Below are 57,671 nucleotides of genomic sequence, written 5' to 3'. Positions count from 1 at the left end.
GACAGGGGCGTGCGGCCGGTGAGGGCTCCGGCCCAGACGGCGGCAGCGGCGCCGAACCGATAGCTCAGTGAGCGCCCCTGGTGGACCGGAGCCCCGTCGGCTCCGAAGGTGGCGGCGTAGCTGTCTAGAAAGGCGGCGAGCCGTTCGCCGTACGCCGCTGTCAGGACCGCGTCACCAGCCAGGTGCGCATGCAGGACCGGCAACAGGTGTAGGGCCCAGCCGTTGTAGTGGTCGAAGGCGCGGGGGCGGCCGTCGGTGTACCAGCCGTCGCCCAGGTACCACTGGTCGATCTTTTCCAGCCCCCGGTCTACGGCCGCGCGGGCGGCCTCGGTTTCGATGCCGACCTCGGCGAGGAAACCGCCGACGGTCAGGGGGAACAGCCACCAGTTGTTGTCGTTGGGTTCACGGCGGAGGGCTTCTGCGAGCCAGCGCCCGGCCCGTTCGCACACGCCGTCGTCGAGCAGGTCCCACAGCCAGGGGCGGGTGAGGCGTAGGCACAGGGCGACCGTCGACGCCTCGACCATGGCTTGGCCGTGGTCGGTGATAGCGCCCCAAGACATGAGGTCGCCGTCAGCGAGGTCTCGCTCTGTGGTGGGGTTGCGGGTGCCCGCCCCCAGGCCCTCGGCATACCGCTCCATGAGACCGTGCGGGTCTTTGCCCGCGGCGCCGGCAACACGCAGGGCGGCGAGCTGGAATGTGCGCGCATATCCCTCTAGACCATCGGAGCGCCGACCGGACCAGCTAGGCCGAGGGCCGGGGAGGTCGATCAGGGCGTGATGTGGGCCAGCGTAGGGCTGCACGGCGGCGAGCATGCTATCGGCGGCCGCCTCCCAGTGTGCCCGGGTCCAGCCGGTGTACGGACTGAGGGTGCGGTCCTCGGGCGGGAGCTGCATGGCAAGGATCCTTCCAGGCAGGGAACACTACACCTGATCAAATAATCAGCTTGATCAAACCGTACCAGTCGCAGGCAGGCCTACGGAGGGTAGAAAACATACATCGATCCCGCTCAGGGACCACTTGCCCGGGCATTCCCAGCGAAGGGCCCTGATCGAACCCGGTCAGTTGATCGAAAGGTATTGACTTCGATCTACCCCCCTCGGAAGATGTGGTCAATCCAGCGTGACCTAGCGGCGCCGAGGGGACTCCGGTGCCGTGACTTCTCTAAGGAGCCGCGCCATGTCTTCCTCCTCGTTCCCCCGCCGCAAAACATACGGTTCCGGCCTCGTTGCCGCCACGACCGCCCTGTGCCTCGCCACGCTGTCCGCGTGCGGCTCCGGCGGCGACGCGGACACGCCCTCCAAGGAAGACCCCGTCGCCATCACGTTCTGGGGCTGGGCCAAGGGGACGCAGGACGTCGTCAATGCCTTCAACGCCACCCATCAGGACATCCGCGTGACGTTCCAAGAGATCCCGTCAGGCAACGCGGGCGGCTACGCCAAGATCTCCAACGCCGTCAACGCGGGCAATGCGCCTGACATCTTCAACGTGGAATACCCGCAGCTGCCCGACTTCGTCAGCCGCGGCGCCGTGCAGGACATCAGCAAGTACGTGCCTGACACCCTCAAGTCCAAGTATCTGCCGCAGGCCCTCAAGATGACGACGCTCGGCAAGTCAACATGGGCCCTTCCGCTCGACGCCGCACCCCAGGCCTTCTACTACCGCAAGGACGTCTTCAAGAAGGCGAAGATCACGACCCCCCCGAAAACCTGGGACGAGTTCCGGGCGGCAGCGAAGAAGATCAAGGAGGCTGACTCCAAAGCCCGTATCGCCACATTCTTCCCCGACGACCCGAGCACCTTCGAGGTAATGGCCTGGCAGGCCGGCGCGCAGTGGTTCAAGCCTGGGAACGACTCTTGGAAGGTCAGCTTCCAGGACCAGGCCACCCGACAGACGGCCCAGTACTGGCAGAAGATGATCAACGACGATCTGGTCCACGTCGCCCCGTCCTTCTCTCAGCAGTGGACCGCCTCTCTGCAAAAGGCTCAGACAGTCGGTTATCTCGGCGCCAGCTGGGGCGCAGGGGTGCTGGGCGGCACGCTTCCCGACCAAGCGGGCAAGTGGGCGGCAGCCCCGATGCCGACCTTCGACGGGCAGCCGGCGAGTGGCATGCTCGGCGGTACCACGTTCGCCGTATCTAAGGACAGCAAGAAGGCCGAGGCAGCGGTGAAGTTCGCTGAGTGGGCGACAACGAGCGAGGACGCCATCAAGGCACGCATCAACTCGGGCACGTCCTCCTCCTACCCGGCTGCCACGAATCTGGTCCCGGTTGCCCAGAACGCCTTCCAAAGCACTCTCTTTGGCGACCAGGACCTCTACGGCCTGTACTCGAAGGCCGCAAAGTCGATCAGGACCCGGTGGACGTGGGGCCCGGTCATGGGCACCACCAACAACTCCCTCAAGGACTCCTTCGCCAAGGTCCACAGCGGTGGCGGCGACATCATCACCGCCGTCCAAGGCGCCGAGACGGCGACCAAGAAGGAACTGGAGAACCGCGGGATCAAGGTGACCGGCTGATGGTGGCCCCTGCGCCGCGGCGAGTCCCGTCCCTGGCCGCCCCCGCCCCTCGGCGGGGGCGGCCAGGGGCCCCGGCCCTGCTCCTCCTCCCGTTCTTCGGCCTCTTCACCACCTGCACGCTGATTCCCATCGGCAACGCGATCTACCTCAGCCTCTACAGCGAAAAGGGGTCGGGCCTCGGCTTCGGCGGTGTGAAGCGGGTCTTCAGCGGTATCGGCAACTACACAGAGGCCCTGGGGGACGCCGCATTCCGCGACGGGTTCGTCAACCTCGCCCTGTACTGCCTGCTCTACATCCCGCTGATGATCGGCCTGTCGCTGCTGCTGTCGCTGCTGCTCGACTCGGCCCTCGCTCGGGCGAAACGCATCTACCAGCTCGCCCTGTTCTTGCCGCACGCTGTCCCCGGCATCATCGCCGCACTGATCTGGATGTACCTCTATACTCCGGGCGTGAGCCCCGTGGTCAGCGCCTTGGACTCGGCGGGTCTCCAGCTCGACATGCTGGGCAATCCGGTACCCGCCGTCGTCAACATCGCCCTGTGGGAGTGGACCGGCTACAACGTGATCATCTTCTTCGCGGCCCTCCAGGCGATCCCCCGCGAGGTCCTGGAGGCGTCTGTCGTCGACGGCGCCGGCCCGCTGCGTACAGCCCTGAGCATCAAGCTGCCCCTGATCCGACCATCGTTGGCCATGGTAGGCCTCTTCACTGTGATCGGCTCGCTCCAGCTGTTCACCGAACCGATGATCCTCCACGGTGCGGCCCCTGGCGTCGTCACCACCTGGACGCCCAACATGTACGCCTACACGGCCGCCTTCGAACGCAACGACTACGGCCTGGCCGCCGCCTCCTCCGTCCTACTCGCCCTCGCGGCCGCCGCCCTCTCGTTTATTGCCACCCGGTTCTCCGGCGGGCGCTCCACCAAGGCGAAGGGAGACGGAGCATGAGCACGACCAGGCCCATAGAGTTCCAACAACGGCGTCATACTCCGCGGCGGGCCCCCGACCTGGACATTAGGCGCCCGCGCCATTGGTCCCTGTCGAAGGCCGCTGTGAACGGCGTCCTGCTAGCGTCAACGCTGTACATGATCCTGCCGTTGCTGTGGCTTCTGACCGCAGCGGCCAAGAACACCGGGGACCTGCTCGGCGGCCGCACGCTCTCGCTCGACCGTTGGCACCTTGGCGAGAACCTCGCCCATCTGGCGGCCACCGGCGACGGCGTTTACTTCCGGTGGTACCTCAACTCGCTGCTGTACGCGGGGGTCGGCGCCGCGCTGTGCGCCTTCATCTGCGTAGCAGCTGGCTACGCGTTTCATGTCTACCAATTCCGGGGCAAGGAGAAGCTCTTCGGTCTCGTCCTGTTGGGCGTGCTCGTGCCGACCACGGCGCTTGCGCTGCCGATGTATCTGCTCGCCTCCAAGGTGGGGATCGTCAACAGCTTCTGGGCCGTGTTCCTGCCGTCGCTGGTCAATCCCTTCGGCGTCTACCTTGCCCGGGTGTTCTGCAGCGGGTACGTCCCTGGGGAGGTCCTCGAAGCCGCCCGGATGGACGGGGCGGGGGAGTTGCGGACGTTCTGGTCGATCGGCGTTCGCATGGTCATGCCTGGCTTCGTGACGATCTTCCTGTTCCAGTTCACCGCCATCTGGAACAACTTCTTCCTCCCGCTGGTCATGCTCTCCGACACAAAGCTCTTCCCGGTGAGCCTCGGGCTCTACTCCTGGAACACCCAGACTCGCGCCTTCCCGGAGTACTACCCGCTAGTGGTCACCGGTTCTCTGCTCGCCGTCATCCCCTTGGTCGTGGCCTTCATCGGATTGCAGCGCTTCTGGAAGGCAGGCATGACGGCTGGAGCCGTCAAGTGACGCCGACCGCCTGTGACCGTCAGACCCTAGCGCCAGACTCTGCCCAGGAGACGCCGTGCACAACTCTCTTCCCGTCGATGACGCCGGCTACGCCCCAGTTCCACGCCGCCGACCGCGTGCCCTGCTTGCGATGCACGCCGACCTGGCGGCCAGGCTGATTGACGAGCAGACGATGCGGAGGATGACCTCGATCGCCGATCTAGACCCGCACCTGGTGGTCGACAACTTCAACACACTGGAGGCCTCGGCGGCCCTCAGCGAGGCGGAAGTCATCGTCAGCTGTTGGGGCTGCCCGCCTCTGACCGAGGACGTGCTGGACCGGGCACCCCGGCTCCGCGCGGTCATCCACGCGGCTGGGTCCGTTAAGCATCACATCACCGAGGCCTGCTGGCACCGTGGCATCGATGTCACATCCGCCGCCTGGGCCAACGCCCTGCCCGTCGCCGAGTACACCGTTGCCTTCGTGCTTCTGGCGGGCAAGGAAGTGCTGCGGATCCGTGATGACTATCGGCAGCGCCGCGCCGACCAGGACTGGCAGGCCGCCTACGCCGATGCTGGCAACTACCGCCGGACCGTAGGCGTCATCGGAGCATCCCGGATCGGCCGCCGCGTTCTGAAACTGCTGCGACCACACGACCTGGAGCTGCTCGTCCACGACCCGTTTCTCCAGCCCCGGGAGGCGAAGCGGCTGGGCGCAACGGCCGTCGACCTCAACGAACTGTGCCGCAGGAGCGACGTGGTAAGCCTGCACGCCCCCGAGCTGCCCGCCACCCACCATCTGATCAACCGCGAACGGCTGGCAGCGCTACGCACCGGGGCGACGCTGATCAACACCTCCCGCGGTTCGCTCGTCGACCAACAGGCGCTTACCGAGGAATTGGTGTCCGGCCGACTTGACGCCGTGCTCGACGTGACCGCTCCTGAGGTGCTGCCCGCCGAATCCCCACTCTACGGCCTGCCCAACGTGGTGCTGACCCCACACATCGCCGGCTCGCTGGGCAACGAACTCCACCGCATGGCGGCAGCGGCCGCCGACGAATTGGAGCGGTATGCCAACAGTCGGCCGTTCGCGCACCCGGTCTCAGCCGAGGAGTGGGAGCGCTCCGCTTGAGACGGACCGCCAGGTGCTCGCCCTGTGGCCTGTTTCGATAGAGCACCTTATTGCGGATACAGACCAGGGTGGTGGCCATGCCCGACTTTCGGTCGCGCCAGGGCATAGCCACCACCCTTCGGTAATGCCGCCCTCAGACCGTCTCCTACATGGTCAGTTGACGGTTGTGTAGGGCATGGGAGGGTGGACGGTGGGGATGGCTCGTTCCGGATGGCTTGTGGGAGTTGGCAAGCCGTTGCTGCCGCCGGCGCAGGTGCGTCCACAGGGCGGCGGGGTTGCGAACATCGATGATGAGGCGTGTTTGCCGCGATCATTTACGTGCTGGTCAGCGGCTGCGCGTGGCGGGCGTTGCCACCGTGCTTCGGTGTTCACCCGACCGGACAGCGTCGATCGTCGACTCCCAGTCGGTGCGGACTCCGGCGAGGATCGTGTGCTCGATATCCGGCGGACGGCGGGAAGAAGGTCGGCGGCCGCAGGCGGCACCCGGTCGTCGCCTCCTTCGGTCTGGTCCTGGTCGTCGCGGTAACCGTCCTACGTGCACGGCCGACGCCACCGTCACTCCGCCACCTGCGGTCTGGCGGGCCGTACGGCAGGGCGAGGTGAGCATTACTAAAAGAAACCATGGAACGAATTGGTGTAGACCTCTTGACGAGGCTTCCCTGCTGCCAGTTCACTCCGGTGTCAAGTCTCTGCAGAGGGTTCTGTCGTCTGCGATTCGCGATTGTCACGAAGGGAATCCCTATGGCACCCGACCGGACATCACATGTCTCCCCGCCACCACCGCTCGACCGCTCCGCGTGGCGGACCAGGATCCGCCGCGCCCTCGCCGGTGCCACCGCCGCGGTAGCGCTCGCCGCCGTTGCCATCCTCCCGACGGCCGCGACCGGACATGCCGCCACTCCTGTCCCGCCGACCGTCCCTGCCCTCCAGCAGTGGACCGGCACCTCAGGGGGCTTCGTCCTCACCCCGGCCGTCCGCGTCCTGGCCGACAGCACCTACGCCGGGACCCTGACCGACGACGCGCAGCAGTTCGCCGCGGACCTGTCTGTGCACACGGGGACCACCGTGCCGGTCGTAAAGACCACCCCGGACCAGGCGCGCACCGGCGACATCGTGCTCACCCTCGGATCGGCCGACACTCAGCTCGGCACCGAGGGCTATGCGCTCAAGGTCGCCGGGGCACTCACCGTGACCGCCCGCACCGACGCCGGCGCGTTCTACGGCACCAGGACCGTCCTGCAACTCCTCGGTCGCAGCAACATCGTTCCAGGCGGCACGGCCCGCGACTGGCCCGCCAAGCCCGAGCGCGGCCTCATGGTGGACGTCGGCCGCAAGTACTTCACTATCGGCTGGCTGCAGCAGCAGATCCGCGAAATGGCCCACCTCAAGCTCAACTACCTTCACCTGCACCTGTCGGACGACAAGGGCTTCCGCATCGAGAGCACCAGCCACCCCGAGGTCGTCTCCACCCAGCACTACAGCAAGCAGGAGATGACCGACCTCATCGCCTACGCGGCGCGCTACCACGTGATGGTCGTCCCCGAGATCGACGCCCCCGGCCACATGGCGCCGATCCTGGCGGCGCATCCCGACCTCCAGCTCAAAGACTCCTCTGGTACCGCGGCGACCGGCAAGATTGACCTCTCCCTGCCCGGCGCCTACACCATCGTCGACGACCTCGTGAAGGAGTACCTGGCGCTCTTCCCCGCCCCCTACTTCCACATGGGAGCCGACGAGTACCTCACCAGCTACACCAGCTACCCTCAGCTGCTGACCTACGCGCAGGCCCACTACGGCAGCGGCGCCAAGGCCGCCGACACCTACTACGGCTTCATCAACCACGTCGACTCCGTCATCCGCGCCGCGGGCAAGACCGCACGCATGTGGACCGACGGCATACACGGCGACGGCACCGTCACACCGAACGCCGACATCATCGGCGAAAAGTGGAACTCCGCCGGGCTCAGCGCGCAGGCGCTGGTGGATGCCGGCCACATCGTCACCAACGAGCCCCGTTCCCAGCTCTACTACGTGCTCGGCGGCTACAAGCCCCCGACGGCGTCCCTGTACACGACGTGGACGGCCGACACCTTCGACAACGGCGGCACCCTGACCGACCCGACGAAGAACCGCGGCTCCAAGCTGCACATCTGGTGCGACACGCCCGGGGCAGAGACTGAGGAACAGGTCGCTGACGGCATCGCCAAGCCCTTGCGCGTCCTGGCTCAGCAGACCTGGGGCTCGCCCAAGCCGACCGCCGCCTACCTGGACTTCGTGCCCGTTATGGGCGCGGCCGGACACTCGACCGGCCACCCCTCGGCCGCGCTGCCGGGCAATCTCGCCCAGTACCGTCCGGTCACCACCTCCAGCGTCGAGCCGGTCCTGAGGGCCAATATGAACGGCGCTGGCAACTCCACCAATAACACTGACTACTTCGCCGGGGCCAACGTCACCGACGACGCCGCCACCACACGCTGGTCGAGTCTGCGCGCCGACCCGCAGTGGCTTCAGGTCGACCTCGGCGCCTCGCAGTCCATCGGCCGCGTCAAGCTGGCGTGGGAGGCGGCCTACGGGAAGGCGTACCAGGTGCAGATGTCGCAGGACGGCACCACGTGGACGACGATCTACAGCACGAGCACGGGCAACGGCGATACCGACGACCTCACCGGGCTGAGCGGCCAGGGCCGCTACCTACGGCTGACCCTCACCCAGCGCGGCACAACCTACGGATACTCGCTGTACGGCGTCGAGGTCTACTCCCCGGATCTCGCCCAGGCCCGGCCCACCACTGCCTCGTCCGTCGAGACGGCCGATTTCCCGTCGGAGTACGCCACCGACGGCGACCCGGCCACACGCTGGTCGAGTCTGCGCGCCGACCCGCAGTGGCTTCAGGTCGATCTCGGCGCCTCGCAGTCCATCGGCCGCGTCAAGCTGGCGTGGGAGGCGGCCTACGGGAAGGCGTACCAGGTGCAGATGTCGCAGGACGGCACCACGTGGACGACGATCTACAGCACGAGCACGGGCAACGGCGATACCGACGACCTCACCGGGCTGAGCGGCCAGGGCCGCTACCTACGGCTGACCCTCACCCAGCGCGGCACAACCTACGGATACTCGCTCTACTCAGTGCAGGTGTACAGCTGAGGGTGGCACTACCCGGACCCAGCGCAATGCGGGGACCGGGTAGCGCCACGACTGTCAACGTCCCGCGCTCATAACGAGCTGGTGCGTGATAGCAGGTGAGGTGTGTCTCTCCTGTTCGGGGCTGTGTCAGCCGGTGATGGCGCGGTCGGAGACGAGACCGGCGATGGCTTGGTAGGTGGCAGGCAGGACGTCTCGCCGGTGGGTCCAGCGGGTCAGCTGCTTCCAGCGTTTGTGGTCGGCGAGGGCGTGTTCGACGGTGATGCGCTGTGAGGAGTGGCGGTGGCGGGCTCGGCGTCGGGCTTCATGGACTTCGGGCGGGCTGATCTTGTTGCCCTTCCGTGGCGGCGTCACCGCCTGCCCGGGGTGGTCACGGCGGAGCCCGAGGTAGCCGTCGTCGAGGCAGTTCCGCTACCTCAACGAGCAGGCGCGCGATCACAGGGACGCGTGCGACCCGATGATCAGTGGGGATACCAAGAAGAAGGAGTTGATCGGCGACTACAAGAACGCGGGGCACGAGTGGCGGCCCGCCAAGCAACCCGTGAGGGTTAACACCCACGCCTTCCCCGGCCAGGCCGAAAAGGCCATTGCATACGGCGTCTACGACATGGCGGCGAACACCGGCTGGGTCAGCATCGGCACTGATCACGACACGGCGGCGTTCGCCGTTGCCTCGATCCGCCGCTGGTGGCAGGCCCGCTGCCGGCACGACTACCCCCGGGCACACCGGCTGCTGATCACTGCCGACGGTGGGGGCTCGAACGGCTACCGCACCCGCGGCGGGAAGTCTCATCTGGCCGACCTCACTGCCGAAACCGGCCTGGAGATCACCGCGTGTCACCTGCCGCCGGCACATCGAAGTGGAACAAGACCGATCGCTGCGCCGTGCTCCCGGTCGTACGAGGCCGGGCCAGGTGGGCGCTGACGCCCGTCGCGCGCCGTTGCTGCTTCCGAACTTATGGAGGCTCTTCGGCTTCCGGTCCCGCGGTCTAAGACCGTGTCTTACATGGTCAATTGACGGTTGTGTAGGGCATGGGGGGGGGTGGACGGTGGGGATGGATCGTTCCGGATAGCGTGTGGGAGTTGGCAAGGTCGTTGCTGCCGCCGGCGCGGGTGCGTCCATGGGGCGGCGGGGTTGCGAACATCGATGATGAGGCGGTGTTTGCCGCGATCATTTACGTGCTGGTCAGCGGCTGCGCATGGCGGGCGTTGCCACCGTGCTTCGGAGCGTCGAAGTCGACCGTGCATCGCCGCTTCGCCATCTGGTCTCGCGCCCGAGTATGGGGGCGGCTGCATCATAAGGTTCTCCAGCTCCTGGACGAGCAGGACCTGGTCGACCTGTCTCGTGCGGTGCTCGATTCAGCCCACGTGAGGGCTAAAAGGGGGCGAACTTGCAGGTCCGAGCCCCGTGGACCGGGATAAGCCCGGTTCCAAGATGCATGTCCTGTCCGACGCGAACGGACTGCCCCTACGGGTCGGGCTCTCCGCGGCCAACCCACACAACACCCTCGCCCTGAAGCCGATGCTGTCCCATTTCCACATGGGACACGAATCCCACGCGGCCGACTCAAGCCCGTGCGCCTCCATGCAGACAAGGCGTACGACATCCCTCACCTGCGGCGATGGCTATGGGGTAAACGCATCGGCGTCCGCATCGCCCGCAAGGGCATCGACTTCAACGAGCGACTCGGCCGACGCAGGTGGGTCATTGAACGCACCATGTCCTGGATGACCGGCTACCGCCGTCTCTACCACCGTTACGAGCGGAAACCAGGCAACTACCTGGCCTTTCTCGGGCTGGCATCCGCCCTCTGCTGCTACAAGCGCTTCCTCAAACTGACCATGTAGGACACGGTCTTAGGGTGGAATGCTGCTTCGGTATCGGCCACCTTGTCGATACAGCAGCGTGTGACCAGCGGTTTCACTCGGGCAGGGAGGACTCGGTCGGCCAGGCACCGCCCGTTGGGCTGCGGCCGCCCGCCCCGAGCGGTAGGTCTAGCTCTGCGGTGACCCAGTTCCCGGTCCGTGTGCGGGCGACCGTCAGCCGAGTGGTAACGGCTTCGATCAGGGTGAAGCCTCGCCCGAAGCAGTCGGCGTCCTCGCGGACTCCCAAGCCCGCAGATGTGCTCCACTGGCCGTTGTCCCTGACGATCACGGTCAACACCCCTGGGCTGAGCTTGAGCAGCAGAGTGACGTCTGGGCTGGCGCTGTGAAGCACCACGTTGGTGACGAGTTCGCTCACGACGAGCGTGAGCGACTCCTGGACTTCCTCGCAGAGATCCCAGCGCCGGATCTCATCTAGGGCATGACGCCTCAGTACTGGTACCGAGGAGGGAAGGGCCGCTGCCGAGGCAGCGCTGACAGCACGACTCTGCAGGGGACAGAGTCCCGGATGTACCGAGACTTCGCATTTCGCAAGGTCGGTTGCAATCATGTTGATCCCTCGGGAAGCGAGGTGAGAGGTGAACCGCAGAGCTGCGGCGGGGCCCTAGTCCCGACGGGACCGATCTGGGCGGAACACTCCTTACGGAGTTGATTACATCTCGACCATATGGCGATCGATTAATCTAGTCAAACCCTGAGGTCATTTGATCACTTCTCAGCAGGAGTGATTTTCCCGCAGGCCGCAAGCTCAAGATCTCCTGGCTTGACTCTGTAGGGAATCTTGGAATCTCCGCGGTCCACGGACACGGCGAGGTGCCATGGTTCCAGTGCCATGCCGAAGCGCCACATTCGCAGCGAACCGTCGTCCAGCGCCGCGTCGAGCAGACTGTACGGGGGCGGCCGTAGTCGACCTCGGTGCCGGTGTCGCCGGTCGACTCCGAAGCTCCGAGCAGTTCCTCGTTGTACTCGCGCATGACGGCCTGGTCGGCGGGCTGCGGGATCACTGCCGGACCCTGCGTCGGCGGAGATGAGAAGTGACGATGCCGCAGGGTTTGCCCAGTTCATGACTCTGCTGGAGGAGCACGATGATGACGAGGGCACCCCGATTCCTAATGGCGATCGAGACGGCACGCGGACTGCTCGTTGCGTGTCTGCGGTGCACCGGCCGACCGGTCTTCACGATCAATCCGCTGGCGGTCGCCCGCTACCGGGACCGTCACTCCGTCGCCCGCAAGAAGTCAGACGCTGGGGACGCCGCGGCCCTGGCCCACATTCTGCGAACCGACATGGTCGCCCACCGGCCGCTGCCGGCGGACTCCGAACTCGTTCAGACCATCGCCATGCTCGCCCGGGCCCAGCGGGACGCCGTCTGGGCTCGCGGCCAGGCCCACAACGGGCATCGATCCCAGCTCAGAGAGTTCTACTCGTCGATCCTCGACGCCTTCGCGAGTCGAAAGCACGGCGTGTGCTCGAGGGAGGCCCGCAGCATCCTGGCCGCAGCACCGACCCAACATCGGCTGCGAAGCTGACACGGCGGCGCCTGCAGTCGCTGCTCGGGCAGGCCGGCCGCATCCGCGGCATCCAGGCTGAAGCCGAACGTCTCCACGAGGTCTTCAAACGCGACTACCTCCACCAGCTCCCGCGGGTCAAGGCGGCTCTCGGGCATCAGACATCCGCTTTGCTCAGGCAGCTGAACACCGCCTGCGACAACGCTGACCAGCTCGAGGAAGCCGTCACGCAGGCCTTCGAGGAGCATCCGGATGCACCGGTCATCCGGAGCCTTCTAGGTTTCGCCGCACTGACTGGCGCCCGGGTCCTGCTAGTGGGCCATGATCCCGGCGAACGCGTGTGCGTCACCTGCCTGGCCTGCGTGATGACGAAGGCCAACGGGCGGCATTGGCTGTCTGCAGCGAGTGGACCCTGGTGGTCAGTCCGCCGCGGTAGCGTCCGAGGGCATGGCCGGCCGGGCAAGTCGAGGTCGTCTTCGGCGTCGGCCTGGGCAAGCAGAGCGGTGAAGACCTTCTCCCAGGTTCCGTCGGCGGCCCACTTCCGCAGGCGGTTGTGGGCGCCTTTCCATGACCCGGAGTGCTGGGGCTTCACCTACGTAGTCATTCGCTCAGACTACTGATTACTTTGCGGTCATTTGATGCCAGTCTATTGACTCGATCATCGATGCGGGCCTAGCTTCGGCGCACCCTAACCTCGCGCTTTCATGAAGCGGGCTGTCCGGCAGGCGGTCAGGAAAGCAGAAAGTGGCCCTGACGGTCAGACGAACGTGATTGGCTAAGCGACGTAAGGTCAGTCCCGTTCAACGCAGCTCGTCAACCGAGTACCGCCCCGCAGGAGCGGTGGAGCGGGCTGGCAGGTAGCAGCCGATCGCCGACTAGCTAGGGTCCGCCTTCAAACGGATCTTGCCCCGACGAACAGCGCCGAGCACGTTCACCACCGTGCCGGACGAGGGGCAGTTGGCCGGCTACTTTCTGCTGGATCGCGACGCGCGGCGGCGGGCGATGGCCTGCGGGCGCGAGGTCGCAGCTCGGCTATGCCGTCCAACTCGGCACCGTACGGTTCCTGGGCACCTTCCTGGACAACTCCGAGGAGGCGCCCTCCGAGGTCGTGGAGTACGTTGCCGACCAGCTCGGCCATTCCCCGTTGGTGTTCGCCGGATACGGCGCCGAGCGCACCCTGTGGGACCACCAGAAGGCAATCAAGGACGCCTACGGCTACCGGGATCTGAAGGGCGACGCCTGGTGGAAGCTGGCCCGCTGGGCGTGGGACGCTGCGGGTCGGGCAACGGGCGCCCCATCGCTCTGTTCGACCTCGCCACTCTGCAGCTGGTCGAGAGCAAGGTGCTGCTGCCCGGCGCCACCGTCCTGGAGCGCATGGTCACCTCCATCCGCGAGCACACCAACCGCAAGACCTGGCGTACCCCGCGGCCGCCAAACCGGATGCCGCCCAGGGCGGCGCCCTGACCGGGCTGCTGCCGGTCGAGGACAGGCGCCGCACCTCCAAGCTGGACCGGCTGCGCCGACGGCCACCCTGGTGGCGTTCGTCGCCGCGATGCGCACCCGCGCCGCGGACGAGGCGATCGAGGTCTTCGACATACTGATGTCCGACCTCGCCCTCCGCGAACCTGGCCGCCAAGCAGCGCATGCGCACCCTGGGCGACCTGGACTCCGCCGCCTTACTGCTGCGCGAGGCGTGGATCACCCTCAGCCACGCCGCCGCCGGCCCAGAGCAGGACGCCCGCAGCGCAGGTTCCGATCAGCCCTGTGAACGCGTCCGGTGCAAGCGACGAAGACAGTGTCGAGCAGGGTGCCAGCGGGGAAGAAGCCGCTGCCCAGCCACAGCCCCGTGCCGCGGCGAGGCCAGCGGAGAGCCCAGGCCGTCCGGGGCCGGGTGCGGGGGCGGCTTACAGGCGCCTCAGCCGACGCGGTGTTGCTCCGCACACCCACGCTCCTGCAACGGCCTGCACGGCTGCAGCGGGGCCACTAGGTTGGGCGGGTGACGACTGCCTCTGCTGTTGATCTGCCCCGGCTGCCGGCCAACCCGTCGCTGATCAGCCTCTCTTACCACCATGAACACCCCGCCCGAGCGTACGAGTTCGACAACACGCTGGAAGCCTGGACGGTCGCCGCACGGATCGACGCGGCCATTCTGGCCGAGGACATGGCCGCCCACCACGATGTCGACCAGGTGACCTTGGACCCCATCGAGGACGTGGCAGTGGGCCGCATGTCGTTCGTGCGGGTGCGCATGTTCGGCCCCGACGACCCCTTCCAGGCCATGGACGCCTATACCGGGGACCTCTCCCGCATTGGGGAAACGGTGCTGGACATCGGCCGAAGCAAGTTCGCGCACGCGTTCGCGAAGACGCTCGCACACCCCGTCGGCGACCTTCTGATCATGGACCGGGTCATTCTCGAGCCCGCGTGGCGCGGCTTCGGCCTGGGCCCCGTCCTGGCCAGCGTGGCCATCCGCCGCCTGTCCCAGGACTGCGTCGCCGTTGCGTGCGAGCCAGGACCAGCCGATGGCCGCGAGATGACCGAGGAACAACACCACCAGGCGGCCGCCAAACTCGCCCGCCTCTGGTCCACCATCGGCTTCGAACCGTTTCAGGACGGCGTACACATCCTCGACTGCCACTTGCAACGCCCCCAGGACCTCCTAACCGAGCGCCAGAAGGAATTCATCGCGCTGTGCCGCTCCTGGCGCGAGCACCGCAACTCCTGACGTTCCGGGATCTGTTCAACCGCATGCCGACGGCCGGGACGCAGCCCCGGCCGTCGGGATTCAGGCCTTGCCCGCCCGTCGACCAGGCCGCGCACGGGTGTAGTCGCCGGCCCGGTGGTGAGCAGACTTAGTCAAGGAGGGTGCCGATGCCGGATCCGGGTGCAACGTTGTAGTCCTTGGGGCCGAAGACGCTGACGTTGCTGGTGCTCCCTTTGGTGCTGGTGCTTCGTAGCAGCCAGAGGGCGCCGTGCGGTGGTCGTCGTAGGGGGCGGAGACAGCGAGGTCCGCCTAGCTGTCGCGGTTGAAGTCGGCGCGGCGGAGCTGGGAGCCGAGCGGCTACGGCCGCTGCCACGGCGAGACGCACTGAGTGACGCACGAAAACGCCTGCACAACCACAGACGCCCGGACGGCGTCCGCGAACCAGAACGACGGCCCCCTCCCGGGCGCCCGGCATCGGCAAGACCCCTAGCCATCGGGCTCGGGGGAAGGCCGCCCACGCCGGCTACTCGGTCCTGTTCGACACCGCCAGTAACTCGCCCGCCTGGGCGCCGCCCACCACGTCAGCCGCCTGGAGGCCGAGCAGATGCGCCGTCCCAGCGCCCACCAGCCGCGAGCCGGGAAGCGCGTGGGTTATCGAGGGCGGCGCACGCCGGGCTCGATCTAAGTCGAGGAGATCGACAGCGTTGAGGAGTGGTTCGTCGGGCGGTTTGGTAGGGATTGTTCAGCCCAAATGGTTTTGCCGCGGCGGCCATAGCGGCAGCCCCAGCGGGTGCTTAGTTGGGCGATCAGGAACAGTCCTCGTCCACCTTCGTCGATGGTGAGGGCGCGCCGGAGGCGGGGCTGGGTGTTGCTCGGGTCGGTGACCTCGCAGACCAGGACGTTGTCCCGGATCAGCCGGAGGCTGATCGGCCGATTGGTATGGTCCTGCGACCCGCCGGAGGCGCCGCCGTAGCGGATGGCGTTGGTGACCAGTTCGCTAATGATGAGCTCGGTGGTGAAGGCGAGTTCCTCCAGTTCCCAAGCAGCGAGTTGGGCCGTACAGGCCTCGCGGGCGCTCGCGACCTCGGCCGGATCCGCCGTGAAGTCCCAGCTCACGGTCGACTCGGCCGGCAGCGCGCGCGTACGGGCCAGTAGCAGGGCGATGTCGTCGCGTGGCGAGTGGTCGCCGAGTTCGGCCTGGATCGCGGGGCCGACCTCGTTGAGGTCCCTATCAGGTCCGCACTGTGCGGACAGGGTGCTGATCAGCTGTCGCAGTCCGTTGCCGATGTCCTGGTCGTCGCGTTCGATCAGACCGTCGGTGTACAAGGCAAGCACGCTGCCGGGTTCCAGGGTGATGGTGGTGGTCTCGTACGGCATGCCACCCACGGCGAGTGGTGGACCCGGTGAGAGGTCGACGAGGTGGGTGGCGCCGTCTGGGCGGATGACGACGGGCGGCGGGTGGCCGGCGCTGACCAGGGTGCACTGGCAGGTGACCGGGTCGTAGGCGGCGTACAGGCAGGTTGCCCCGACCGTGTCCTGGAGCTCGGGAGGTGTTTCCTCGGCCAGGCGCTGGATCAGGTCCGCGATATGGGTGAAGAGGTCTTCTGGATCGAGTTCCAGCTCGGCGAGAGTCCGCACGGCAGTGCGTAGCCGGCCCATGGTGGCGCTGGCGTGCAGGCCGTGACCGATGACGTCCCCGACGACCACGGCCACGCGCAGGGAAGGCAGCGGGATCACGTCGAACCAGTCGCCGCCGATCTCGGCTCCGCCGCCAGCCGGCCAGTAGAAGGCGGCAGTCTCGGCCGCCGCGCTGTCACTGGTCCCCTTCGGAAGCAGCCGCCGTTGCAGGGTGACGGCTGCCCGATGCTCGCGGGTGTAGCGGCGCGCATTGTCGATGGCGAGCGCACCTCGGGACGCGATCTGGCGCACGAGGTCTACTTCTCGCCGGGTGAACGGTTCGGGCTGGTCCACCCTCCACACCGACAGGATGCCGAGTGCCAGGCCCCGGGCGTAGAGCGGTGCCACAATGGTCGAATGGCCGCCTGGCACGACCAGCAGGTCGACCAGCCGCTCATCGCCGCCGAGGACGGCGATGAATTCCTCTCGGCTGAAAAGCACCGCCTGGGCGTGGAGAAGGCTGTCCTGGAGTGGCTTGTCGAACTCGGGCATCACTGGAAGCAGCTCACCGACGTGGACATGGCTGGCCGGCCACGCGCCGTAGAGCGACGCCACTGCGACCTTCATCATGCGCGTGTTGCCGCCGCCCATCCATAGGGACGGCTCGTCGCCCACGAGCACCTTCTCGGACAGGTCCATCGATGCCATATCTCCGAGCGCGGGGACGACCGCGTCCGCCACTTGCTGCGCGGTGCGCCTCAAGTCGAGGGAGCCGCCGATCCGGAGGGCGGCCTCGTGCAGCATATGAAGGTGCTGACGGTCTCGCTCCTGTTCGGTAATGTTAGTGAAGATCGTGGCCACACCTGTCGGATGCCCCCGCGCGTCCTCCAGTCGGAACGCGGACAGTGACAGCACCCACTCCCGCTCGGGCATCTGAATGAATCGCATCGACTGATGTCGCTCGACCACCGGGACACCGGTTGCCATCACCCTTCGCAGCATCACCTCGACGTTCGAGGCGTCTTCTGCCGACAACATTTCCCGTATCAGGCGCGCAGGAGGCGCGGACGGGCCGCCGAACATCTCAGGAGTCACATTGGTCCGTACAATGGACAGGTCGGTGTTAAAAAGGCCGACACCGATTTGATCCTGGGCGAGCAGCCCGCGCAGACACGACACGCTGTGTTCCCACTCGGTTACCTGCCACGTCGGCCCAGCCAGCACCAGCAGCTCCGAGGAATCTGCCAGCGGCACAACCCGGAACGTCACCTCCACTGTGCTACCGGACCGGGTGCGCAGCATCACCCGCCCCGCGTCCTGCATGCCGGGTAGCGCCTCGGGAGCACCAGCGAACAGGGCCTGCACCGGCTGGCCGCAAACCTCCGCTGCCTCGCGCCCCACCAGCTCCGCCGCCGCTCGAGACCACCGCACCACCGTCCCCCCAGCATCGAGGATGGCCACGGACGCAGCGCCGAAGTCCAACGACCGATCGACGAAACCGGACATACTGCACCCTCTCCATGTCAGCAAGGACCGACCCCGGAGACCTCCATTATCACCGCGACCACGGTGCTCCGCCGAGCACAAGCAATGCCCCCAGCCTGTTCGGCAGCTCCCTTTTGCGAGGAGGTGGAGTCCATCAGGGTGCGGTGTGGCTGGTGCCGAGACCTGCCCGAGCATCCGACTGAGTGAGCGGCGATCTGCTCGGTCGCCAGCGAGCTCACCGTTGGCAGTGGAGAGACGCTGCGCAGTGGGTCAGCGGAGAGCGCACCGGTGCCACATATGAGGAGTCGGCGGAGCTGCGGCGGCTGCGCACGGCGGTGCGGGAACACCCATCTCGATGGCTACCGCCCCCCGCCCGGTCCGATCCATCCCCCAGCCTGGGCGTATAAAAGTGCGTAGTGCATGCCCTTCTTTTAACCGTGGCGGGAGATGCACACGCGTTCACCCCACGTTGGACCGGACCCACAGGACCGACAGCGCGGGGAAGGAGCTTCGCGATGCGCGAACTCCCCTGGCCTCAAGGGGGCCTAGTACTGCAACGGTGCTTGTTCTGATTGCTGGGCAGTTTTCAGGGACTGTGGCCCCGTCGTTTGTAGTGACTGAGGCGGGCCTGGTGTTGGCGCCTGCGGCGCCATGTCGACCAATGCAGGATGTGTTCGACCGGGGTGGGTCGGCGGTCGGTGAGCCGGGTGATCAGTCGTCGGATCTCGGCAAGGTTAAGGCGGATGAGCTGGGAGGATCCGTTTCTGCTTTGTCCGTGTCCAGTTCTCGGGCCCGCAGCACTGGCAGGCGTGGGCGGCCATGGCGAGGGTCATGTGGCGGTGCCAGCCGGGGTAGCGGCGGACTTGGTAGTCGTCCAGGCCGCACTCCTGCTTCGCGGTCTGGAAGCACTCCTCGACCGCCCATCGGCTGCCCGCGATGCGGATCAACTCGTGCAGAGTGGTGTCCGCGGGACAGTAGGCGATGTAGTAAGAGATCTCCTCGGGCCTGCTCACGCTGCGACGGGCGATCATCCAGTGCCGGCGGTCCTCGCGGTGCCAGGGCCTCACCTCAACGCGGGCCCAGTCATAGATCCGCCGGCCGTGGGCTCCCTCACCGCAGGAACGGCGTTCCGACTTCTGCCGGGGCAGAGCGGGGAACAGATCATGGACGGGGTGGTCGATCGACCAGCAGGTGACGACGGTGTCATGCCGAGTGGTGGCCATGGCGTGGAAGACGTCCGCCTGCTCGAGCTCGAACCGCCAGCCCTTGGAGAAGCCGTAAGCGGCGTCCGCCGTCACCCAGCCGAACGGGATCCGGTCGGCGATGGCCTTGCGGACCATGGCCTTGGCCATCGCCACCTTCGTCTCGAAGGCGACACTGTCGTCGATGACCGCTCGCCGACATCGCTCACGGTCATCCGTCCACGACGTCGGCAGATACAACCGCCGGTCGATCAATGTGCGTCCGCGGACCGTCGCGTAGGCGAGGAAGACCCCGATCTGGGAGTTCTCGGTGCGTCCCGGGGCTTGTATTTCAATTAGTGCTTATTCAGGCGGAGTTGGTGGGACGGTGGACCATGACCGTGCGTGCACCCGTCACTGCCTTACGGGCCAAGTTCGATCGGCTCCTGCCGCATCTCGACGAGCGCCCCCGTCGGCTTTACCTGGCGAGCGAGGCCGCGGCCATCGGCCACGGCGGGATCGCTCTGGTTGCTGCCGCCTCTGGGACCAGTTCCGCCACCATCGCGCGTGGCGTCACCGAGCTGGCCGGGGACCCGGTGCCGACGCGGAGGGTCCGGGCTGCGGGAGCTGGCCGCAAGCCGTTGACCGTCACCGATCCCGGTTTGCTGGCGGCTCTGGAGGCGTTGATTGAGCCGCACACCCGGGGTGATCCCGTCTCCCCGTTGCGGTGGACCACCTTGTCGCTGCGGGCCCTGGCCTCGACTCTGACGTCACAGGGCCATCCGGTCAGTGCCGCAACCGTCGGGCGCTTGCTGCGCGGCCTCGGCTATAGCCTGCAGGGCACCGTCAAGACCACTGAGGGCGCCAGCCATCCGGACCGCGACGCCCAGTTCGCCCACCTGAACGCCGCGGCCACCGCCTTCCTCGACGACGGACAGCCGGTGATCAGCGTCGACACCAAGGCCAAGGAATGGCTCGGCAACCGAGACCGGCCTGGTCGCACCTGGCGGCCAGGCGAGGACCCGATCAAAGTCGACTGCCACACCTTCACCACCAGCGACCAGCCTGTCGCCATCCCGTATGGGATCTACGACATCGCCCCCAACACCGGTTGGGTCAACGTCGGGACCGACCACGACACCGCCGAGTTCGCGGTGGAGTCCATACGCCGCTGGTGGCAGCGCCGCGGACAGGTGCACCACCCGGACGCAACCCGGTTACTGATCACCGCCGACGCCGGCGGCTCGAACGATCCCCGCCGCTGGACCTGGAAGAAACACCTGGCCGCCTTCGCCCTGGAGAGCGGCTTGGAGATCACGGTCTGCCACTTTCCGCCGGGCACGTCGAAAGGGAACAAGATCGAACACCGAATGTTCTGCCACATCACCGCGAACTGGCGCGGCCGACCACTGACCAGCTACCAGGTCGTCATCGAAACCATCGCCGCGACGACCACACGCACCGGGCTGACCATCGATGCCGAGCTGGACACCGGCAGCTACCGCCTGGGCACTACGGTGACCGCCGCCGAGTTCCAGGCCCTGCCGATCACGCCCGACGCGTTCCACGGCGACTGGAACTACACCATGGCGCCAGTCCCGCCCCGAACGCCACAGACGCCGGCGACCGCCCGGCGGATCGACCCCGACCTGACCACGATGCTCAGCAATCCGGCCCTGACCGGCATGCCGCGGTCCGACTTCGAACGCCTGGTGGCAGTCTCCGAGCCGTACTGGGACGCGCTGGCCGAAGCGGCCTTCCAGCGACGCTTCCACCGTCCTCGCAGTTACCTCCACCCGCAGACCAGCAGCCTGGACCACTACCACCGCCTCCTGGCAGCGCTCTTACGTAGACGCAGGGCGATCACCAGCACCCTCCTGGCCCAGCTGCTGGGCGTTACCCGCACCAACCTCTCCAACCAGTTCCAAGACGGGCACCGGCTCCTGGACCTGCATCGGATCGCCGTTACACCGCTGCCTGGGTCGCCCGCCCGGACCCTCGGACAGGTTCGAATTCACCTGCTTGTCGAGGATCAACCGAAAGATCAACCCTGATAGTTATTCAGAAACAGGCCCCCGCGGTGCCGGAGTACTGCCGCTGGACCCGGCCGAACGGACACCCTTCTTCAGGAAACCGGTGTCATCGACGATGAGCACTGCATCCCGGTCACCGAGGTGTTCCACGACGTAGTCACGCACGTCGTCCAGGACCTCCTCGGCGTCCCACTCGATCCGGTTCAGCAGCCGGTGGATGCGATCGGGACCGCCATGACCAGCCTCCTCCGCCAGCGTCCAGCCGTTCTTCCGCTCCAACGGCGCGACCAGCCCCGCCTATAAGCAAGAGCCGACTGACGCGGCTCCTCCCGGCTGAACCGGTGCATGAACCACTCATGCACCGCCTCGAGCTCACCCGCCCACAACCTGACATCAGCAAGGTCCCCACCCATAACCAGACCAACGACTCAACTGGCCACCAGTCACGGCAAGCACCGTTGCAGTACTAGCGGTCAGCCCTTCGCTTTGGGCCTTTTACGGCTTCGCGGTCCTCGGCAACCTCGGTTACGGCGCCTACAGCGCCGTGGACCAGGCGCTGATGGCCGAAGTGCTGCCCAGCGCGGGCCACCCCGCCAAGGACCTGAGGATCCTCAACAGCGCTAACACCGCGCCACAGATCGCAGCGCCCCTGATCGCACTGGCCGTTGTGCCGACCCTCGGCTTCGCAGGGCTCTTCACCCTAGCGGCCTTCAGCGCCCTGACTGGTGCCTCCTGCATCAAGCCGATCTGCCGGGTTCGCTGAAGTGTTTCCACCACAATGCTGCTTCGCCTTCTCCACAGGGACACCAGGTCACAGGACGCCGTCGCGGGTACCGGCGGCCGGTGCATGCATAACGCGCTCGTACACGGAGCACCCATCGTCGATGATCAGCGAGGTGCGGGCGAAGACCGCCTGCGGATGCATGAGAAGGATCCCGGTCTCCGCTGCCGCCTGGTGATCGAGCCGTCGCGGTCGTGGCCGGTCTCTTGGCCGACCGCCTGGTCTAGCAACCGTAGACGCCGGGCCGGGGTTCCGGTCGAGAATGAGCGGCTGGGGACCACTCGGCGACGGGGCCGTCTTGCCGGCGACGTACAGGAATTTGGTGTAGACCGACGGTCCGAACCCGGGGATGCGGCCCCGCAGCCCCGCGGAGGCTGCTTCGGCGCCGTGTTTGCGCAACCTGGTGACCGCTTCGGCCAGCATCGTGGGCGGATCCTCGACGTCCAGGATCTTGTGCAGGGCGGCGGGGCGGCCGAGCGCGTCGCGGTCCGCGTAGTGGTGGTAGGGGGTCGTCGGTGACACGCCCGCCAGCCTCGCCACCGCCTGGAGCGACAGCGCGGCGCTGCTGTCCTCCTCGCGCAGCCCGCGCGGCGCGCAGACAGGCGGCGCGCAGATCGCCGTGGTGGTGGGCGCCGCCCCAGTGGACGTGCCCCTCCCCATCTGTTGACATGCTCGCGTTCTAAGGTGGGATGATGCTGCGTGAACATGCTCACTATGGCGCAATTTCCAGCATGAAAACCCATCGGGTGGCTGATTTGCGCGGGGATGGCTCCTATGCGAGGAGTACAGAGAAGATTTCGACACCGCTCGCGGTGGGCGGAAGCCGCCACAGCAGGTCTCGTCACCGTGCTCGGTGCGGCCCTCCTCACCGCCCCCCGCCTTGAGGCGAGCGCGGCGACACCGTCGAGCGGGGTACTCGACGACGCCCACAAGAGTGTGACCTGGCAGAGCCCGGTCTATCCCGCGGAAACGGGGTCAGCGCGTCGCGAAGCTCGACGTCGCCTGGGTCGGCAACGGCTACGGCATGGCGCTCGACGCCTGCGACAGGGCGAAGAGCGGCCTCGAGGAGAACAGCGACGCGCGTGGCTTCGGTAGCCGCGATGGAGTGACATGAGAGATGAAGACGACGGGCGCCCGGCGTGCCGCCCGCAACTATGGGGCGGCTACGGGCGCGGTTCCAAATTCGACTGCTCATGGTGCCAGCAGCTCTTTCTGCCAGGCAATGAGCGCTCCCAACGGGGCGAGGAGATGGCATCACCGGGAAAGAACGGTCCTCCTCGCCGGCGTTACCGGACAGCTCGCCGCGCTGAGCTCATGCGGACGGTGATGGTGTTGCTCGCAGCAATCACCACCATGGTGGCTGCGGTGGTAGAGGTGTTGCGAACCTGACTGGGTGCCGCCGCCGAGCCGGAGGCCGGCGTCGAGGGTGGCGACGATGCGGGCACAGCCGCCGGCCACGCCGTGCTAGCCAGGCGACGAACTCGTGGGTGCCGCCGTCGGAGTAGGTCCGGATCAGCGTCTGCCAGCCGCGCCGGTAGCGTTTCGGCAACTGGGCCCGAAACCGGCGGGGACACTACGGCGAACCGCCACCGCTTAACAACCCAAGCTCGGCGAAGGAGTCGAGGCTGGGGGATCTTTGATTGACCACAACCCCACATCGCCCCTAACAGCAACTAGCATTCCCTCACGAGAGGTGCAGTCCTTGAAGACGTGCGAGGTCTCTGTCATCGTCACCTGCTACAACTACGGAAGGTTCTTGCGACGCGCACTCGATAGTGTGCTAAGACAGAGCTTTTCTGACTGGGAAGTCATCATTGTCGATGACGGCAGTTCCGATGAAACTCGTGAGGTCCTGCATAAGTTCATGGAAAGCCATGACCAGGTGAGGATCTCGACGCTTCACGTACGGAACGGAGGGCTGGCGAAGGCGCGGAACCTGGGTATTGCGCTCGCGCGGGGCACCTACGTGACGTGCCTCGATGCGGATGACTCGTTCGCGGCACACGCCCTCGATGACATGGTGGCCGCACTCAGAGAAAACGAGAGCATGGCCGTCGTACGTCCGGGGATGAGCATCTTCGAGGAAGTTGAGCACGAGCGCCGCCTGCTACAGGTGGACATCATGCCCGAGTACTCGCTTTCAGACCTGGCCGTGGAGAATCTTGCGCCCTACTGCTCCATGTTCCGCTGGGAAGCGTGGCAGGAGGTAGGTGGCTACGACGAGACCATGCCAGCCTATGAGGACTGGGACTTCTGGCTCTCGCTGGGCGAGCGGGGTCACACCATGGGCAGGACCTTCCGGTCCTCACTGTGCTACCGACTCAACCGCGACGGTCTGTTGCGCTCCTCGCGAGGACGCGATCTTGAGCTGCGTGCACGCATCGTTAGGAATCACCCGCAGGTCTACGACGAGGCTGCACAGGACCTGGCAGCCATGGTTCTCGACGGTGCACGTGTCGATGAGCTACTGACGCAGGATCCGCATGGGATCTTCAAGGGTTCCCGGCGGGCGCGCGAGTTGACATCGCCTGCGCCGCGCCGGCGCTCAACGCCATCTCGAAACGATCACCGCTGAGATAACGTCATTGGCTACGTACGTCAATCGCCAAAGCCGTCCTCACCCTGGAGCGGCGATGCTGAAGAGGCTCAGTCGAGCGTTTTGATGTACTCATTGGTAGGCCCGAGGTCGGGCCTACCACACAGATGCAGGCGTTCACCGATGTGCTCGAGCTCCAGAACGGTGATCAGGTTGTCTCCGACTCGCAGCAGCGGTGCGGGAACGTAGAGAGTGTTCTGGGGCCCGATGTGCCAGTAGCGGCCCAGAAGCGTCCCGTTGACCCAGACAAAGCCCTTACCGAACCCGGGCAGAGCGAGGAAGGTGTCGGCGGGTGTGGAGACGGTCAGCCGGGCGGTGGCGAATCCCGCAGTACCAGCGGGAGGCGTCGCCGATACGGCCCTGTGGAGATCCGACCGTGTCCACTCGTCCAGCGGCACCTGATGCATCGTCCAGCCGTGGACAAGTCGGTGCTCCACCTGTACGCCGCCGAGAATGCCCTTGCCCTGTCCGAGCAGCGGCCCGTAGTTGATCCGGCCCTGGTTCTCCACCAGCAGTTGCAGCCGCACTGTCCTGCCCGTGCCGCTGACGGTGAACGATGACGTCGCCTGGTCCAGTACGGCTGTCGGTGCGCCGTCGACGAAGACTTGAGCCCGGTCATGCAGTCCGCTAACGGTCACCTGTTGAGCGCCCTGTGGCAGCACCGGATGGGCTGTGTACAGGACCAACCCGGAGGCTTGGCCGAGTTCCTCGAAACTAAGCGGCACCGGCGCGCGTAGTGGCTCGGACACCGCAGTGACAGCTTCCAGGAGTCCTGCAGACCGGGTCACGTCGAGGGTCTGGGCCTTCAGCAGGGACGGGTCGGCCGGAACAGGCGGCAGAGGGCGGCCGCTCACCGCGGCCAGTTCCTCACGCATGTCGAGGAACTTTTGGGTCACTGCGCCGTGTTCGGCGATGGGCGCATCTGAGTCGTAGCTGGTCACGGTGGGCTGGATGGTCGAGCCATCGTGATTGGCGCCGGCCCAAAGACCGAAGTTGGTTCCTCCGTGAGCCATGTACAGGCTCACCGAGCCGCCAGCGTCGAGGATGCTCTTCAAGGTTGCGGTGGCGTTCGGCGACGGGCGTGTGTGGTGCTTCTCACCCCAGTGATCGAACCAGCCGTTCCAGTACTCGGCGCACAAGAATGGCTCCTCGGGCCGCCTGGAATGCAGTAGCTCCAAGGCGCTTGCGGGCTTCGAGCCGAATGTGGCCGACATCAGTTCGCCGGGGACGGTGCCGCCGTCCAGCATGAGCGGTGTCGGGCCGTCGGCCGTGTAGAGCAGCTCGGTGATTCCCCGATCCACCAGGGCGTCGCGTACCCACTGCATGTAGGTGTGATCGTCGCCGTAGCTGCCGTATTCGTTTTCGATCTGCACGGCGACGACGGGGCCGCCCTGGTTGGCCTGCAGTGCGGCGATTCGGGGGATGAGTTCATCGAACCAGTCGGCGACCGCGTCGAGGAAGGGCCGGTAGCTGGTACGCAGGCGCATGCCTGGAGTTCCTGTCAGCCAGGCCGGCAGTCCGCCGTTGTCCCATTCGGAACAGATGTATGGTCCCGGACGGACAATGACGTCGAGGCCGGCTTCCTGGGCGAGGCAGATGAACCGCTCGAGGTTTCGCCAGCCGTCGAACTGGACGGCGCCGGGTGTGCGCTCGTGGAAGTTCCAGGCGACGTAGGTATCGACCGTGTTGAGCCCGAGGGCGGCCACCCGCTCCAGGCGGTCGGCCCACTGCTCGGGGTGCACACGGAAGTAGTGCAGGGAGCCAGCCAGGATGCGGTGCGGGCGTCCCTTGCGCAGGAAGACGTTGTTGGAGTGGGTCAGTGTGGCCGTCGTGCTGTCGGTCGGTGTGGCGGTCGCGATGTGAGTAGGGCTCACTTGATGGCTCCGGCGGTCATGCCTGCGCGCCAGAACCGCTGGAGCGCGAGGAAGGCGATCAGAAGAGGGGCGATGGATACCAGTGACCCGATGACGACACGCGGTGGCGGGACGGCCACATGGCTGGCGTTCCAGCCGACCAGGCCCACGGCTACGGACTGGAGCCGATCGTCACCGAGGATTATCGGGAGGAGGAGGTGATTGTTCCAGATTTCGACGAACTGGAACAGGAAGATGGTCACCCGTACGGGCAGCATCATCCGCATTCTCACCTCCAGAAGAGGCGGAGTTCACCGGCACCGTCGAGCCCGCCGGCCTCCAGCACCTCGTCGGGCACGGTTTGCGCGGCAAAGACGCGCGCGAGGTATGCCCCGAACGGACTTACCACGCTGAGCACTAGCACGGCCATTGGGTTCAGGTCGATCGCGTCAACGGCGGTCCGCTGTTCCCACTCTCCGCGGAGCAGATGACGGGCCGCCCCGCGCAGGCCTGGCCGCTTTCTCGCCGTGCGGAATCTTTTGGTAGGGCACGGGCCACAATGATGTCGTCTGTCATGGGTCAGGTCACGGCGCCGAAGTCCGTGCTGATGTCTTCGCCCCTCAAAGTGCGCGCATGGTAGGAAAGGTTGAAGATGGCGTGTGGCGTGCCCGTGGCCAGTTCAGCGTCGACCTCTTCCCCGGCGAGTATGCGCTCAGCCAGGTTCTGGGAGGCGGCGTCGTAGACCTTGGGGTGCTCGGCCACGATGGTGGCGCGCAGGACGAGATCACGGCCGCGATGCCGGGCGAACATGCCGTCAGTGCTGGTGCGGTAGTGGAGTAGCGGTTCGGCGACTCGGGTCATGTGGCTGCCGTACTCGCCGAGGGTGATCCAGAAGTTCCAGTCCTCGTAGGCCGGCATTCCCTCGTGGTAGCCGCCCACTCGCTGCCAGGCCGTGCGGCGGAACATGGCGCAGTACGGCGCCTGGTTCACGGACGTCGAGGCGTCGAAGTCATACTCCGGATACTCCCAAATCCCTTCCTCCACGCCGAAGGATTGCAGGAAGGGCCGGGCCACGTCCGCGGACTGCTCGCGGTCCAGCGCGGCTGACAACCTTTCCAGCGCAGTGGGGGAGAAGTAGTCGTCGGCGTCGAGGCAGGTGATGTACCTGCCTCGGGCCACGCTTATGCCTAGGTTGCGGGCCCGGCCCAAGCCGCCGTTGCGGGTGAAGAGCAGAGTCACTTTGCGGTGGGGGTGGGCGTCGGCGAAGGCCTGAGAGATGTGGCGCGAAGAGTTGGTGCTGCCGTCGTCGACGACGATCAGCTCCCAGTCTGCCAGGGTCTGAGTCAGGACGCTGTCTAGGGCCCAAGGCAGGACGGTCGCGTAGTTATAGGAGGTCACGACCACCGAGACGAGGGGGTTAGCGGATGAGGGACGCATGTGGCCTTCCAAGCTGGGTCGATGACGTCAGGGTCGTTCCAGACCATGCTGAACTGAGAGCAGTATGTATGAATCTGATTGAACTAATCGAGTTCCATGCAGATTCCATCGAGCAGCACTGTAATGCTCACCATGGGGAACAACACTCTCAACGCAACAGTGGGCAGCGACCGGGCGCAACCCCCCGTGCGCCAGGCCGATGGCACCTTTCGGGTCGAGCCCACCATGGACGGTGTCCGGTGATGACCGCGTCGATCAGGGCCTGGAGCTCAACGGGTGGGTTCTTGTCCGTCCAGGCTTGCCACCATCGGTTGAGGGTGAGGGCTGGGGTGAGCCAGGAACGGATGGCGCGTAAGGCCCTGGGCCAGCAAGGCTCGTGGGACCGGGCCGGCGCCCCTCTCTGACCCCTCGTTGGGGCACGGGTCCGGTGCGGTGGAGTCCGGGTGGGCCGAACCATTGGTCCCAGCAGAAGGAGAAGGCGCAGTTGACCAGGGTTTGGTGGCGGCGGATGGCGCGGTCGGAGCGGATCTGGAAGTCGGCCTAGCCCAGTTCGTCCTTGATCTGTTTGTAGCTCTGCGGCGGTGGAGGGTGCTGGTGGTGGCGGGTCGAGCGGGCAAGCCCATGCGGGCGGGGATGCGGCGAGTGTGTGGCCGCGGTCGGCGATCGAGCGGGCGAGGATGCGGTGGCGTTCGGCGAGGTGCGTGCGCCGGTGCTCGGGGGTGTCGGGGTGGTTAAGGGCCCGGAGTCGGCGACCCAGTCGGGTATGCGGCGCGGTGGTTGGGCCGGTGGAGGCGCAGCTGGGCGTGGATTTGTCGGTGACGGCGTCGGCGCGGGCCAGCGCCGCGCGCCCAGTGCCAGCGCTGGTGGACGGCGGCGCGCCACGTCTTGAGGTTGCGGCGGATCGCGGCCAGTGAAGTGGCGCCAGCGGCAGCACAGTTGATGGCCTGCCTCAGCGCCGCCTCCCGCGGCTGAAGGTTCCGGGTGCGCTCCAGCAGGGCGAGCAGGTCAACCGCCTCCCCATGCCGTTCGAGCATGCCGTCGGTCACCGGGACGCAAGATCGAGGTCCGGGGAACGGACACGGGCAGCCCGAAGGGATGGTCCACCTCGCGGGTGATCGCTTCCGCAGTCCCCTCGCGGAACGACGACCCCTTCCCCTCCTCGAGGAGGTTTCGGTGCTCGACACAGCGGACGCCCGCGCGCAGGTCCCGGTTGGCGCCGCGGGGATGGTAGGCGGGCACGGTGACGTAGCGGTTGTGGTTCAGAGACACCCTAGTGCCGCATCAAGCAACGTTCGCCCTGTCTACGACCTCGCGTAGGCGTTCGTCGGCAGCGTGCTTGTTCCGCCAGATGATGTAGCGGCGGATCATGCTGCCCTGCTCCTTGTGGCTGGCATGATCGGTGCCGTCGAGAGCGAAGTAGCGCAGGGCTGTGAACTGGGCTTCGATGCGGTTGAGCCAGGAGCTGTTGGTCGGCGTGTAGGCGAACTCGACGTTGTTGGCCGCTGCCCAGTCGCCGACCCGGGTGTCCTTCTTTGTGGTCAGGTGCGGGGAGAAGTTGTCGAGCACGATCGCGATGCGGATCTCGGGCGGGTAGAGGCTGCGCAGGTAGCGGCAGAACTCCAAGAATCTGGTCCGGTTCTTCTTCGGCTTGATGTGGCCGTAGAGCTTGTCCCTGCCCAGGTCGTAGGCGGCGAACAGGTGGCGGACCCCGTGTGGTCGTGTGTAGGTCGCCCGGCGTCGGGGCCGGGGCCCGCGGCTGGGATCCTTGTACTTCCCACCGCGCTCGGCCCAGTGCCGGCCGGGGTGGGGCTGGAGGTTGAGCGGCCCGAACTCGTCGAGACATAAGACGACTTCGGGCTCACCGTCCTCAGGGACCACCTCCCCGTCGGCGATCGCGTAGAGGTGCTCGACGCGGGCCTTCTTGGCCGCGTAGTCGGGGTCGCGTGAGCTCTTCCAGGTCTTCACGCGTTGAAACGAGACGCCCTCCTCGCGGAGCAGTGCCCGCAGGCCCTCGTGGCTGATGTCGTCGACCACCCCCTCGGCGACCAGGAAGTCGGCCAGCTTGGCCAGGCTCCAGGTCGAGAACGGCAGGCCATGCTCGGCCGGCTTGGACTTGGCGATCTTCTTGATCTCACGGCGTTCGGGGAGGCTGAAGGTCTTGGGCCGGCCGCCCTTGTACTTCGGATAGAGCGAGTCGAACCCGTCCGCGTTGAAATTGTGGATCACATCTCTGACCCGGTCCGGGCTGGTGAACGTCACCTCGGCGATCTTCGCCACGGGCATGCCCTGGGCGGATAACAGCACCATCTGGGCCCGCCGCCAGGTCACCACCGAACCGGTGCCTCTACGGACGATCCGCAGTAACCGCCTGCCCTCGTCGTCATCGATCTCCCGGACCTGCACACCTTCAGCCACGCGATCATTCTGGCCGTCCGGCGCCGCCCAGGACAGCAACAGAGTGATGCCTCATCGCAGGGCGAACGTTGCTTGATGCGGCACTAGCTGTAGCGCTCCATCGCCGGCATGCTTGAACATGCTCGATATTCCGGCTTACGATGCACGAACTGACATCGATGCGGGAGGAGTCGATGCTCGATGCATCACCCTGAACGCGCCCGATCGGGCGAGCTGCTACCTCAAGGCGCCCCGGTCAGGCGTTGTAATCCTCCAGCGGGCCCTCTCGCACGGTGTCGAGCGTGAAGCAGTGGAATCCACCGCCGAACAGTCGTCGATGGCGATGCTGAATGGGAACGGCAGTGAACCCCTCCTGCTCCAACGTCTTGATCAGCTCGACGCATTCAGCGTTCACCAGGACAGTCTCCGGGTCGACCGACAGGACGTTCAGGTCGATGTAAGGGCTTGTGAGCACCAAGTCTTTGTTGTCATACGTAGGGAAATGACCCGCATCGGGCTGAGGAGGGACGATGAACTTCCAAGCATTGAAGGGGGCGGGCAGCAACTGCCTGAGATCCTCGTGGCGGGCCAGGAAAACTCCTGGCCGCAGGGCCAGCAGCATGCTGTCGATGTGATTGTCAGCCATTCGAAACACGCGGTGCACGCGATATGTGCCGGCCACATGGCGCTCCAACCAGTCACAAGCGGCCGCATGGTTGGCATTAGCGATGTTGACAATGACGTCGCGGCCCAGTCGCAGGCACTGTGCTCCGTCGAGCATCATCTCGTGACCCACGTCGAACGGAGACGTCTGCGGGTCCTCAATCGGCTCGGTCGGTCCCCCCAGGGTCGTCTCTGTGTCACGGGCGTATGACAGGTCAAACGATGCGTCAGTGAGGATGGGCCTGGGCATCGTCGTCCAGCGTGCGCCGCGTTCGTAGTAGGCCCGGTACACCGGAGTAAGCAGGCGGGTCTCCAGGTAGCGGGAGCGGATTGCCGGCGGGGTTTCGATGATCTCATCGCCGAGAATTAGAGTGTTGTCACGGATGTTCAGCGGGGGCACAGGGAGAGCGCTCCAGCCGAGTCCACTGATCGATTCGGCATTCGGAGGAAGCGGCATCGGGCGATGCACCGTGACGCCGATTTCAGCGAGCGTCTGAGCCAGGCCCTCGACGTCCTCGTGAAGCTCCTCGACGTACTGCTGCTTGATCCGCCAGCTGCGGTGCTCCATGGAAGAGCCGTCGGCCTGCCGAAGACGGGGGTAGGCCCAATCCGAGCGGAAGAGGTTCTCGTGAAAGAAGAGGTCGAATGACAGCTCACGATCATGCGACACGTAGTTGGCCGCCGACCCCACTACAACTTCTCGCAGCGGGGACCAATCATTGTGACTGTTAAGGTGCATCGCGGAGCGTCTCCATCCAATTAGTGTCAATTATCAGTAAAGGAAGCCAGTGAAACGCTCGCCGGCCGCCTGATAAAGATCAAGTTGCCGATCCCGCCCGGCCGCAACTTGGTATTGCATTGTTGAGAGCAGCCGAATCGGTTGGCGCGGCTCAGTCGTCACGGCCGTCCAGCGAACTTTCCCATGATCGGTGGTTGACAGGGTGGCGTCACTGCACAGCAATGCCTCGGACGATTATCTCCGTGATGCGAGCCTTCCTCACCGGAACCGACTCGGTCAAGACCCCTCACGAGTTTTTGTACAAACGATTTGCGCAAACGCGAGTGCACCCTTCCCAAAGGCCTTGCGGCTACATCTGTAACAAGTCGCGGACGGCTCTTGACGAGCGAAGCAATCGCTATCTAGTTTTGACGATGAGTCGACGCGAGCGGGGGGCGTGCATTCGATATCTATTCGCCACCGCGCTTTCAGTGCTCGCCTGCACAGGGAAATGCTGGTCTGCCTGACGAACCCCTGGCGAGAATTCTCAATTTGTGCATTGTGCTGCGGTTCTATGCGCAACCTTCAGCATCCCGTAGGGCAGCTCCGCTGCGTGCCATCCATGCCCCGTAGCCGCAGTCATCAGCTTTGGGAGAAGGATCGATGGAGATGTATCCGAAGATTGAGCCTCACGACACGGGCTTGCTCAGCGTCGGGCAAGGCCACGAGGTCTACTGGGAGTCGAGTGGCAACTCGGACGGCGTGCCCGTGCTCGTACTGCACGGTGGGCCCGGCTCCGGCAGCAGTCCCGGGCTGCGGCGGGCGTGGGACCCGGAGCGTTTCCGCATCATTCAGATGGATCAGCGCAACTGCGGCCGCAGTCGGCCGTCGGCAGCCCAGTCCGCGGTTCGCCTCACGGACAACACGACCACGGACCTGGTCGCCGATATCGAGCGACTTCGGGAGCACCTTGAGGTCGACCGCTGGGCACTGTGGGGCGGGTCATGGGGGACGACGCTCGCGCTGGTCTACGCCCAGACGCATCCCGACCGCGTGCGCTCGATCCTGCTGATGTACATGATGCTGGCTCGCAGGGGCGACCTCCGCTGGCTCTACCACGAGATGGGCCGATACTTCCCGGAAGAGTGGGAACGCTTTCAAGCAGGGGCCGGCACCGGCGATCACACCGACCTGATCGCCGAGTACAACCAGCTACTCAATGAAAGCGGCGACGAGGCGACCCAGCGCGAAGCAGCCCGCAACTGGTGCGCCTGGGAAGACGTGATATCGAGCCTCGATCCAGGCTGGCAGCCGTCGCGCCGCTATCCCGACCCGGATTTCAGTCTTCAGTTCGCCAGGATCGTGGCCCACTATTTCAGCAATGACGCCTGGCTGGCGGCGAACCAGGTCCTTCGGGACGCGCACCGCCTGAAGGGAATACCCGGCTTCATTCTGCACGGCCGAGAGGACCGCGCCAATCCTTACGATATGGCGTGGCTGCTGGCCCAGGCCTGGCCCGATGCCGAGTTGATTACGCTGTCCGGCGTGGGCCATACCCACACGGATTACAGCACGACGGAAATGTTCAAAGCTGCGAACCGGATGGCCGAATTGTCCTGACAGCGTCGACGCGTGGCACGCAAGTAATTGATGCAGCACCCCGGAGGGCCCGCGTGAGAATTCTGCTCGGAAACACGATCGACGACTCGATACGGGTCAGCCGAGACACACGCTCGGCTGCGCAGCGCATCCTGTGGTTTGCCAAACCGCATGACGTGGTGATCCTGCCCGAGGCGGCCGATGAGGAGTTCCTGCAATACGTAACCAGCCTCACCGGGGTCGAGGCTGGCAGTCTTCGCCTGCGTGTGCCGCCGCCCGGCCGCTTCGCTGGCCGCGTCCTGGACCCGCACAGCCTCACGGACGCCGCCTTTGCGCGCGACGTTGCCGGCGACCTTGCCGGGGTGTCCGAGATCTTCGCCCTGTGGCCGTCGCCGTACGTCGCCAGGTTCTCCGAGAACCTGGGACTGCAGGACCGGCTGCCCGGCGCAGCCTTCATGGCGCAGGGCGGGGGTGAGCTCGCCAACTCTAAGGCCTGTTTCCGGGCGCTGGCCGCCGGGGCTGGCGTGCTGGTCCCGGCGGGCGCGGTGTGCCACAACGCGACCGAAGCGGAACGCGCCATGGCACACCTCTTGCGGCAGAGCGCCGGGGTCGTGGTTAAGCAGTCCCACAACGGCTCCGGGAACGGCAACCAGATCGTTCTCAGCCGCGGCGAGCATGACCTCGGTCACGCCGGGGCCCGGCATCTTCATCCGCTGGCGCCGGGGGATGTCGGCATACGGGAGTACTGGGCCGAACGCTGGCAATGGGCCTCGGCCGCCGGCCGCTTCCCCGTGGTCCTCGAGGAGTTCGTTCCGGGCTCGATCTCGGTGTACTCCGAGCACCGCATCACGAACGACGGCGTCACCGCCACCGGCAGTGGGCTGCTGTCGTATGCCGATCGGCAGCTCGCCGTACAGTCCGTGCCGCTGCGCCCCAGGGAGATCGGCTCCGATGCGCACCGAGCCCTCCTCGAAGGTGGCGCGCGATTGGCCGAGGTGTATCGCGCCGTCGGCTACCGCGGTCACGTCTCGGCCGACGCTCTTGTCGACCGCTGCGGCCAGGTGTGGTTCACCGAGATGAACGCCCAGGTTTCCGGATCCCTACACCTCTACGACGCCATCGCCCAGCATCTTGTCGATGCCAGTGCCGCCCCGCAGCGCACCGTCGCGGAGTACGACATCCCCGCCTCATGGCGCATATCGAGCGTCAGCCACTTCCTGGCGGCGGCCCGCCAGGCCGACATCCTTTACGACCCGGCCACACGGCTCGGCGTCATCCTCTCCGCTCCCCCGACAAGGAGCGGAGAGGACACCGATGGCATGTTCTGCATCGTCTATGACTCGGAGCGGAACAGGGACGCGATGTATCGGACCTTGCATCGCTGCTTCCGCTCCGTGACAAATGGCCCGTCGTATGAGGAAGGAGAAGCCGGATGAGCTACGACCACTGAGTGACACGTGCGTTGGGCCCGGCAATACCGGGCCCAACGCGGCAGACACACGATGCGCCACAGGACAACCCAGCGGACAAGTGGGGGGGATAAATGACTGTACTGGGCGGCGAGCTCAGAGCCGCTGCCGAACTCGCAGCGACCGTCGCCATGTATCGCTACTTGATCTCGCCGTGCGTTCGTTGGAGCGCCAGAGGATTGAGAGCGGGCGTATCCTCGGCGGCGTTCAATGGGGCCTATCCGGAGAAGCCGGTCAGTCTGCAAAGGGTTCTCGTGGCCGTCCTGGCGATAACTCCGCTTACGATCTGGGCCGGTGTGGGATTCGCTGCCGCAGGCATGAAAATGCAGGTCGTTCCGGCCGCCGCTGTGGCGATGGTGGGATGGAAATGCCTGACCTTTGACTACGATGTCGCGCGCGAGGTGGGATGGCAGCGGGTCGACAGAGTGGCCGTGGCCCTGATCGTCGTAGCGGCCCTGTTCTACCCCCCGCTCTTGTTCGCGGCAGTAGTCGCCCTGTGCGGCAGGCTGGGGGGGTGGACCCATCATTCCATGGCCAGTCTGCGCATCATCAAGGCCGCCTTCACCTGGCAAATCGTGGACGGCACCGCTGGATTGCTCCTCACACCCGAGCCCCGTTTGTCCGAGGAGGGGATGCTGGTCCTGCTGGGGACTGCCTTCCTCTCTCATTATGTGGCGGCATGCAAGACGAAGATCATTCTGGCCGGCGACCCGTGGGGCTGGATCGCGCACAACCGAACCGACCTTCTCATAGCGAACGCCTACGCATGGGGGTGGGCGCGGTGGCTCCCCCGCCGGGTCATGCGCCGCATCATCCGATTGCTCTCGCCTTGGGTGGTCTTCCTCAATGCAGGGACACTGGCCCTGCAGGCGCTGGGCGTCGTCGCCTTCACCAGCCGATGGTGCCTTATCGCGGCACTGCTGGGAGCGGTCGCCTTCAACGCGACTGTCGCCCTCCTCTCAGGACTGCTCTTCTGGGAGAACATCGGGATCGCCCTGACGCTCGCGGTGACTGCGCTTCAACTGCCGGCCGCGGAACCCGGTGGCTTCGGTGTGGTGCCGTGGCTGCTCAGCATCGTCCTGTTCACCACCGCATTGTGCGGTTGGTCCTGGCATCCCACGGGGTTGGGGTGGTGGGACACCCCGTACGTGTCACGCGTGTACTGGACGGCCAGAACTACAAGCAGCAAGTCCGTGGGTATCTACAACAACCTCCTGAGCCCTCACGACCGGGAGTACGGCAGGTCTCTGGGGGATCCGCTGACGAGCGAACCCCTGGTCACCTTCCCCATGGGCGGCGTCGAGAACGCTGCGCTCAGAGACCGGCTGATGGCCATGGGCCCTGCAAGCGGTGACCTGCAGCAAATCAAGGACACCTATGGCTGGGTCCGCTGGGACGCAGCGTTCGCCAAGAGTCACATAGATTACCTGCGACGGTTCTTCCGAAGCCTCAACGCGGGCGTACCGAAGAGTCCGCTGCCGCCTCGCCTCCGCTGGCTCAAAGCCCCCGGCAGTCACCTGTACTACTGGGGAGATCTCCCCGCATATCGCCGAGAAACGGACGGCCCGATCGAAGCGGTCCAAGTGCGCCACCAGGAAATCCATTTCCAGGTCGAAGCACATGAGTGGCTGTCGCTGCGCGATGAACTCCTCTTCGAAATCAGCGTCACGCTCTGACGCACTCATCTTGCAAAGGAGAAGATCGCCCGTGCCCGTCCTGCCCGTCTACGATCCACTGGACCCGGCGACCCTCGAGGACCCCTATCCGCTCTACAAACAACTCCGCGAGGAGACTCCGGTGTTCTGGCATAAGCGGATGAACTCCTGGGTGCTCACACGCTATAACGACTGCCGCGAAGTGCTGCGCAACCACGAGGCGTTTGCCCGCGACCGACGGCGCGTCGGGGAAGACGTCCCGGAGTTCCGGCAGAACCTCCAGTCGCTCGACCCTCCCCAGCTGGGGCCCCTGCGAAGCCTGCTGATCAATGCGTTCCGGGCGCAGGACCTCGACGCGATTGCGGATCGCACCCGCGAGCGCGTCATGAAGATCTTCGAGTCGGTCGCCGACGAGAGCGAGTTCGACTGGATCCATCGTGTCGCGGCTCCCGCAGCTCTGACCGTGACCTCGGAACTCTTCGGCGTGGAGGAGCCAGACCTGCACGAGTATGCCGACATCGCTGACGCGATCACGAGGAGGATGGACGCCGGGCTCGATCCCGCTGTGATCGCGCCGGGCGACTTTGCACGCAAGCAGCTCAACGCGCTGGCAGACGAGTGGCTGGAGCACGACGAGGGCCGGCCCGGCCTCCTCACCACGGTCAAGGAGACCCTGGCGGCGAGCCGTGTTCCCGACCACTACATCCGCAACACGACCGGCGTCATGTTCAACGCCAGTTACGGAACCGTGTTCGCGGCCGCCGGCAATTTTGTGCACACGCTGCTCAACCATCCGGGTACCCTCGACGAGTTCCGCAACGAAACGCTGTTGTCCAGCGGTGTGGAGGAGTTGATCCGCTTCGACGGGCCGGCACAGGCCACCAGCCGCATCGCCGCTCAACCCGCCCAGCTGGGCGGAACCGTCATTGAGCCGGGGCAGGCGATCATCACGCTGCTGGCCGCAGCGAACCGGGATCCCGACGAATTCCCCAACTCCGACGAGTTGGTTCTGGATCGTACTCCGAATCGTCACCTGGGATTCGGTTGGGGGCCGCACGCCTGCCTGGGAGCACTCTTCGGGAACATGGCGATACGAGAGATCATCCGATGTCTCCTGCAGGCTCCGGGCACCCTGCGGCAGACCGGCGAACCAGTGCGCAGGACGACGGCGACCGTCCGCAGCATGGACTTCCTGCCCGTCACTTTCGGCGCCTGATGGTCGGCTTCGCACACATCAAGGGTCAGTGACGATGCACTACGTACTGCTGGGACCCGGCCCAGAGGCAATTGCCATCAAGGAACTTGCAAGACTCGGACACGAGATCACCGTGCTGTATACGGAACGCAATCGCGCAGCAGTCGAGAGTGCGGCCGACCTGGTCAAACGAAGCGGCTCCATCCCATCCTATGGTGACTTGGAGCTCGCCTGGTCGACGCTCTTACACCTCGGCACCGTGGACGATGTCGAGGCGGTGATTCCTTCGCACGAGCTGGCCGTGACCTCGGCCGCGATCCTCAACCAACTCCTCGGCACGTCGGCAACACTCGGCCCGGCCACTGCCCTGGCCGGCCGGGACAAGGCTCTGCAGAAGTCACTGTGGACAGAAAGCGGTGTTCCGACCGCCCGGTTCGCGACGATCACCAACGAGCCCCACTCGGTCGACCAGGTACGCAGCATCATCGAGGGCCTCCGCGCCCCGTACATCGTGAAGCCCCCGGCACTGGGCGGCAGCACGCTGGTCACTTCATGCCCCACCGCCGAGGACGTGTTCCAAGTGCTGAAGGACAACGAGGGTCTGCGGCACGCGGTGATCGAGGAGCGGCAAGACGGCCCTGAATGGCACTTTGACGGCACCCTGGTGGACGGCCGCGTCCATGAGTTCATGGTCTCGCGTTACTTGGCGCCGCTGATCGAGACCAGGCGCGGGCTGACCAACCGCTCAGTGGCATATCCCCCCAGCAAGAACACAGACCTCTACCAAGAGGCTCGCCGATTCACCCAGGCGGCTATCGACGCGCTCAACGGAACACGAGGCGTCTTCCACCTTGAAGTCTTCGGATCCCCTGGCAGGTTCGTCGCCGGAGAACTGGCGTGGCGCCCATCCGGCGCGCTGGCGAACCTAGTCGCAGACCACACCATAGGCGTGGACCTGTGGCGCGCCCACATCCAGCTCCTCGCCAGAGCGGATGTCACCGTGCACCGGCCACGAGCGGACTCGGTGTTCGGCTTCGCTTGCCTACCGGTCAAGCCCGGCGTCCGCAACACCGTCACCCGCTCGGACATCGCCTCCTTCCCGGGCGTGCGCCACGTTCGGATGAGGATCCCGCCGGGCGAAACGATGAGCGAACCGCTCACCAGCACCGTGTGTGTGGCCATGGTGCTGGTTGAAGGACAGGATCTTGATTCCTGCGTCGAACGTATCGACAGCGCGTGCAGAAGAACCCGCGAACTGCATGAGCTGCGCAGCGGGTAAGGCATCCCGATCTTCTCCCTATCCGGAAGCTTGTCTGTTATGAGGAAGCATTTCAATGACTAGAACAACGGGGGACGGTCTGCACCCCGAGCTCGACTGCTCGATCGGGCATTGGGATTCCCGCCTCTTCGGTAACCATCGAATTATCGTCACGGTGCCGCATGCCGCTCCGGCAGTGCGCGTCATCCTGCCCTGGCGCCGCAAGGACCAGCGACCGGAGCGCGTCGACCTGATTGTCGTGGCCGCTGCAACCAGCGAACGCGTCCGTAATGTGGTCCGTCTGTACGACACCCCGCACCGCGGTGATGTCGTATTCGAGCCGATCGCCGGCGCGGGCGAGTACTACTTCTACTATCTCCCCTATGCTCTCGTGGGAGGCCGGAACTATCCGGACGCCCACTATCTGCCATGGCGGCCCCTCGAGAACCCCACTTGGCGACGGGCAACGGGCATCGACGATCCCGGTTCATGGAGCACGCTGCCCCTGGCCGACGCGACCACCTATCAGGCGGTCTCGGCGCATGACAGCTTCGCCCCCATGGGATTCCCCGCGTCTCCCGACGAGGTCGCATCCCTGCACCGGCGAAGCGATGGAAAGGACCTGCTGGTCTTTCCCGAGTTGAGATCCCGGCCGATCGAGATGATCCGGCACGTGCCGGCCGTCTGGCTGCATCGGGACGAGTCGGCAGGACTTGCCGCACAGGCCCGTCGAGGTGAGGCTTTCGCTTTTCAGGTGGGCGTATACGCCCTGCGCGACGTGGACGTTTCCGTTCATACCGGCCGCATGCCGTTCTGCACGCGGTCGCTCATGACCGAAGGTGTGCGCGCGGATGGCACCGCGTTCGACCGCGAAGCCCTCCACATACCGGCCGGCGAGGTGCGGGCCCTGTGGTTTCTCGTCGAGGTCCCCACAGACTGCGCGCCAGGCACGCACACGGGCACCGTTGTGATCGACGCGGAGCCTGTGCGGGTCACGTTGGACGTCTCACCCGAGGCACCGCTGCTCGACGGCGGTGTACGCCGCCTTCAGTCCATGGCCCGGCTCTCCTGGTTGGATTCGACCCTCGCGCATGACCACACCGTGGTCGACCCGTATGTTCCCGTGTCCGTTGACGCCGCCCAGCGCCGCCTGGACATCCTCGGGCGACGCGTCCACCTGGGAAGCGACGGCCTTCCGGAGAAGATCGTGTCGACCTTCTCCGAGGATGGCACCTCATCGACCGGCTGTGAGCGTAACGTGTTGGCTGGACCGATCTGCTGGGACTTCGGCACGAAGGCATCACCCCTCGAGGGCCTGCGTATCGCAAGCCAGGGGCCAGCCACCGCCACGTGGGAACAGACGCTGCTCGGAGAATCGGTCACCGTGACGCTCGCCGCATCGTTGGAGGCTGACGGCTGCCTGCAATACCGATGCCTGGTGACAGCGGGTGACCATCCTGTGCACCTTCCTGACGTTCGCCTGACCGTACCAATCCACAACGATGTCGCTCAATACAGCATGGGCCTGGGTCGCCTCGGTGGAAAATGCCCTGACAGCCTCGAATGGCGATGGGATGTCGCCAACAAGAACCAAGACGCCCTGTGGGTCGGGGATACCAACGCTGGCCTGCAACTGTCCCTTTGGGATGACAGGTACCGCCGTCCCTTGAACAGCAACTGGTACAAGACGTCCCCACTAGTTGAACCACGCTCTTGGGGCAATGGCGGCCGGGGCGGAATCAAAATTGAGCGCTCGGACACCGCGACCATGCTTGAGGCTTACTCCGGCCCGCTAAATCTCGCCGCTGGTGAAGATATCGACTTCAGCTTCAGGATACTCATCACGCCATTCAAGACTTTAGCGACCTCCAAGCAGGCAAGAGAACGTTATTACCACGCACCCAATCGAATCGAGGAGATCAGCGGGTACGGAGCGCGCCCCATCCCCATCAACCATCCGGGAGATCCACAGGACATCCGAGATTACGGTGCCACCGTTGTCAACGTCCACCACGCAACCACTGTCATGCCGCACATCAACGACCCCATGCTTAGCGCCGATTCCTTGGAACATTATGTCCGCGACGCGCATGCGGTTGGGCTTCGAGTAAAGGTGTACAACACCGTCAGGGAACTCCCCACGGACAGCCCCGAGGTGCACGCGCTGATGGCTCTCGACGGCGAAATCTACGCCCAAGGGCCAGCGCTCGGGCCCCGAGGTATGAATGTCGGGCACATATGGCTGCAGGAGCACCTGCCGGTAAGTTTTGTTCCTGGATATGCCTCGTCGAATACTGACGATCGGCCGATCGTCACGAGTGGTGAATCCCGCTGGCTCAACGTCTACGTACGCATGATCGACTGGCTGGCACAGGAATGCCGGATCGACGGCATCTATCTCGACGAGGTGGGCTTCGACCGGACGACCATGAAGCGGGTGCGTAAGGTGCTTAGCCGGCACCGCCCCGAGCCACTGATTGACCTGCACTCCGCCAGTCAGTTCCAAGAGGCCGACGGTTTCGCCTCCTCGGCGAATCTGTATTTGGAGCACTTTCCGTATGTCGATCGCCTGTGGTTCTCCGAATATGTCGACTACGATGCGATAAATCCGGTTCAATGGCTCCTCGAGTTGTCCGGCATTCCGTTCGGACTCATGGGCGAGATGCTTGAGAATGGTGGAAATCCCTGGAAGGGACTACTCTTCGGTGCCACGGCGCGGGCCCCTCGTGTTGACGTCGCCCCCTTGTGGAGGTTCTGGGACACCGTGCGACTGGCGGATACCCGGATGATCGGGTGGTGGTCATCCCGTGCTCCCGTGAGTACTGATGACGAGAGTGTGCTTGCCACCTCGTGGGTGGGAAACGGGTACGCAGTGATCGCGCTGGCCAGCTGGGCACCGTCCGACGTGGAGGTCAGGTTGCTCATCGACTACGCGGCCTTGGGGATCGCCGAGGCTGTGATCGAGTCACCTGAGATTGAGGGATTTCAGGCGGCTATAACCGTCAGTTCGGATGACAAGGTGTTCATCCCCTATAACCAGGGTCGAGTCCTAGTCATCCGCGAAGCTGAAGGTGTGGACGCATGACCCAACTTTGGGCCGCCCGTTCGTCACTTCTGAGACAGTCCGACTTCCGCTGGTTTTTCTCCGGCCAGATCATCTCTCTATTCGGCACGACCATGGCCCCGGTCGCGCTTGCATTCGGCGTCCTGGATGCCTCGGGAGGGGTCAGTGCTCTCGGAATCATCCTGGCTGCCCACATGGTGCCGATGCTCGCATTTCTCCTCGTCGGCGGAGCCATAGCTGACACGTTCCCCCGGCGTACCATTCTGGTGTGCGCGAACTTGAGTTGCGCGCTCACTCAGGGATGTGTCGCCATATTGTTCTTGACTGACCAGTTCTCGCTGCCAGTAGTCGCCTTGCTCGAATTCCTCAACGGCATCTTTTCGGCGTTCACCAGGCCAGCTCTGCGCGGTATCGTCCCTCAACTAGTGGAGAAGAAGCACCTGCAGCAGGCCAATGCGCTGCTTGGATCGGCCCGTAGCTCGGCGAAGATTCTTGGCCCCAGCATCTCCGGCGTCATCGTCGTGGTCGTCGGCAGCGGTCCCGCCATCGCAATTGACGCGGTGACATACCTGTTGGGAGCTGGATGCCTTGCTCGGCTGTCTGTGAACACGGGCGCGGGTACGCAGGGATCCACTGGCCTCCTTGTAGACATCCGCCATGGCTGGGCCGAGTTCCGCGGCATCCCGTGGGTATGGCGCGTGACCGTGTCCTTTTGCGTCATCAATCTCGTGCAGACGGGCACCTGGCAGATCCTGGGACCCTCGCTCACAGATGAACTAAGTGGCCGGGAGACGTGGGGGTTCGCGCTCAGCGCGCAGGGACTGGGAGTGTTGAGCATAAGCGTTCTCATGTATCGGCTCACGGCTCGACACCTGCTGCGGTCGGGGCAGCTGATGACCGTACTTGGCGCACTGCCACTGCTCCTCCTTGGTGCGCATGCGCAGGCGCACTGGCTCATCATTGGAGCCTTCATCGCCGGCCTCGGCTCCGGCGCCGGGGGCATCAGTTGGGACACCTCGTTGCAGGAGCACATCCCGGCTCACGTCCTGTCACGTGTCACGTCCTACGACGACCTGCTTTCCTACGCCGCTATCCCAGTCGGCCAGCTGTGCGTCGGCCCCCTTGCCGAAAGGTTCGGCGGTTACACCGTGACTACCGCAGCTGGCCTGGTCTACCTCGTCGCCGCTGTGGCTCCCCTGGTGTCCGGCACCGTCCGCCGCCTCCCGCACCACCGGCTGGGGTCCTCGGGGCGGAGCGAAATCGCGAACTCCCTTCCGGATGAAGACGGCATAGTCAGAAAGGATGTCCTCTCAATGAGTGGAGACGAGCAGGACTACTCCCGTTCTCCTGAGGAGACCGTTGCCGATGCGTTACGCGGATACATGATCACGCAGGTCATCAGCACGGCTGCTCGCTTGGGCTTGGTGGACGAACTCGGTGATGCGACGCTCAGCCTCGCTGAGATCAGTAGTGCCTGTGAGGTCGATGAATCTGTGTTGCCTCCCTTTCTCGCCGTCCTGGAAAGGATCGAGGTTGTGCACCAGCCAGCCCCCGGGAGATTCCGGGCTGGCCCAATGGCGAAGGAACTACACGGGGGCCAGGGCAGTCTGCACGGACTTGCCATGTTGACCGGTGCGTTCTACTACGAGGCATGGGGAGGGCTGGAATACTCCATGCGGACCGGCGACACGGCGTTCGACCATGTTCATGGAAGGGGCATGTGGGACGCCTTGGCTGAACAGCCGGACGCTGCTGCATGGTTTGCGCACATCATGCGTTCAAACACGCAGAAGGTCGTCGATGACGTTCTTGCGTCATATGATTTTTCGGCCGCGCGGGTCATCTGCGATCTCGGCGCGGGCGATGGCGCCCTGGCGGCGGGAATCCTGCGTGCTCACCCCGCCATGCGGGCGCTCGTCGTCGAGCAATCGTTTGCGGTCGAGCACTCCAGGACATCGCCCAGGCTGATGGGCGTCACTGACCGATGCGAATTCCTGGAGGCCGACCTGCTGGTAGAGGTGCCTGCCGGAGCAGACGTGTATTTGCTGAAGTCGGTCATCCACAACTGGCGGGACCAGGAGGCGATTCGCATCCTCGAGAACTGTCGAAAGTCGATGGGAGTTGGAGCACGCCTACTGGTGATAGAGAAGGTACGGCATACCGACAGCCTTGTATCGGCGCTACGGGATCTCAACATGATGGTCCTTTTTGGCAGTCGTGACAGATCGGCCGAGGAATACGAGGCTCTATTGCGGCAGGCAGGGTTTTCCGTCGAGGCAACCGTCGACCATGCTTCGGGGCTGTGCGTCTTAGAGGCCGTACCCGTCGCCTCTGACCGGAATCACAATTTCTCCCTGCGTACCCGCCTAGCCTCCTCTTTCGGAGACCAGGCCAAGGCGTACGCCGAACACCGACCTGACTATCCGACGGCCGCGGTGCGCTGGGCACTGGAGCTAGTGCCGTCTTCGTCGCACCTGAAGATTCTGGATCTGGGCGCAGGTACGGGTGCGCTGACGGGTGTTCTAGCTCGCGAAGGCCTCAACGTCACGGCGGTGGAGCCAGATCCCGGAATGCTCGCCGAGCTTCGTCGCCGGCTCCCTTTTATCAGGGCCAAGCAAGGTGCTGCAGAGAGCATCCCGCTGCCTGACGCGTCAGTGGACGCGGTCTTCATTGGACAGGCACTGCACTGGTTTGACCTTGAACGCGCTGTGCCCGAGCTGGCCCGGGTGCTGCGTCCCGGCGGGGTCGTCGCAGGGCTGTGGAACTCTGCTGACCACAGTGTCGACTGGGTGCGCAGAGTCAAGGAACTCGCTCGCAACCCGTGTGCCCACACCGAGACCGACTGGGAACCGGCCAATTGGCAGGACGAGTGCATCCCGCCATGCTTCCCGGGTTTCAGCACCTGGGAGAACAGTGAGTTTCCCCATTACCAAAGCCGCTCCGCTGAGTCTCTGACCGCCACTCTCGGGACGCACTCTCACATGCTAGTGCTCGAGGGTGAGGCACGGACCGCCGCTCTGAGCCGGGTACATGCCTACCTCCTATCGCGAAACGAAACTGCCTCTGGGGAATTTAAGTTCCCCTTGGTGACGGCTGTAGCGCGCTGCGTACGTACCAAACAGGTGTGATCCGTGCTCGCTGCGCGCAGGGCCCCCGGGGAGACTCCCCTTCGCCTAACTGGCCGTTCTCTATCCGGTCGTGTGCTCGGTCTGGTTCGAACGGGGTCCTGGATCGGGTGACTTGTTGGCTGGTGGGCATAGAGGAAGGGCCTCTTGGTAGCTCGCGGATGTCGAGTCCAGCGAGAAACAAGAGGCCCTATTGTCGAAGTGTCGCGTGGTTACGGTTGCCGGGTCCAGTCCGCCCACTCCTGGGTGTGACTGTCTCGCCCACAGGTTCGGAAACGCGGCCGACCGGCCGGAGCGCCGGCCCCGGTACGGCTCGGACATGAGCGATACGGAGTGGGCCCTGGTGCGGGATCTGCTACCGGTTCCGGGGTGGCTGGCCGGCCGGGGCGGGCGGCCGGAAGGCTACTGCCACCGGCAGATGATCGACGCGGTGCGCTACCTCGTCGACAACGGCATCAAGTGGCGGGCGATACCGTCTGATTTCCCGCCCTGGCCGCGTGTGTGTGCCTTCTTCGCCCGCTGGCGGGACGCGGGACTGATCGCCGAACTGCACGACCGGCTGCGTGATGCCGTTCGCGATGCCGAGGGCCGTGATCAGGAGCCGAGTGCGGCGGTCATCGACTCACAGTCGGTGAAGGCGGATGCCACCGTCCTCCTGACTTCGCGAGGCTTCGACGCCGGCAAGAAGGTCAACGGACGCAAGCGGCACCTGCTCACCGACACCCTCGGTCTGCTGCTGGACGTGCTGGTCACGCCGGCGTCGACCACCGACCTGGACGCCGCCCGCATTCTGCTGCCGGCGGCCAGGGACCGCTTCGGGCGGCTGGCACGGGTGTGGGCCGACGGCGGATACACCGGCCACCTCGTCGACTGGAGTGCAACGCAGCTCGGAGTCGTCCTCGACGTCGTCCGCCGCAGCGACGACATCCGCGGCTTCCAGGTCCTGCCCCGCCGCTGGGTCGTGGAACGGTCCTTCGCCTGGTGCCTGCGCAGCCGGCGCCTGGTCCGGGACTACGAGCGGCGCACTGACACCAGCGAAGCCGTCATTCTGTGGTCGATGGCCATGCTCATGAGCCGCCGCCTGGCCGCCCGGCACCAGGGTCCTGCTCAGATGCGGGCAGCGTGAACCTGCCCGGCTTCTTCTCTACCAGCCAGCCCCGTTCCACCAGCCGCTTCAGCCGTGCCCTCGCGCCTTCGACGCGGGAGGCCGACGCACTGTCCCAGCCCAGCACCACCGCCGCCCGCCGGGCGCCCAGCCCGTCGCCTCCCGCGTCGACCGCGGCGGTCATCAACACCTGGTAATCCGGCGACAGCTCCTTTACCCCGGTCGCGTTCTGCCGGTGAGGCCCCGCCCGGCGCGGTCCGACCGGCTTCCTCCTCAACACCTCACCAGTCACGTCGGCGGGTGCATCCTCCTCGGCCAGCGCCTCCAGATACTGTTCCAGGCCGATCACCCGACGCCGGTGCACCTCTTCGGCATTCGTCAGAGCCGCCCGCACCCGATCCAGCTCAGCCTCAAGTTGCTTTACCTGCGCGGCTGCGGCTTTCTGCCGCGTCTCCAGAACCGCCCGCATCGACGGCATCCGCCCACCTCCACGACATCTCGCCCGGCAACAAGCCCAGGCTCCCGAGGCAGCCGCTGCTTCACGCCTGACCAGCGAAGACCTCACACGAGGTTCGGAAAGAGAACGGCCTCTAAGGGCGTGCAGATCTTTAACTCGTGGCTTTCCGTTCGGCGGCTCGTTGGTCTGGCATGAGCAGGTTGGATGGGCAACGGGCCGTGCTGGCAGCCAAGTTCGAGGCGATTCTGCCGCACCTCGACGAGCGGCAGCGTCGCCTGCTGATAGGGGCGGAGGCCCAGTCCCTCGGTCACGGCGGGATCAGAGCGGTCGCTCGTGCCGCCGGTGTCTGTGAGGCCACTGTGTCTGTCGGAGTGCGGGAACTCGGCTCCGGAGAGGCTCCGTTAGGCCGTGTCCGTCGGCCCGGCGCCGGCCGCAAACGCGTCGTCGACCTGAACCCAGCCGTTCGGGAGGCACTCCTCGCGCTGGTTGAGCCCGACGTCCGCGCCATGTCGCCGCTGCGCTGGACCACCAAATCCACCCGCAAGCTCGCCGAGCAGCTGACCCGGCAGGGCCACAGGATCTCCGCGGACACGGTGGGCGACCTGCTGCGCGAGGAGGGCTTCAGCCTGCAGAGCAACGCCAAGACGCTGAAAGGCAAGCAGCACCCCGACCGGGACGCACAGTTCCACTACCTCAACGAACAGGCCCGCGACCACCAGGACGGCGGTGCTCCGGTGATCAGTGTGGACACGAAGAAGAAGGAGCTGGTCGGCCCGTTCAAGAACAACGGCCGTGAATGGGAGCCGAGAGGCGAGCCGGTGCGAGTCGACACCCACGATTTCCCCGACCGCGAGCTGGGCAGAGCGGTGCCCTACGGCATCTACGATGTCGCCGCAAACACCGGCTGGGTCAACGTCGGCACCGACCACGACACCGCCGCGTTCGCCGTCGAGTCGATCCGCCGTTGGTGGAACGGAGCCGGGCGGGCCACCTACCCGACGGCCGGCCGGCTGCTGATCACCGCCGATGCCGGCGGCTCCAACGGGTCTCGCACCCGCACGTGGAAAACTGAGCTCGCCCGGTTCGCCGCTGAGGCCGGCCTGACGGTCACCGTCTGTCACCTGCCTCCCGGCACTTCGAAGTGGAACCGGATCGAGCACCGGCTGTTCTCCCGCATCACCATGAACTGGCGCGGCAGGCCCCTGACCAGCCACGAAGTCATCGTCGAGAGCATCGCGGCGACCACCACCAAAACCGGCCTGACCGTGCACGCCGAACTCGACACCAACCCGTACCCCACCGGCATCCAGGTCAGCGACGAGGAGATCGCCTCCCTGCCCATCACCCACCACCGCTTCCACGGCGACTGGAACTACACCCTCCACCCCCAGCATCCGATGGACGCGGCGGCGACCGACAGCACGTCAGACCAGGCCCCGGCGAGCAGACCGCCTCGCCTCGCGCGGCGTTCACTGCAGGACCCGGAACTGACCGGGATGACCCGCCAGCAGCTCAGCGAGCTCATCGACGCGCTGACTCCAAAAGTGGAGGTCCAACGCGAGCAAGTGCTCCGCACACGCCGCGGTCACGAGCGCCTGGTGGCCCCTGACACAGGTGCCAAAGCGAAGCTCACCCCAGCCGACCGGGTCCTGGTCACCGTGCTCCACCTACGCAAGCTCGCGACCATGGGCCTCCTCGGCCAACTCTTCGGCGTCACTGCCATGACCATCAGCCGCGCGAAACAGGAGGTCCGCCCACTCCTGGAAGCACACGGCCACCACATCAACACTTCTACCGCCCGCCTTCGCACACCAACCGACGTCGCGACGTTCCTGGATCCCGACTCCACCCAGACCAAGGTCAAAAAGGGCTCGCAGAGAATCAAGGTGTTGCTTCCAGCGATGCGGCTCGTTGTTGTGGTGTGAGCGTCACCGACGAGGTTCGCGGCCAACTCGATGTGAAGTTCCAGGTGTTATTCCCAACCCTCGACGAACGGCAGCGGCGGCTGATGATGGGGGCTGAAACCCGGAACCTCGGGCACACGCGGGCGGCCCAGGTCAGCGAGACGACGGTCCGCAAGGGGGTGGACGAGCTGGAGGCCGGGGAGGAACCCCTGAGCCGGGTGCGCCGGCCGGTGGTGGCCGGAAGAGGTCCGCAGATCTTGATCCTGACGAACGGGGCGATCCGATGTCGCCGCTGCACTGGACGGTGAAACCGACCAGAAACCTCGCGGCCGCGCTCGCCCGTCAGGGGCACCGGGTGAGCGCGGACACGGTCGGGGACCTGCTGAGTGAGGAGGGCTTCAGCCTGCAGGCCGGCGCCACGACCCTCGAGGGCAGGCAGCACCCGGACCGCGACGCCCGGTTCCGCTACACCAACGAGCAGGCCATCTCGCCTGGACCGGCCCGGAGGCGCTGGCCGAACGCGACTACGAGCAGATCGCCCTCCAGCTCACCGGCCACGCCCGCGCCGTCGCCTCCGACGTTCGCCGCTGCGCCGCACAGTTGCCGAAGGACAGCGGCCCCCGGGCGCTCGCCGACATCGTCTTGCGCGAGGCGGAAGACCAGCTATCCCTGAGGATCGAGGACCCCGTGCGCTGCGTCCAGAGCCGCGCCCGCCTCGTCCGCGCCCTTTACGAACGCCTGGACCACCTCGAGGCCGCGCGCACCCAGGTCGTGTGATCACCCTCCGCACCCGGCGCGACCACGGGCCCAGGTGCGGAGGGCTGCACCCGCAGCAGGCCTACGCGGGTGCCGGTTCCGGGCGCAGCGACGCGAGCGGTGAGCGCCGGCCTTTCTCCACCGCGTGCAGCTGCTCCCAGTCGACCTCCGGGTGGTCGGGAATGACCGCGTCGGCGGAGGCCATGGTGTAGAGCGCGACGTCGACGGCCCCCGGCCCGGCTCGTGCCGAAGCGGACCTCGATCGACTGCGGGGAGCGTACCCGTCCTAGCCGGATCATGTGGTCGAAGTCGGCCTCTCCGGGAGAGTGGCCGCATTTGCGGCTGACCAGCCAGTATACGTCGCGTAGGTGTCCGGGACGGTGAACGCATGTCCGCGGCGTCTTCCGCCGACAGCAACTCCCGTATATGGCTCCCGGGTGGCACCGATGGGCCGGCGAACATCTGGGGAGTCACGTTGGTCCGTACGGTGGACAGGTCGGTGTTATAAAGGCCGACACCGATTTGATCCTGGGCGAGCAGCCCGCGCAAACACGACAGCTGTGTTCCCACTCGGTGACCTGCCACGTCGGCCCGGCCAGCACCAGCAGCTCCGAGGAATCCTCCAGCGGCACAACCCGGAACGTCACCTCCACTGTGCGCCCGGACCGGGTGCGCAGCATCACCCGCCCCGCGTAGCGCCTCGGGAGCACCGGCGAACAAGGCCTGCACCGGCTGGCCGCAAACCTCCGCGTCCTCCAGCTCCGCCGCTGCTCGAGACCACCGCACCACCGTCCCCCCAGCATCGAGGACGGCCACGGCCGCAGAACCGAAGTCCGACGATCGGCCATCGGCGAACCCGGACATACCGCACCTCCTTCATGCTGGCGGAAACAGCCCCCGGAGATCCCCATTATCTCCGCGACCACGGCGCTTCGCCGACGTACAGGCGTGCCCGGCGCGGCACAAGAGTCGGCTCGAAGAGCCTGGACGTGTAAAAGTGGGCATTGTGCGCGTGCTTCGACCGCAGCGCGAAGTGCGCACGCGTTTCACCATTGCCGGCCCGACCCTCCGCAGGACCGACAGCGCGGCGAAGGAGCTTTGCGATGCCCGAACTCGCTTTGTCTGCCTCGGCCGCGACAGCCTAAATCCCTGTGCTCGCCCAACGACAGCAGCCGACGCGTCGAGGGCGGCTCGGCCCGGTGCTGTTTCTGGCCCACTTCAGCTGGTTGCTTCCCATGCTCACGAGCCTGACCCTGCTCCAGGCTCTTCTGGCCCAGGTAGACGCACGGACGAAGGTCGCCCACTACGCGACCCTTACCATCATCGGCGGGGCGGCCGCGACACTCGCCAACGTCGTGTTCGGTGCGCTGTCGGACCGCACTCGATCCCGCTATGGCCGACGGAACCCATGGATTTTGGGCGGCGGACTCGCCGCGGCCGCCTGGGTCAGCGCGATGTCCTTCGTTCACGACTTCACGGCGCTGGTGGCGCTGTGGCTGGGTTTCCAGATCTCACTGAACGCCTTTCTCGGCCCGCTGATCGCAGTCCTGCCGGACCGGGTGAGACCGGCCGATCTGGGTAAGATCTCGTCCTGGGTCGGGGCTGGCCAGCTCCTCGCGCAGAGCCTTTCAGGCGTGATCGCGGGCCTATTCCTGGCCGTGCCCGCGCTGGGGCTGCGCTGGGTGCCGTGGATACTGGCGGCAGGAGCCGTGCTGGTCTTCTTCCTCGCCCCCGACCGTCCGAACAAGCACGAGCCGCGCGGTGTATTCTTCTCAGCCGCGCTGGTCAAGTGCCTCCTCCCGCCTCGTGACGCCGACTTCGCCTGGGCCCTGGTCGGCCGCTTTTTCGCCCTCCTGAGCTTGTTCGTCGTCCTTCTGTACCAGCTTTACACTCTCACTGACTACCTCGGTCTCAGTACTTCAGCCGCCGCTAAGGTGATCGCCACCGGCGGCATCGTCACCGCCGTCGCTTCCGGCACGGGCAACGTGGTCGTCGGCCCGCTCTCCGACTGGCTGCGACGGCGCAAGGTGATCGTCATTGCCGCCGCGCTGCTGATGGGTGCAGCCGCGGTGCCGCTAGCGGTCAGCCCTTCGCTTTGGGCCTTTTACGGCTTCGCGGTCCTCGGAGGCCTCGGTTACGGCGCCTACAGCGCCGTGGACCAGGCGCTGATGGCCGAAGTACTGCCCAATGAAGACCACCGCGCCAAGGATCTGGGGATCCTCAACCTCGCAAACACCGCACCACAGATCGCAGCACCCCTGATCGCACTGGCCGTTTTGCCAGCCTTCGGCTTCCCGGGACTCTTCACCCTAGCGGCTGTCAGCGCCATGGCTGGCGCCCTCTGCATCAAGCTGATCCGCCGGGTTCGTTGAAGGAACAACAGCGTCACCCGGACACCACGGCCGCGCCACCGCATCGGTGCGCCCGCACAGCGCGCATCCGGATGAGTGGAACGGCTCCTCGGGCAGCACTGCGCGCAGCTCACGGACCGCCCGCCACGGCCACACCTCAGCGGATCCCTGGTACTGGAGATCATCGGTCCAGCCCAGCGACAGGCACTGCTCGCACAGCCCGACGGGGGACGAGGCCAGCAGGGCACCGCGCCGAGCAACACGAGTCGCCTCGACCTGCCACCCGCACCACAAGCAGGCACTCAGTGGTACTTCCGTCGGCCGCTGATACGGCACGGTCGCCACCGCGGAGACGGCCAGGTCCCGCTCCTCACGCGCACGCAGCGGGGTGAGCAGCAGGTCGCCGGACTCGGCGAGGCCGCCGCCCAGGACGATCAGCGACGGGTCCAGCATCGCGCAGGTGATGAGGAGGACGTCAGCCAGCGCGGAGACCGCGTCGTCCCGGACGGCACGCGCGGCCGCGTCGCCCCCTGCGGCGAGCCGTGCGACCTGCGCCGCGTCGGTGTGGCTGCCAGTGGTGGCGGTGTGGCGGCGGGCGACGGTGGCTGCCGAGGCATAGGCCTCCGCGCATCCGGTGGCCCCGCAGACGCAGGGCTCCCCGCCCGGCCGTACGGGGTGTGGCCGATCTCCCCGGTCCGGTTGTGTGCGCCGGGCACCGCTTGCCCGTCGCGGCCAAGGCGGCCGCAATGCCGGTGCCGACAGGAGCGAACAGGAAGTCGCGGTGCCCGAGCCCGGCCCCCTGCCGCGCCTCCGGCGCGGACGTCGTGGCTCACCGCGACGGGCAGGCCGGTCCGCTCGCGTACCAGGTCCGCGAAGGGGACGTCACGCCACCCGATGGTCGCGGAGTGGACGCCGACGCCGGCGGCCGAGTCGACGATGCCGGGGACGGCGAGTCCCACGGCCGAGGCCGGACGTCCGGCCTCGGCCGCCTGCCGCTGCAGGTCACCGACGCGATCGAGGATGCGATGCACCACCGGGTGCGGGCCGCGTCCGCGGTCGGTGGACTGCCAGGAGTGCTCGAGGAATAGCCTGCGGCGTCGAGCAGAGCCGCCTTGGTCCCGGTCCTGCCGATGTCGACGGCTATGAGGTGGCTCATGGCCGTCAGGCGTCCTGAAGGACCACCGAGCGCGTCAGGTGACGCGGGCGGTCCGGGTCGAGGCCGCGGGCGACCGCGCGGGCGACGGCCAGGCGCTGGACGCGGACTAGGTCGGCCAGTGGGTCCAGGTCGCTGCTGACCCAGCGGGCGCCGGTGCTGCGTACCTGCTCGGGCATGCCCTTGGGGGCGGGGCCGAACATCCAGGTCGCGGTGGTGTCGGTGGCGATGCTGATCGGGCCGTGGCGGTACTCCATGGCCGGGTAGGACTCGGTCCAGGACAGCGACGCCTCTTTCATCTTCAGCGCGGCCTCGTTGGCCAGGCCGACCGTCCAGCCGCGGCCGAGGAAGGCGAGCTGCGTCCTGTCGACCAGTCCTTCGGGCAGAGGCTCGGCCAGTGCGGTCTCGGCGTCGCGTACGACGGCGTCGGAGTGCAGGCCGAGGTGGGCGCGGAAGAGGGTGAGCGCAGTGGTCGCGAAGCGGGTCTGCACCACTGACTGCTCGTCGGCGAAGCGGAGGTCGACCAGCTCGCCGGCGACCGACGTCACCTCGGGGCCTGGGACCGCGGTGACAACGACGGTGCGGGTGGTGCCGCGGAGCCGGCGGAGCAGGTCCAGGACCTCGGTGGTGGTCCCGGAGCGGGTGAGGGCGATGACCCGGTCGTACCGGCGGCCGAAGGGGAACTCCGAGGCGGCGAAGGCGTCGGACTCGCCGTGACCATGGCCCTCCCGGAGCGCGGCGTAGGCCTGGGCCATGTAGAGCGAGGTGCCGCAGCCGACGATGGCGATACGTTCGCCGCGGGTGGGCAGCACCGTTGTTTCGGCGGCCCGGGCGGCCGCGCGACGCCAGCACTCAGGCTGGCTGGCGATCTCAACATCAACAAACGTCATAGCTGCCACTCCTACTGACGGGTAGATGCACGTTTACGCAAGCTACAGGAGCGGAACAATCATTATCAAGCACAAAACTAAGCGCAAAACTAATCCATAACTGATCGATTGACTATCTATGTCAGGCTTGCGCCTGTCCGGCTAATCGCTCGACGGGAGCACGACGTCCAAACACCACACACGGAGAGCACCTGTCCCAGGGCGCCCGGTGGAACGCACCGATGGAACTGCTTGCCGAGCATGGCCGGGTTGAGGGGGAGGAGGCCGCGACGGCACTAGACGTCTCGGCCGCGACCTCGACCAGCTCGCCGAGCAGCAGATGCTCGCCTTGAGCTGCCGCTGCGCTACAAGACGGCCCGGAACGCATCGGAGAAGCAGCGCATCGGCCGGTCGGTGGCAGACCTGATGGCAGTCGGCGAAGTCGGCGAGGTTTGTGGGGCTGACCGGCGGCACCACGGTCACCGAGGTCGCCCGCGCCCTGAAGGTACGCACCGACATCGGAGGCGACCCCACGGCGAGGAGCAGCGGCCCTCCGGCGCTGGCCGTGGTGACCAACGCGCTCAACATCGCCAACGAACTGGTGATCCGCCCGCAGATCAGGATCCTGGTGACGGGCGGGGTCGCCCGCCCCCAGTCCTACGAGCTGATCGGTCCGCTGGCCAGCGGGGTGCTGGAGGAGATCACGCTGGACGTTGGGTGGCCGCGCAGGTGGTGACGGTCACCGGGGTCTTCTTCTCGTCGTCCGCGTCGGAGGCCGCGGCGAGGCAGAAGTCGTTCACCAGGCGCAGCGTGCGGTCGGCACCGTGCATCCAGCCATGGTCGCTGGCGGCCGCTCTCCACCACGGCCGCCCGGTTCTCGACGGCCGGCAGGTCGGCGTCCTCCGCCCACTCCAGCTGTGCGTAGTCGGTGTTCTCCACGTCCAGGCACTTGCCGGCGTTGCCGGTGACGGCGCCCCGGACCGAGTTGCCGGTCCCGTGGATCTGCCGGCTGCCCCCGGGCACGGCCACCGTGGAGACGTTGGAGCAGTCCCCGTTGTTGCTCAGCCCGGAGACCGAGGCGGTGACCTTGGTGCCGTCCGCCAGGGTACCGATGGGCAGGCCGAAGGTGGCCGCGCTGTAGGGCTGCTGGATGCAGGTGGAGGGGGTCATGTTCCACTCATAACTCGACCCAGTCGACCATGCCTGCGGTGTTGACACCGGTGGCCGGGGTGCGGATGCTGCCCAGCTTGAAGGACGTGCCGGCGGTGGTGTCGGTGACCGTCGCGCCGAACCAGCCGTCGCCCTCGGAGGACACCGTGAAGGTGTAGGTGTTCCCGGCCTTCCACGGCACGTTCGCGCGGCAGTTCTCGCCGGTGGCCTCGCCGCCGAAGTCCTGGCACCAGCTGCCCGCGGTACCTGCCTTGGCCTCGGTGACGCCCCAGGCGGAGAAGAGGAAGAGCTGGTCCTCGCCTCCGTTGTCCTGCATCCCGATGTAGCCGCCGTTGCCCACGTTGAAGCCGAACTGGTGCGACCAGACGTGTGCGAGGTGAAGCCGGTCGGTGGTGACGGTGTTGCTCTAGGGGACGGTGCCGAGAGCCGGGGTGCCGGTGGGGAGTGCGTAGTTGGTATACGTGCAGGGGGTGTCCCCCCCCGCCAGCCGGGCTGGCGTGAGTGGTGGTCGTTGCGCCCAGGCCGAGCCGCACCGCGAGTGCCAAGGCGGCCCCGGCCCTGGTCGAGGTGCGGGTCAGGCGGCGGGCGCCCATACCGGGGGTACCGGAGATCATGTGCTGCCACCTTATGCTCGATTGTGTTGTTGGAGTCGCTCAAGAGTGCATGAGCGAGCAGTGTCGAGCATTCCGGCGATAGGTCGTTGCCCGGCAAGGGCCGCAAGGGCCCCGGCGGAGCGCCCTGGTAGGGGGTCGTCTTTGCCGTCGCGGCCTGACCGTTATCAGCTAGTGCTTGGGAATGTTCGTTACAGCGTTGAAATACACAACTCTTGCCATCGAGGGGGCAGGTGATGAACCATGTGCCTGTCGCCGCGCAGCCGACCGCGGCGGCACCGCTGAGGTTGTCTTCCGTTCCGCGGCGAATGCGAGATCGCCCACCCACCCCTGGAGGTGCCCGTGTCGACAGCAGAGGCGCCGGCCTCATCCGCGCGAACATCGGTGCCGCAGCCCCGTGAACCTGATGACGGCATGCCGTCCGGCGCGAAGAAGCAGCCGACCCGGCCCATGACAGGGGCGTGGCCGGACGTACTGGTTCCAGTGCCCCCGCCGACGTCCGAGGGCCCGCTGGATGTGCTCGCGGCACGCGTGGGACCTGAACGTTCGGCGATTGAGTCGCGTGACGTGGCGTCACGAGATGCAAGGGCAACCGTGCAGGCGATCCGGATGTCGCTCCTGCATGAGGGTGAGCGCCACCCCGTCGAGCCGCTGGACGCCGATCCGGCCGGTTACTTCACCGACACAGACCTGAAGGTGCAGCGGTGCTGAGATACACGATCCGGCGGGTTTTGTTCATGATCCCGACCGTCCTCGGTTCGACGTTCCTTATCTACCTGCTGGTCTTTCTGATCCCCGGCGATCCGGTGCTTGCTCTGGCCGGCGGCAAGCGGCTCTCGGATTCGAGCATCACTGCGATTCGGGGGCAGTACAACCTGGACGACCCCTTCCTCGTGCAGTACGTGAAATACGTCGGCAATGTGCTGCACGGCAACTTCGGATACGACTTCAACAACAACTCGGTCAGCGGCCTGATCAAGACAGCCTTCCCCTATACGCTGGCGCTCGCGCTGTCCGCTTTTGCCCTGAAGATCGTGATCGGCGTGCTGGCGGGTGTCTGGGCGGGGCTTCGCAAGGACGGCATCCCCGATAAGTTCAATCTGTTCTTCACTATCTTCTTCCTCGCTGTACCAGGCTTCCTCATCGCCTATTTCTCCCAATACTTGATCGGCATCAAGGCAGATCTGTTGCCGATCTCCGGCGTGCGTACAGGTTTCCCCAAGGCGTTCATCATGCCGGCGTTGGTGCTGGCCCTGGAGACCGCGGCACCGTTGGCGAGGCTGACACGAACCAGTCTGATCGACGTACTCGCATCGGACTACATCGTCACTGCGCGGGCGAAGGGCGCCTCACCCGGCCGGGTGATCTGGTTGCACGCGCTTCGGAACGCCTTTCTGCCGGTGGTGACCTACCTCGGACTGAGCTTGGCCGGCCTGCTCGGTGGCTCGGTGCTGATCGAATCCATCTTCAACCTTCCCGGGTTGGGCGGCACGCTCTCCACGGCGATCTCTCAGCAGCAGGGAACGGTCGTCGTCGGGGTCTCTGTGTTCTTGCTGCTTTTCTATCTGCTCACCGCGCTGGTGGTCGATCTGCTTTATCCGATCATCGATCCAAGGGTCCGCCATGCCTGACACCATCGAGACCTCGGCCGCGGCTGCAGCGAAAACCGAACCGTCAGCCCCGCAACAGGGCCGCAGAAAGCGCCGCCGACTGGTGGCTGATGGCCTGCTCAGCACGTGGCGGCAGCCGTTTCTCATCCTGTCCGTGTTGATCATCTTGGTGGTCGCGCTGATGGCCGTCATGCCGGGCCTGTTCACCAGCATCGACCCGCGAGACTGCTCACTTGGCCAGTCCAGACTGGGACCCCGGTCCGGACACCCGTTCGGGTTCGACATGCAGGGCTGCGACTACTTCTCCAACATCGTTCACGGCGCGCGGATCTCCCTCGAGGTCGGTCTGTTGGTGGCGGTCCTCACCTTCCTTATCGCCATGGTTGCCGGTTCGCTGGCCGGCTACTTCGGCGGCTTCGTGGACGTGGTCATCTCCCGCGTGGCCGACATCATTCTGGGTGTGCCGGTCGGGATCGCCAGTCTGGTGATCCTGTATCAGTTCAAGTCCCGGACCGTCTGGACCATCGTCCTCGTGCTGGTGCTTTTCAGCTGGGCCGGAACCATGCGCTACCTGCGCGGTTCGGTGCTGCAGATCAAACAACTGGAGTACGTCCAGGCCGCCCGCGTGCTGGGTGTCGGGCACTGGGGGATTCTGCGCCGGCACGTCGTACCCAACGCGATCACTCCCTTGATCGTGATGTCGACGCTCAGCGTCGGGATCGGCATGACGGCCGAGGCGGGATTTTCCATCCTCGGTGTCGGAATCAAGCTTCCTACGCTCTCCTGGGGTGTGCAGATCGCCGCGGCCAGTTCGGACGGCAACTGGCAGGTGGCTCCGTTCC

Annotated in this window: 36 protein-coding genes and 14 pseudogenes (2 of these 50 only partly in view); 30 read left to right on the top strand and 20 right to left on the bottom strand. The window is 65.9% G+C overall.

The features are described from left to right. On the bottom strand, positions 1 to 893 hold the start of the coding sequence (locus tag ABZ478_RS19770; RefSeq protein ID WP_359551067.1) for a DUF2264 domain-containing protein. Its footprint begins 1,039 nt before the window's first position; only the first 893 of its 1,932 coding nucleotides appear in the window; its start codon is at positions 891 to 893; its stop codon lies beyond the left edge, outside the window. A gap of 283 nt (positions 894 to 1,176) precedes the next feature. Here ABZ478_RS19770 and ABZ478_RS19765 point away from each other — a divergent pair, with 283 nt between their 5' ends. The 6 genes and pseudogenes from ABZ478_RS19765 (at position 1,177) to ABZ478_RS19740 (ending at position 8,627) form a co-directional block, all read left to right on the top strand. Continuing rightward, entirely contained in the window at positions 1,177 to 2,514 is a 1,338-nt protein-coding gene (locus tag ABZ478_RS19765; RefSeq protein WP_359551065.1) for a sugar ABC transporter substrate-binding protein, read from the top strand. After that, complete coding sequence (locus ABZ478_RS19760; RefSeq protein WP_359551063.1) at positions 2,514 to 3,458, top strand: sugar ABC transporter permease; 945 nt, start codon at positions 2,514 to 2,516, stop codon at positions 3,456 to 3,458. Before ABZ478_RS19765 ends, ABZ478_RS19760 begins: the two co-directional genes overlap by 1 nt. Before the next feature lie 137 nt (positions 3,459 to 3,595). Then, positions 3,596 to 4,372 (top strand): carbohydrate ABC transporter permease, encoded by a 777-nt coding sequence (locus ABZ478_RS19755; protein ID WP_359551254.1) that lies wholly within the window; start codon positions 3,596 to 3,598, stop codon positions 4,370 to 4,372. A gap of 130 nt (positions 4,373 to 4,502) precedes the next feature. Further along, positions 4,503 to 5,483, top strand: a complete 981-nt coding sequence (locus ABZ478_RS19750) for a hydroxyacid dehydrogenase (RefSeq protein WP_359551061.1) — start codon at positions 4,503 to 4,505, stop codon at positions 5,481 to 5,483. 164 nt (positions 5,484 to 5,647) lie between these two features. Further along, positions 5,648 to 5,852: pseudogene (locus tag ABZ478_RS19745) on the top strand (transposase); the annotation flags it as partial. 372 nt (positions 5,853 to 6,224) lie between these two features. After that, positions 6,225 to 8,627 carry a family 20 glycosylhydrolase gene (locus ABZ478_RS19740; RefSeq protein WP_359551059.1) on the top strand — a complete coding sequence of 801 codons (2,403 nt, stop codon included), beginning with the start codon at positions 6,225 to 6,227 and terminating at the stop codon, positions 8,625 to 8,627. Positions 8,628 to 8,753: 126 nt separating this feature from the next. Here ABZ478_RS19740 and ABZ478_RS19735 read toward each other — a convergent pair. Beyond that, positions 8,754 to 9,026, bottom strand: a pseudogene (locus ABZ478_RS19735) (IS5/IS1182 family transposase); the annotation flags it as partial. 1 nt (position 9,027) lies between these two features. Here ABZ478_RS19735 and ABZ478_RS19730 point away from each other — a divergent pair. After that, positions 9,028 to 9,500, top strand: a pseudogene (locus ABZ478_RS19730) (ISAzo13 family transposase); the annotation flags it as partial. 156 nt (positions 9,501 to 9,656) lie between these two features. Further along, positions 9,657 to 10,472 (top strand): annotated as a pseudogene (locus ABZ478_RS19725) (IS5 family transposase). A 73-nt stretch (positions 10,473 to 10,545) separates the two neighbouring features. Here ABZ478_RS19725 and ABZ478_RS19720 read toward each other — a convergent pair. Continuing rightward, a complete protein-coding gene (locus ABZ478_RS19720) occupies positions 10,546 to 11,058 on the bottom strand; it encodes an ATP-binding protein (protein ID WP_359551056.1) in 513 nt (170 codons plus the stop codon). A gap of 538 nt (positions 11,059 to 11,596) precedes the next feature. Here ABZ478_RS19720 and ABZ478_RS19715 point away from each other — a divergent pair. The 4 genes and pseudogenes from ABZ478_RS19715 (at position 11,597) to ABZ478_RS19700 (ending at position 14,741) form a co-directional block, all read left to right on the top strand. Next, positions 11,597 to 12,037, top strand: a complete 441-nt coding sequence (locus ABZ478_RS19715; protein WP_359551054.1) for a transposase — start codon at positions 11,597 to 11,599, stop codon at positions 12,035 to 12,037. A gap of 958 nt (positions 12,038 to 12,995) precedes the next feature. Further along, positions 12,996 to 13,247 (top strand): annotated as a pseudogene (locus tag ABZ478_RS19710) (DUF4158 domain-containing protein); the annotation flags it as partial. A gap of 11 nt (positions 13,248 to 13,258) precedes the next feature. Then, entirely contained in the window at positions 13,259 to 13,480 is a 222-nt protein-coding gene (locus ABZ478_RS19705) for a DUF4158 domain-containing protein (RefSeq protein WP_359551051.1), read from the top strand. A gap of 532 nt (positions 13,481 to 14,012) precedes the next feature. Further along, on the top strand, positions 14,013 to 14,741 hold the full coding sequence (locus tag ABZ478_RS19700) for a hypothetical protein (RefSeq protein WP_359551049.1): 729 nt from the start codon (positions 14,013 to 14,015) through the stop codon (positions 14,739 to 14,741). Positions 14,742 to 15,401: 660 nt separating this feature from the next. Here ABZ478_RS19700 and ABZ478_RS19695 read toward each other — a convergent pair. Beyond that, positions 15,402 to 17,843 (bottom strand): SpoIIE family protein phosphatase, encoded by a 2,442-nt coding sequence (locus ABZ478_RS19695; protein WP_359551047.1) that lies wholly within the window; start codon positions 17,841 to 17,843, stop codon positions 15,402 to 15,404. A 690-nt stretch (positions 17,844 to 18,533) separates the two neighbouring features. Then, positions 18,534 to 19,342 (bottom strand): annotated as a pseudogene (locus ABZ478_RS19690) (IS701 family transposase); the annotation flags it as partial. A gap of 56 nt (positions 19,343 to 19,398) precedes the next feature. On the opposite strand from ABZ478_RS19690, the pseudogene ABZ478_RS19685 reads away from it, so the two are divergent. Beyond that, positions 19,399 to 20,963: pseudogene (locus ABZ478_RS19685) on the top strand (ISAzo13 family transposase); the annotation flags it as partial. A 113-nt stretch (positions 20,964 to 21,076) separates the two neighbouring features. Here ABZ478_RS19685 and ABZ478_RS19680 read toward each other — a convergent pair. Continuing rightward, positions 21,077 to 21,449: pseudogene (locus ABZ478_RS19680) on the bottom strand (transposase); the annotation flags it as partial. Positions 21,450 to 21,580: 131 nt separating this feature from the next. On the opposite strand from ABZ478_RS19680, the gene ABZ478_RS19675 reads away from it, so the two are divergent. Further along, a complete protein-coding gene (locus ABZ478_RS19675; protein ID WP_359551046.1) occupies positions 21,581 to 21,799 on the top strand; it encodes a hypothetical protein in 219 nt (72 codons plus the stop codon). Positions 21,800 to 21,847: 48 nt separating this feature from the next. On the opposite strand, the gene ABZ478_RS19670 is transcribed toward ABZ478_RS19675, so the two are convergent. Continuing rightward, a complete protein-coding gene (locus ABZ478_RS19670; protein ID WP_359551252.1) occupies positions 21,848 to 22,276 on the bottom strand; it encodes a hypothetical protein in 429 nt (142 codons plus the stop codon). A 15-nt stretch (positions 22,277 to 22,291) separates the two neighbouring features. Beyond that, positions 22,292 to 22,487 (bottom strand): annotated as a pseudogene (locus ABZ478_RS19665) (TetR family transcriptional regulator); the annotation flags it as partial. A gap of 1,023 nt (positions 22,488 to 23,510) precedes the next feature. On the opposite strand from ABZ478_RS19665, the gene ABZ478_RS19660 reads away from it, so the two are divergent. Beyond that, positions 23,511 to 24,392, top strand: a complete 882-nt coding sequence (locus ABZ478_RS19660; protein ID WP_359551043.1) for a glycosyltransferase family A protein — start codon at positions 23,511 to 23,513, stop codon at positions 24,390 to 24,392. A gap of 71 nt (positions 24,393 to 24,463) precedes the next feature. Here ABZ478_RS19660 and ABZ478_RS19655 read toward each other — a convergent pair whose 3' ends face one another. From ABZ478_RS19655 to ABZ478_RS19635, 5 genes are all read right to left on the bottom strand, one after another. Then, positions 24,464 to 26,287: a glycoside hydrolase family 35 protein gene (locus ABZ478_RS19655; protein WP_359551040.1), complete on the bottom strand. Its 1,824-nt coding sequence runs from the start codon at positions 26,285 to 26,287 to the stop codon at positions 24,464 to 24,466. Beyond that, complete coding sequence (locus tag ABZ478_RS19650; RefSeq protein WP_359551038.1) at positions 26,284 to 26,553, bottom strand: hypothetical protein; 270 nt, start codon at positions 26,551 to 26,553, stop codon at positions 26,284 to 26,286. Before ABZ478_RS19650 ends, ABZ478_RS19655 begins: the two co-directional genes overlap by 4 nt. A 292-nt stretch (positions 26,554 to 26,845) precedes the next feature. Beyond that, on the bottom strand, positions 26,846 to 27,670 hold the full coding sequence (locus ABZ478_RS19645) for a glycosyltransferase family A protein (RefSeq protein WP_359551035.1): 825 nt from the start codon (positions 27,668 to 27,670) through the stop codon (positions 26,846 to 26,848). 1,314 nt (positions 27,671 to 28,984) lie between these two features. After that, positions 28,985 to 30,118 (bottom strand): IS630 family transposase, encoded by a 1,134-nt coding sequence (locus ABZ478_RS19640; RefSeq protein WP_359551032.1) that lies wholly within the window; start codon positions 30,116 to 30,118, stop codon positions 28,985 to 28,987. Positions 30,119 to 30,353: 235 nt separating this feature from the next. Then, positions 30,354 to 31,451 carry a glycine amidinotransferase gene (locus ABZ478_RS19635; protein WP_359551030.1) on the bottom strand — a complete coding sequence of 366 codons (1,098 nt, stop codon included), beginning with the start codon at positions 31,449 to 31,451 and terminating at the stop codon, positions 30,354 to 30,356. A 690-nt stretch (positions 31,452 to 32,141) separates the two neighbouring features. On the opposite strand from ABZ478_RS19635, the gene pip reads away from it, so the two are divergent. The 8 genes from pip to ABZ478_RS19595 all read left to right on the top strand — a co-directional run bounded on the left by pip (position 32,142) and on the right by ABZ478_RS19595 (position 45,969). Beyond that, positions 32,142 to 33,098, top strand: a complete 957-nt coding sequence (pip, locus tag ABZ478_RS19630; protein WP_359551027.1) for a prolyl aminopeptidase — start codon at positions 32,142 to 32,144, stop codon at positions 33,096 to 33,098. 53 nt (positions 33,099 to 33,151) lie between these two features. Continuing rightward, positions 33,152 to 34,513, top strand: a complete 1,362-nt coding sequence (locus ABZ478_RS19625; protein ID WP_359551024.1) for a hypothetical protein — start codon at positions 33,152 to 33,154, stop codon at positions 34,511 to 34,513. Positions 34,514 to 34,620: 107 nt separating this feature from the next. After that, complete coding sequence (locus ABZ478_RS19620; protein ID WP_359551022.1) at positions 34,621 to 36,222, top strand: hypothetical protein; 1,602 nt, start codon at positions 34,621 to 34,623, stop codon at positions 36,220 to 36,222. Positions 36,223 to 36,253: 31 nt separating this feature from the next. Continuing rightward, positions 36,254 to 37,417, top strand: a complete 1,164-nt coding sequence (locus tag ABZ478_RS19615) for a cytochrome P450 (RefSeq protein WP_359551020.1) — start codon at positions 36,254 to 36,256, stop codon at positions 37,415 to 37,417. A gap of 28 nt (positions 37,418 to 37,445) precedes the next feature. Then, complete coding sequence (locus ABZ478_RS19610; protein WP_359551018.1) at positions 37,446 to 38,675, top strand: hypothetical protein; 1,230 nt, start codon at positions 37,446 to 37,448, stop codon at positions 38,673 to 38,675. Between the two features lie 55 nt (positions 38,676 to 38,730). After that, positions 38,731 to 41,739 carry a glycoside hydrolase domain-containing protein gene (locus ABZ478_RS19605; RefSeq protein WP_359551015.1) on the top strand — a complete coding sequence of 1,003 codons (3,009 nt, stop codon included), beginning with the start codon at positions 38,731 to 38,733 and terminating at the stop codon, positions 41,737 to 41,739. Then, a complete protein-coding gene (locus ABZ478_RS19600) occupies positions 41,736 to 44,846 on the top strand; it encodes an MFS transporter (RefSeq protein ID WP_359551013.1) in 3,111 nt (1,036 codons plus the stop codon). Before ABZ478_RS19605 ends, ABZ478_RS19600 begins: the two co-directional genes overlap by 4 nt. Positions 44,847 to 45,162: 316 nt before the next feature. Next, positions 45,163 to 45,969 carry an IS5 family transposase gene (locus ABZ478_RS19595; RefSeq protein ID WP_359551011.1) on the top strand — a complete coding sequence of 269 codons (807 nt, stop codon included), beginning with the start codon at positions 45,163 to 45,165 and terminating at the stop codon, positions 45,967 to 45,969. Here ABZ478_RS19595 and ABZ478_RS19590 read toward each other — a convergent pair. Next, positions 45,911 to 46,417, bottom strand: a complete 507-nt coding sequence (locus ABZ478_RS19590) for a hypothetical protein (protein ID WP_359551250.1) — start codon at positions 46,415 to 46,417, stop codon at positions 45,911 to 45,913. The genes ABZ478_RS19595 and ABZ478_RS19590 overlap by 59 nt on opposite strands. Before the next feature lie 209 nt (positions 46,418 to 46,626). On the opposite strand from ABZ478_RS19590, the gene ABZ478_RS19585 reads away from it, so the two are divergent. The 3 genes and pseudogenes from ABZ478_RS19585 to ABZ478_RS19575 form a co-directional block, all read left to right on the top strand. Then, positions 46,627 to 48,330: an ISAzo13 family transposase gene (locus ABZ478_RS19585; RefSeq protein WP_359551247.1), complete on the top strand. Its 1,704-nt coding sequence runs from the start codon at positions 46,627 to 46,629 to the stop codon at positions 48,328 to 48,330. A gap of 86 nt (positions 48,331 to 48,416) precedes the next feature. Then, positions 48,417 to 48,793 (top strand): annotated as a pseudogene (locus ABZ478_RS19580) (ISAzo13 family transposase); the annotation flags it as partial. 2 nt (positions 48,794 to 48,795) lie between these two features. Further along, a pseudogene (locus ABZ478_RS19575) lies at positions 48,796 to 49,086 on the top strand (restriction endonuclease); the annotation flags it as partial. Positions 49,087 to 49,147: 61 nt separating this feature from the next. Here the strand turns inward: ABZ478_RS19575 and ABZ478_RS19570 are convergent. Next, positions 49,148 to 49,379: pseudogene (locus ABZ478_RS19570) on the bottom strand (hypothetical protein); the annotation flags it as partial. An 837-nt stretch (positions 49,380 to 50,216) separates the two neighbouring features. On the opposite strand from ABZ478_RS19570, the gene ABZ478_RS19565 reads away from it, so the two are divergent. Continuing rightward, on the top strand, positions 50,217 to 51,437 hold the full coding sequence (locus ABZ478_RS19565) for an MFS transporter (protein ID WP_359551010.1): 1,221 nt from the start codon (positions 50,217 to 50,219) through the stop codon (positions 51,435 to 51,437). On the opposite strand, the gene ABZ478_RS19560 is transcribed toward ABZ478_RS19565, so the two are convergent. The 3 genes and pseudogenes from ABZ478_RS19560 to ABZ478_RS19550 form a co-directional block, all read right to left on the bottom strand. Then, positions 51,375 to 52,163, bottom strand: coding sequence for an ROK family protein (locus tag ABZ478_RS19560; protein ID WP_359551008.1), 789 nt, complete (start codon positions 52,161 to 52,163; stop codon positions 51,375 to 51,377). The two genes, ABZ478_RS19565 and ABZ478_RS19560, sit on opposite strands and share 63 nt — an antisense overlap. 122 nt (positions 52,164 to 52,285) lie before the next feature. Continuing rightward, positions 52,286 to 52,447: pseudogene (locus ABZ478_RS19555) on the bottom strand (ROK family protein); the annotation flags it as partial. A gap of 130 nt (positions 52,448 to 52,577) precedes the next feature. Further along, entirely contained in the window at positions 52,578 to 53,459 is an 882-nt protein-coding gene (locus ABZ478_RS19550) for a sugar isomerase (protein ID WP_359551005.1), read from the bottom strand. Between the two features lie 191 nt (positions 53,460 to 53,650). On the opposite strand from ABZ478_RS19550, the pseudogene ABZ478_RS19545 reads away from it, so the two are divergent. Then, positions 53,651 to 54,153, top strand: a pseudogene (locus ABZ478_RS19545) (alkaline phosphatase); the annotation flags it as partial. Here ABZ478_RS19545 and ABZ478_RS19540 read toward each other — a convergent pair. Both ABZ478_RS19540 and ABZ478_RS19535 read right to left on the bottom strand, forming a co-directional pair. Beyond that, the gene (locus tag ABZ478_RS19540) at positions 54,096 to 54,608 is read right to left on the bottom strand and encodes a hypothetical protein (protein WP_359551003.1); all 513 of its coding nucleotides are present in this window, start codon (positions 54,606 to 54,608) and stop codon (positions 54,096 to 54,098) included. The pseudogene ABZ478_RS19545 and the gene ABZ478_RS19540 overlap by 58 nt on opposite strands. A gap of 7 nt (positions 54,609 to 54,615) precedes the next feature. Beyond that, positions 54,616 to 54,924, bottom strand: a complete 309-nt coding sequence (locus tag ABZ478_RS19535; RefSeq protein WP_359551002.1) for a DUF3472 domain-containing protein — start codon at positions 54,922 to 54,924, stop codon at positions 54,616 to 54,618. A 1,032-nt stretch (positions 54,925 to 55,956) separates the two neighbouring features. Between ABZ478_RS19535 and ABZ478_RS19530 the strand changes: the two genes are divergently transcribed. Continuing rightward, positions 55,957 to 56,850 (top strand): ABC transporter permease, encoded by an 894-nt coding sequence (locus ABZ478_RS19530; RefSeq protein WP_359550999.1) that lies wholly within the window; start codon positions 55,957 to 55,959, stop codon positions 56,848 to 56,850. Next, positions 56,843 to 57,671, top strand: the 5' portion of a protein-coding gene (locus ABZ478_RS19525) for an ABC transporter permease (RefSeq protein ID WP_359550997.1). Its footprint extends 98 nt past the window's final position; the window shows 829 of its 927 coding nt (coding positions 1–829); its start codon is at positions 56,843 to 56,845; its stop codon lies beyond the right edge, outside the window. The genes ABZ478_RS19530 and ABZ478_RS19525 overlap by 8 nt, the downstream gene beginning before the upstream one ends.

This window comes from Streptomyces sp. NPDC005706 (assembly GCF_040631045.1).
Lineage (GTDB): Bacteria > Actinomycetota > Actinomycetes > Streptomycetales > Streptomycetaceae > Streptomyces.
Note: the sequence above shows the minus strand (reverse complement) of the source record. Positions and strands in the feature narration are given on the sequence as shown.

Coding starts and splice junctions, on each gene's coding strand:
- ABZ478_RS19765 (WP_359551065.1), top strand. CDS start 1,177: ATGTCTTCCTCCTCGTTCCCCCGCCGCAAAACATACGGTTCCGGCCTC.
- ABZ478_RS19760 (WP_359551063.1), top strand. CDS start 2,514: ATGGTGGCCCCTGCGCCGCGGCGAGTCCCGTCCCTGGCCGCCCCCGCC.
- ABZ478_RS19755 (WP_359551254.1), top strand. CDS start 3,596: ATGATCCTGCCGTTGCTGTGGCTTCTGACCGCAGCGGCCAAGAACACC.
- ABZ478_RS19750 (WP_359551061.1), top strand. CDS start 4,503: ATGCACGCCGACCTGGCGGCCAGGCTGATTGACGAGCAGACGATGCGG.
- ABZ478_RS19740 (WP_359551059.1), top strand. CDS start 6,225: ATGGCACCCGACCGGACATCACATGTCTCCCCGCCACCACCGCTCGAC.
- ABZ478_RS19720 (WP_359551056.1), bottom strand. CDS start 11,058: ATGATTGCAACCGACCTTGCGAAATGCGAAGTCTCGGTACATCCGGGA.
- ABZ478_RS19715 (WP_359551054.1), top strand. CDS start 11,597: ATGACGAGGGCACCCCGATTCCTAATGGCGATCGAGACGGCACGCGGA.
- ABZ478_RS19695 (WP_359551047.1), bottom strand. CDS start 17,843: ATGTCCGGTTTCGTCGATCGGTCGTTGGACTTCGGCGCTGCGTCCGTG.
- ABZ478_RS19650 (WP_359551038.1), bottom strand. CDS start 26,553: ATGCGGATGATGCTGCCCGTACGGGTGACCATCTTCCTGTTCCAGTTC.
- pip (WP_359551027.1), top strand. CDS start 32,142: ATGGAGATGTATCCGAAGATTGAGCCTCACGACACGGGCTTGCTCAGC.
- ABZ478_RS19620 (WP_359551022.1), top strand. CDS start 34,621: ATGACTGTACTGGGCGGCGAGCTCAGAGCCGCTGCCGAACTCGCAGCG.
- ABZ478_RS19605 (WP_359551015.1), top strand. CDS start 38,731: ATGACTAGAACAACGGGGGACGGTCTGCACCCCGAGCTCGACTGCTCG.
- ABZ478_RS19600 (WP_359551013.1), top strand. CDS start 41,736: ATGACCCAACTTTGGGCCGCCCGTTCGTCACTTCTGAGACAGTCCGAC.
- ABZ478_RS19595 (WP_359551011.1), top strand. CDS start 45,163: ATGAGCGATACGGAGTGGGCCCTGGTGCGGGATCTGCTACCGGTTCCG.
- ABZ478_RS19590 (WP_359551250.1), bottom strand. CDS start 46,417: ATGCGGGCGGTTCTGGAGACGCGGCAGAAAGCCGCAGCCGCGCAGGTA.
- ABZ478_RS19550 (WP_359551005.1), bottom strand. CDS start 53,459: ATGACGTTTGTTGATGTTGAGATCGCCAGCCAGCCTGAGTGCTGGCGT.
- ABZ478_RS19540 (WP_359551003.1), bottom strand. CDS start 54,608: ATGACCCCCTCCACCTGCATCCAGCAGCCCTACAGCGCGGCCACCTTC.
- ABZ478_RS19535 (WP_359551002.1), bottom strand. CDS start 54,924: ATGCAGGACAACGGAGGCGAGGACCAGCTCTTCCTCTTCTCCGCCTGG.
- ABZ478_RS19530 (WP_359550999.1), top strand. CDS start 55,957: ATGATCCCGACCGTCCTCGGTTCGACGTTCCTTATCTACCTGCTGGTC.